51 protein-coding genes (1 of these 51 running past the window's edge) are annotated in these 57,671 nt (G+C 60.9%); 38 read left to right on the plus strand and 13 right to left on the minus strand.

All coding sequences use genetic code 11. From position 1 onward, the window contains the following. The 4 genes from AB4Z53_RS26985 to AB4Z53_RS27000 form a co-directional block, all read right to left on the minus strand. Nucleotides 1-301: ATP-binding cassette domain-containing protein (locus AB4Z53_RS26985; protein WP_441598703.1), on the minus strand; the 301-nt coding region annotated here is incomplete at its 3' end. A gap of 17 nt (nt 302-318) precedes the next feature. Further along, nucleotides 319-1,476 (minus strand): amino acid ABC transporter permease, encoded by a 1,158-nt coding sequence (locus tag AB4Z53_RS26990; RefSeq protein ID WP_223727119.1) that lies wholly within the window; start codon nt 1,474-1,476, stop codon nt 319-321. Nucleotides 1,477-1,480: 4 nt separating this feature from the next. Continuing rightward, nucleotides 1,481-2,674, minus strand: coding sequence for an amino acid ABC transporter permease (locus AB4Z53_RS26995; protein ID WP_113537663.1), 1,194 nt, complete (start codon nt 2,672-2,674; stop codon nt 1,481-1,483). A 93-nt stretch (nt 2,675-2,767) separates the two neighbouring features. Next, the gene (locus tag AB4Z53_RS27000; protein WP_113537662.1) at nt 2,768-3,793 is read right to left on the minus strand and encodes an amino acid ABC transporter substrate-binding protein; all 1,026 of its coding nucleotides are present in this window, start codon (nt 3,791-3,793) and stop codon (nt 2,768-2,770) included. Between the two features lie 341 nt (nt 3,794-4,134). Between AB4Z53_RS27000 and AB4Z53_RS27005 the strand changes: the two genes are divergently transcribed. Continuing rightward, nucleotides 4,135-5,325: a cystathionine beta-lyase gene (locus tag AB4Z53_RS27005; RefSeq protein ID WP_441598706.1), complete on the plus strand. Its 1,191-nt coding sequence runs from the start codon at nt 4,135-4,137 to the stop codon at nt 5,323-5,325. Nucleotides 5,326-5,402: 77 nt separating this feature from the next. Here AB4Z53_RS27005 and AB4Z53_RS27010 read toward each other — a convergent pair whose 3' ends face one another. Together AB4Z53_RS27010 and AB4Z53_RS27015 are read right to left on the minus strand one after the other, a co-directional pair. Continuing rightward, on the minus strand, nt 5,403-6,566 hold the full coding sequence (locus AB4Z53_RS27010) for an FAD-dependent monooxygenase (protein WP_441598708.1): 1,164 nt from the start codon (nt 6,564-6,566) through the stop codon (nt 5,403-5,405). A 9-nt stretch (nt 6,567-6,575) separates the two neighbouring features. After that, the gene (locus AB4Z53_RS27015) at nt 6,576-6,821 is read right to left on the minus strand and encodes a zinc-finger domain-containing protein (protein WP_057255736.1); all 246 of its coding nucleotides are present in this window, start codon (nt 6,819-6,821) and stop codon (nt 6,576-6,578) included. Nucleotides 6,822-6,991: 170 nt separating this feature from the next. On the opposite strand from AB4Z53_RS27015, the gene AB4Z53_RS27020 reads away from it, so the two are divergent. The 8 genes from AB4Z53_RS27020 (at nt 6,992) to AB4Z53_RS27055 (ending at nt 13,970) form a co-directional block, all read left to right on the plus strand. Next, nucleotides 6,992-7,777, plus strand: coding sequence for an alpha/beta hydrolase (locus AB4Z53_RS27020; protein WP_113537659.1), 786 nt, complete (start codon nt 6,992-6,994; stop codon nt 7,775-7,777). A 146-nt stretch (nt 7,778-7,923) separates the two neighbouring features. Then, a complete protein-coding gene (cysE, locus tag AB4Z53_RS27025) occupies nt 7,924-8,751 on the plus strand; it encodes a serine O-acetyltransferase (RefSeq protein WP_113537658.1) in 828 nt (275 codons plus the stop codon). Nucleotides 8,752-8,851: 100 nt separating this feature from the next. Beyond that, on the plus strand, nt 8,852-9,055 hold the full coding sequence (locus AB4Z53_RS27030; protein WP_034796738.1) for a DUF3126 family protein: 204 nt from the start codon (nt 8,852-8,854) through the stop codon (nt 9,053-9,055). Nucleotides 9,056-9,333: 278 nt separating this feature from the next. After that, nucleotides 9,334-9,690 carry a phasin family protein gene (locus AB4Z53_RS27035; protein ID WP_113537657.1) on the plus strand — a complete coding sequence of 119 codons (357 nt, stop codon included), beginning with the start codon at nt 9,334-9,336 and terminating at the stop codon, nt 9,688-9,690. 238 nt (nt 9,691-9,928) lie between these two features. Further along, a complete protein-coding gene (clpS, locus tag AB4Z53_RS27040; protein ID WP_043622145.1) occupies nt 9,929-10,282 on the plus strand; it encodes an ATP-dependent Clp protease adapter ClpS in 354 nt (117 codons plus the stop codon). 9 nt (nt 10,283-10,291) lie between these two features. Beyond that, nucleotides 10,292-12,808 carry an ATP-dependent Clp protease ATP-binding subunit ClpA gene (gene clpA / locus AB4Z53_RS27045; protein ID WP_223727125.1) on the plus strand — a complete coding sequence of 839 codons (2,517 nt, stop codon included), beginning with the start codon at nt 10,292-10,294 and terminating at the stop codon, nt 12,806-12,808. Nucleotides 12,809-12,891: 83 nt separating this feature from the next. After that, on the plus strand, nt 12,892-13,629 hold the full coding sequence (locus AB4Z53_RS27050) for an AzlC family ABC transporter permease (protein ID WP_113537655.1): 738 nt from the start codon (nt 12,892-12,894) through the stop codon (nt 13,627-13,629). Then, a complete protein-coding gene (locus tag AB4Z53_RS27055; protein ID WP_113537654.1) occupies nt 13,626-13,970 on the plus strand; it encodes an AzlD domain-containing protein in 345 nt (114 codons plus the stop codon). Before AB4Z53_RS27050 ends, AB4Z53_RS27055 begins: the two co-directional genes overlap by 4 nt. 99 nt (nt 13,971-14,069) lie before the next feature. Here the strand turns inward: AB4Z53_RS27055 and AB4Z53_RS27060 are convergent, their stop codons facing one another. From AB4Z53_RS27060 to AB4Z53_RS27075, 4 genes are read right to left on the minus strand one after another with little or no spacing between them, the layout of a single operon-like run. Beyond that, complete coding sequence (locus AB4Z53_RS27060; RefSeq protein ID WP_223727128.1) at nt 14,070-14,486, minus strand: HIT family protein; 417 nt, start codon at nt 14,484-14,486, stop codon at nt 14,070-14,072. Between the two features lie 48 nt (nt 14,487-14,534). Beyond that, nucleotides 14,535-15,722 (minus strand): GNAT family N-acetyltransferase, encoded by a 1,188-nt coding sequence (locus AB4Z53_RS27065; RefSeq protein ID WP_441598713.1) that lies wholly within the window; start codon nt 15,720-15,722, stop codon nt 14,535-14,537. Nucleotides 15,723-15,726: 4 nt separating this feature from the next. Then, nucleotides 15,727-16,452, minus strand: a complete 726-nt coding sequence (locus tag AB4Z53_RS27070) for a glycerophosphodiester phosphodiesterase (RefSeq protein WP_291163961.1) — start codon at nt 16,450-16,452, stop codon at nt 15,727-15,729. Between the two features lie 14 nt (nt 16,453-16,466). Beyond that, nucleotides 16,467-16,934: a RidA family protein gene (locus AB4Z53_RS27075; RefSeq protein WP_441598715.1), complete on the minus strand. Its 468-nt coding sequence runs from the start codon at nt 16,932-16,934 to the stop codon at nt 16,467-16,469. Between the two features lie 145 nt (nt 16,935-17,079). On the opposite strand from AB4Z53_RS27075, the gene AB4Z53_RS27080 reads away from it, so the two are divergent. The 14 genes from AB4Z53_RS27080 to lpxB all read left to right on the plus strand — a co-directional run bounded on the left by AB4Z53_RS27080 (nt 17,080) and on the right by lpxB (nt 31,373). After that, nucleotides 17,080-17,907, plus strand: coding sequence for a cell envelope integrity EipB family protein (locus AB4Z53_RS27080; RefSeq protein ID WP_291163957.1), 828 nt, complete (start codon nt 17,080-17,082; stop codon nt 17,905-17,907). 183 nt (nt 17,908-18,090) lie between these two features. Further along, nucleotides 18,091-18,858 (plus strand): 30S ribosomal protein S2, encoded by a 768-nt coding sequence (gene rpsB, locus AB4Z53_RS27085; protein ID WP_053247295.1) that lies wholly within the window; start codon nt 18,091-18,093, stop codon nt 18,856-18,858. Nucleotides 18,859-19,110: 252 nt separating this feature from the next. Beyond that, nucleotides 19,111-20,034 carry a translation elongation factor Ts gene (gene tsf, locus AB4Z53_RS27090; RefSeq protein WP_113537649.1) on the plus strand — a complete coding sequence of 308 codons (924 nt, stop codon included), beginning with the start codon at nt 19,111-19,113 and terminating at the stop codon, nt 20,032-20,034. 193 nt (nt 20,035-20,227) lie between these two features. Continuing rightward, nucleotides 20,228-20,950, plus strand: coding sequence for a UMP kinase (gene pyrH, locus AB4Z53_RS27095; RefSeq protein ID WP_113537766.1), 723 nt, complete (start codon nt 20,228-20,230; stop codon nt 20,948-20,950). A gap of 54 nt (nt 20,951-21,004) precedes the next feature. Next, on the plus strand, nt 21,005-21,565 hold the full coding sequence (gene frr, locus AB4Z53_RS27100) for a ribosome recycling factor (RefSeq protein ID WP_441598717.1): 561 nt from the start codon (nt 21,005-21,007) through the stop codon (nt 21,563-21,565). A gap of 37 nt (nt 21,566-21,602) precedes the next feature. Continuing rightward, nucleotides 21,603-22,346, plus strand: a complete 744-nt coding sequence (locus tag AB4Z53_RS27105; protein ID WP_113537647.1) for an isoprenyl transferase — start codon at nt 21,603-21,605, stop codon at nt 22,344-22,346. Beyond that, nucleotides 22,346-23,179 (plus strand): phosphatidate cytidylyltransferase, encoded by an 834-nt coding sequence (locus AB4Z53_RS27110; RefSeq protein ID WP_441598718.1) that lies wholly within the window; start codon nt 22,346-22,348, stop codon nt 23,177-23,179. Before AB4Z53_RS27105 ends, AB4Z53_RS27110 begins: the two co-directional genes overlap by 1 nt. A gap of 29 nt (nt 23,180-23,208) precedes the next feature. After that, nucleotides 23,209-24,342, plus strand: a complete 1,134-nt coding sequence (gene rseP / locus AB4Z53_RS27115) for an RIP metalloprotease RseP (RefSeq protein WP_113537645.1) — start codon at nt 23,209-23,211, stop codon at nt 24,340-24,342. A 249-nt stretch (nt 24,343-24,591) separates the two neighbouring features. Beyond that, nucleotides 24,592-26,925: an outer membrane protein assembly factor BamA gene (gene bamA, locus AB4Z53_RS27120; protein WP_441598719.1), complete on the plus strand. Its 2,334-nt coding sequence runs from the start codon at nt 24,592-24,594 to the stop codon at nt 26,923-26,925. Between the two features lie 46 nt (nt 26,926-26,971). Next, on the plus strand, nt 26,972-28,039 hold the full coding sequence (lpxD, locus tag AB4Z53_RS27125) for a UDP-3-O-(3-hydroxymyristoyl)glucosamine N-acyltransferase (RefSeq protein ID WP_441598720.1): 1,068 nt from the start codon (nt 26,972-26,974) through the stop codon (nt 28,037-28,039). Beyond that, on the plus strand, nt 28,032-28,496 hold the full coding sequence (fabZ, locus tag AB4Z53_RS27130) for a 3-hydroxyacyl-ACP dehydratase FabZ (RefSeq protein WP_034796695.1): 465 nt from the start codon (nt 28,032-28,034) through the stop codon (nt 28,494-28,496). The genes lpxD and fabZ overlap by 8 nt, the downstream gene beginning before the upstream one ends. 2 nt (nt 28,497-28,498) lie before the next feature. Next, nucleotides 28,499-29,308 carry an acyl-ACP--UDP-N-acetylglucosamine O-acyltransferase gene (lpxA, locus tag AB4Z53_RS27135; protein WP_419195805.1) on the plus strand — a complete coding sequence of 270 codons (810 nt, stop codon included), beginning with the start codon at nt 28,499-28,501 and terminating at the stop codon, nt 29,306-29,308. A gap of 5 nt (nt 29,309-29,313) precedes the next feature. Next, nucleotides 29,314-30,201 carry an LpxI family protein gene (locus AB4Z53_RS27140; RefSeq protein WP_113537641.1) on the plus strand — a complete coding sequence of 296 codons (888 nt, stop codon included), beginning with the start codon at nt 29,314-29,316 and terminating at the stop codon, nt 30,199-30,201. Further along, nucleotides 30,198-31,373 carry a lipid-A-disaccharide synthase gene (gene lpxB / locus AB4Z53_RS27145; protein WP_441598721.1) on the plus strand — a complete coding sequence of 392 codons (1,176 nt, stop codon included), beginning with the start codon at nt 30,198-30,200 and terminating at the stop codon, nt 31,371-31,373. Before AB4Z53_RS27140 ends, lpxB begins: the two co-directional genes overlap by 4 nt. A gap of 178 nt (nt 31,374-31,551) precedes the next feature. Here the strand turns inward: lpxB and gltA are convergent, their stop codons facing one another. After that, nucleotides 31,552-32,841: a citrate synthase gene (gene gltA / locus AB4Z53_RS27150; RefSeq protein WP_057255779.1), complete on the minus strand. Its 1,290-nt coding sequence runs from the start codon at nt 32,839-32,841 to the stop codon at nt 31,552-31,554. 315 nt (nt 32,842-33,156) lie between these two features. On the opposite strand from gltA, the gene AB4Z53_RS27155 reads away from it, so the two are divergent. From AB4Z53_RS27155 to exoR, 9 genes are all read left to right on the plus strand, one after another. Next, nucleotides 33,157-35,631: a ComEC/Rec2 family competence protein gene (locus AB4Z53_RS27155; protein WP_441598722.1), complete on the plus strand. Its 2,475-nt coding sequence runs from the start codon at nt 33,157-33,159 to the stop codon at nt 35,629-35,631. Between the two features lie 188 nt (nt 35,632-35,819). Continuing rightward, nucleotides 35,820-36,878 (plus strand): tonB-system energizer ExbB, encoded by a 1,059-nt coding sequence (gene exbB / locus AB4Z53_RS27160; RefSeq protein WP_441598723.1) that lies wholly within the window; start codon nt 35,820-35,822, stop codon nt 36,876-36,878. A gap of 3 nt (nt 36,879-36,881) precedes the next feature. Beyond that, on the plus strand, nt 36,882-37,307 hold the full coding sequence (exbD, locus tag AB4Z53_RS27165) for a TonB system transport protein ExbD (protein WP_223727142.1): 426 nt from the start codon (nt 36,882-36,884) through the stop codon (nt 37,305-37,307). 236 nt (nt 37,308-37,543) lie between these two features. Continuing rightward, nucleotides 37,544-38,209 (plus strand): protein-L-isoaspartate O-methyltransferase family protein, encoded by a 666-nt coding sequence (locus AB4Z53_RS27170; RefSeq protein ID WP_223727143.1) that lies wholly within the window; start codon nt 37,544-37,546, stop codon nt 38,207-38,209. A gap of 287 nt (nt 38,210-38,496) precedes the next feature. Beyond that, nucleotides 38,497-39,858 carry a TolC family outer membrane protein gene (locus AB4Z53_RS27175; RefSeq protein WP_113537637.1) on the plus strand — a complete coding sequence of 454 codons (1,362 nt, stop codon included), beginning with the start codon at nt 38,497-38,499 and terminating at the stop codon, nt 39,856-39,858. Nucleotides 39,859-40,038: 180 nt separating this feature from the next. Next, entirely contained in the window at nt 40,039-40,854 is an 816-nt protein-coding gene (locus AB4Z53_RS27180) for a PopZ family protein (protein ID WP_441598724.1), read from the plus strand. A gap of 122 nt (nt 40,855-40,976) precedes the next feature. Beyond that, nucleotides 40,977-43,817 carry a valine--tRNA ligase gene (locus AB4Z53_RS27185; protein ID WP_441598725.1) on the plus strand — a complete coding sequence of 947 codons (2,841 nt, stop codon included), beginning with the start codon at nt 40,977-40,979 and terminating at the stop codon, nt 43,815-43,817. 489 nt (nt 43,818-44,306) lie between these two features. After that, nucleotides 44,307-45,584, plus strand: coding sequence for an outer membrane protein transport protein (locus AB4Z53_RS27190; protein ID WP_113537634.1), 1,278 nt, complete (start codon nt 44,307-44,309; stop codon nt 45,582-45,584). Between the two features lie 477 nt (nt 45,585-46,061). After that, nucleotides 46,062-46,868, plus strand: a complete 807-nt coding sequence (gene exoR, locus AB4Z53_RS27195) for an exopolysaccharide production regulator ExoR (RefSeq protein ID WP_441598726.1) — start codon at nt 46,062-46,064, stop codon at nt 46,866-46,868. Nucleotides 46,869-46,933: 65 nt separating this feature from the next. On the opposite strand, the gene xth is transcribed toward exoR, so the two are convergent. After that, the gene (gene xth / locus AB4Z53_RS27200) at nt 46,934-47,725 is read right to left on the minus strand and encodes an exodeoxyribonuclease III (protein ID WP_441598727.1); all 792 of its coding nucleotides are present in this window, start codon (nt 47,723-47,725) and stop codon (nt 46,934-46,936) included. Between the two features lie 206 nt (nt 47,726-47,931). Between xth and AB4Z53_RS27205 the strand changes: the two genes are divergently transcribed. After that, the gene (locus tag AB4Z53_RS27205; protein WP_441598728.1) at nt 47,932-49,395 is read left to right on the plus strand and encodes a phospholipase D-like domain-containing protein; all 1,464 of its coding nucleotides are present in this window, start codon (nt 47,932-47,934) and stop codon (nt 49,393-49,395) included. A gap of 30 nt (nt 49,396-49,425) precedes the next feature. Here AB4Z53_RS27205 and erpA read toward each other — a convergent pair whose 3' ends face one another. Next, nucleotides 49,426-49,758, minus strand: coding sequence for an iron-sulfur cluster insertion protein ErpA (erpA, locus tag AB4Z53_RS27210; protein ID WP_113537630.1), 333 nt, complete (start codon nt 49,756-49,758; stop codon nt 49,426-49,428). Nucleotides 49,759-49,970: 212 nt separating this feature from the next. Between erpA and AB4Z53_RS27215 the strand changes: the two genes are divergently transcribed. The 5 genes from AB4Z53_RS27215 to AB4Z53_RS27235 all read left to right on the plus strand — a co-directional run. Continuing rightward, nucleotides 49,971-51,188 carry a deoxyguanosinetriphosphate triphosphohydrolase gene (locus tag AB4Z53_RS27215; protein WP_441598729.1) on the plus strand — a complete coding sequence of 406 codons (1,218 nt, stop codon included), beginning with the start codon at nt 49,971-49,973 and terminating at the stop codon, nt 51,186-51,188. 97 nt (nt 51,189-51,285) lie between these two features. Beyond that, nucleotides 51,286-53,046 carry an arginine--tRNA ligase gene (argS, locus tag AB4Z53_RS27220; RefSeq protein WP_441598730.1) on the plus strand — a complete coding sequence of 587 codons (1,761 nt, stop codon included), beginning with the start codon at nt 51,286-51,288 and terminating at the stop codon, nt 53,044-53,046. A gap of 63 nt (nt 53,047-53,109) precedes the next feature. After that, the gene (locus AB4Z53_RS27225) at nt 53,110-56,082 is read left to right on the plus strand and encodes an SPOR domain-containing protein (RefSeq protein ID WP_113537627.1); all 2,973 of its coding nucleotides are present in this window, start codon (nt 53,110-53,112) and stop codon (nt 56,080-56,082) included. Between the two features lie 153 nt (nt 56,083-56,235). After that, a complete protein-coding gene (nagZ, locus tag AB4Z53_RS27230) occupies nt 56,236-57,252 on the plus strand; it encodes a beta-N-acetylhexosaminidase (RefSeq protein ID WP_113537626.1) in 1,017 nt (338 codons plus the stop codon). Between the two features lie 35 nt (nt 57,253-57,287). Beyond that, a protein-coding gene (locus tag AB4Z53_RS27235; protein ID WP_441598731.1) for a segregation and condensation protein A crosses the window boundary here: on the plus strand, nt 57,288-57,671 show its beginning. Its footprint extends 483 nt past the window's final position; the window shows 384 of its 867 coding nt (coding positions 1-384); the start codon lies at nt 57,288-57,290; its stop codon lies off the right edge, out of view.

Raw genomic sequence — 57,671 nt, forward strand, 5'->3', positions numbered from 1 at the left:
GGAACACCATGCCGACTTCGCGACGCACTTCGTCGATCTTCTTCAGATCGTTGGTGAGCTCGATGCCGTCGACGACGATCTTGCCCTTCTGGTGTTCTTCCAGCCGGTTGATGCAGCGGATCATCGTGGACTTGCCGGAGCCCGACGGGCCGGCAATGACGATGCGCTCGCCCTTCATGACCTTCAGGTTGATGTCACGAAGGACGTGGAAGTCCCCGTACCATTTGTTCATCCCGGTGATTTCGACAGCAACATCCGTCGCAGAAACAGTCATTTTGGAAGCAGTGGCTGTGTTTGCCATGCGATCCTCCCCTCATTTTATCGTTTATGGGCCGTGTCGAGCACGCGTTCCATGAAGCCTGAATAGCGCGACATACCGAAGCAGAAAAGCCAGAATATGAAGCCAGCGAAAATTAGCCCTGAGATCGGCGTGACTGCCGAGGCCCAGTTCGCATCGGTGAAGTTGAAGCGAACGATGCCGAGCAGGTCGAACATGCCGATAATCGAAACCAGCGACGTGTCCTTGAAGAGGCCGATAAAGGTATTGACGATGCCCGGGATCACGAGCTTCAGCGCCTGCGGCAGAACGATGAGGTTCATCTTCTGCCAGTAGCTGAGGCCGAGCGAGTCCGCACCTTCATACTGCCCCTTCGGAATGGCCTGGAGCCCGCCGCGCACCACTTCGGCCATGTAGGCCGAGGCGAAAAGCGAAACGCCGATCAATGCGCGCAGGAACTTGTCGAAGGTGACGCCCTGCGGCAGGAACAGGGGCAGCATGACGCTTGCCATGAACAGGACGGTGATCAGCGGAATGCCGCGCACCAGTTCGATGAAGGCGGTGCAAAGCATCTTGATCACAGGCATGTGCGATCGTCGGCCCAGCGCCAGAAGGATCCCTAGGGGTAGCGACACCGTAATCCCGACGAAGGAAAGAATCAGCGTCACCATCAGGCCGCCCCAAAGCGGGGTCTCGACGTAGGTCAGGCCAAACCACCCGCCTGGAAGCAGGATCAGGGCGATAACCGGTAACACCGCGAACAACAGCACGGCGTTGATGCTTTTGTAAGGAACCTTCGGCATCGCCATAGGCACGAGGAAAAGCACGAAGAGGATGCCGACCAACGTTGGCCGCCAACGCTCATCGAGCGGGTAGCGTCCATAGACGAACTGATCGATTTTTGCGTTGACGAAGGCCCAGCAAGCACCGCTCCAGCCTTCCGGCTGCGTGCCGCCCTGCGCAACCGTCGCGCAGACGCCGCGGCCACCACCGGTCCAGGCGGCGTCGAGAAAGAGCCACTGGATTGCCGGCGGCAGGAGCCAAGCAAGCGCAAGCGCGCTGATAATGGTGAGCACCGCATCCTTTGGCGTTGCGAAAAGGTTTTCGCGCAGCCAGTGGACGACGCCGCCTTCCGCTGCCGGCGGTGAGGACGCCTCGATCATCGAGCCGCGGACGAAAATTCCCTGGTGTGTGTTCATGATCTTATCTCTCCACCAGGGCCATGCGGGCATTGAACCAGTTCATGAACAGCGACGTCGTGAGGCTCAGCGACAGGTAGACGATGATCCAGATTGTGACGACTTCGATCGACTGACCGGTCTGGTTGAGGATCGTGCCGCCGACGGCCACCAGATCCGCATAGCCGATCGCGACAGCGAGCGACGAGTTCTTGGTCAGGTTCAGATACTGGCTGGTGAGCGGCGGAATGATGATCCGCAGCGCCTGCGGAATGACCACGAGACGGGTGGTGAGTCCCGGACGGACGCCGAGCGCATGGGCCGCCTCTGTCTGCCCCTTGGACACGCCGCGAATGCCGGCGCGTACGATCTCGGCAATGAAGGCCGCGCTGTAGAACGAGAGCGCCAGGAACAGTGACAGGAATTCCGGACCGATCACCGAGCCGCCCGTGAGGTTGAACTTTCCGGCGACGGGAACGTCGAAGGTGATCGGCGATCCGGTCGCAAGGAACGTCAACAGCGGCAGGCCGATCACGAGCCCAAGCACGGTCCACAGCAGCGGGAAGCGCTGTCCGGTGGCGTCCTGTTTCTTGTGCGCGTAGCGTGCCACGGCAAAGCTGATGACGATCGCGACGACGAATGCGAACAGCGTGAACTGCGAGCCGTCACCGAAAATCGGTTTGGGGAAGGCGAGCCCGCGGTTGTTGAGGAACATGTTGAACGGAAGCACCGCCGATTCACGCGGTTGCGGCAGGATCGCCAGAACGCCGCTGTACCAGAAGAAGATGACGAGCAGCGGCGGGATGTTGCGGAACACTTCGACATAGGCGAGCGACAGCTTGGCGATCAGCCAATTGTGCGACAGGCGGCCGATACCGACCGCAAAGCCGATGATTGTTGCGGTGAAAATCCCGCAAACCGCGACGAGCAGCGTGTTGAGCAAACCGACGAGCAGGGCACGCTGGTAGGTGGAATCGCTGGTGTATGCGATCAGAGACTGTCCGACGTCGAACCCGGCGCGTCCCCTTAGGAAGTCGTAGCCGGAAGCAATATTCGCCCGCTTGAGGTTTTCCATCGTGTTGTCGGCAACCCAGTAGACGAAGGCAGCGAGAACGATGAGGGTGATGACCTGATAAAAGATGCCGCGGACCTGTGGATCGTTGATGATCGACCCCGACGGTTTGCTTTTCTCAGGCGTAGTTGTGACGCCAATCGCCATGCAATGCCTCTTTCCCCTTTTCACCCTTTTGGGTGTTTTTATAGTTGGGAAGGGGAAGCGATGGCCCGCTTCCCCCAGTCGTGTCAGATCGTCTTAGCGGACCGGCGGGGCATACTGGATGCCGCCCTTGTTCCACAGCGCGTTGAGGCCGCGCTCGATCTTGAGCGGGCTGCCCGCGCCGATGTTGCGATCGAAGACTTCGCCGTAGTTGCCGACGGCCTTGATGATGTTCACGGCCCATTCGTTGGTGAGGCCGAGGTCCGTGCCGATCTTGGAGTCAGCTTCGACGCCGAGGAAGCGCTGAACGTCCGGGTTGGTGGACTTCTTCATTTCCTCGACATTTGCCTGGGTGATGCCGAATTCTTCGGCCTGGATCAGCGCGTAGTGCACCCAGCTGACGATATCGAACCACTGGTCGTCGCCCTGGCGAACGGCCGGACCAAGCGGCTCCTTCGAGATGATTTCCGGCAGGATCATGTGATCGTCGGGCTTCGACAGCGTCAGGCGCAGCGAATAGAGGCCCGACTGGTCGGTGGTGTAGACGTCGCAACGACCGGCGTCATAGGCGGCGTTCACTTCTTCGAGCTTTTCGAAGACCACCGGATTGTACTGGAGGTTGTTGGCCTTGAAGTAGTCGGCAAGGTTGAGTTCGGTGGTGGTGCCGGTCTGCACGCAGACGGCCGCGCCCGAAAGCTCAAGGGCCGACTTGACGTTCAGGCTCTTGCGAACCATGAAGCCCTGGCCGTCATAATAGTTGACCGGGCGGAAGTTGAAGCCGAGCGCGGTGTCGCGGTTGATCGTCCAGGTGGTGTTACGGGCCAGAACATCGACCTCACCGGACTGCAGTGCCGGGAAGCGTTCCTTGGCCGAAGTGGGCGTGTACTTTACCTTGCTGCCATCCGCGAAGATCGCGGCGGCGATTGCCTTGCAGTAGTCAACATCGAAACCGCTCCAGTTGCCCGAAGCATCCGGTGCCGCGAAGCCGGCAAGGCCGGTATTCACGCCGCACTGGACAAAGCCCTTGGCCTTTACGTCATCAAGGGTAGCGCCCGAAGCCGCCTGTGTGCCAATCCCCAAGACAGCAGCGCCAACGAGAGCTGTCAGAATTCTTCTTGCCATTTTTAGAACCTTTTTCTGTTGTCGTTAGTTCCCGTCTGCACCGGCGCCTCTCCTGGCGCGTGCAGTCTCCGCCACCCTCCTGGCGCGAGTACAGACTATCTCATGCTCAAATTCCATGAGGGTCAAGAGAGGCCGCCGATTTTCTGGTTTTGCATGTGAAAAACCCGAAACAAGCCAGAAAGTTAGGCAGATTTGGGGGGGTAACGGGCACACTCTGGGCGAAAAATCACCAGAAGCGGCTCGGCGGCGGCCAAAATCGCACTCCTTGATTTTTGCCACTTGACCGCGGTTGTAGCTCATTCGAAGAGTTCTTCTTTCGAAAATCAGAAGCGGAACATGCAATGGCAGACAGCGGCAGTGTGAATGGCAAAACGGGGATCAACACCCGTCTCGCTCATAGCGGCAACAATCCCTCCGATTACTTCGGCTTCGTCAATCCGCCGGTGGTGCATGCATCCACCGTGCTGTTTCCCGACGCGAAGACGATGGAGACGCGTGCGCAGAAATACACCTACGGGACGCGCGGAACGCCGACCACGGATGCGCTCTGCGATGCGATCAACGAGCTCGAAGGTTCTGCCGGCACGATCCTTGTCCCCTCGGGTCTGGCTGCGGTGACGGTGCCGTTCCTTGCCTATCTTTCGGCAGGTGATCACGCGCTGATCGTCGATTCAGTGTATTTTCCGACGCGCCACTTCTGCGACACGATGCTGAAGCGCCTTGGCGTCACCGTCGAATACTACGATCCGATGATCGGTGCCGGGATCGAAAACCTCATCCGTCCGAATACGCGCCTGGTGCACACCGAAGCTCCGGGATCGAATACTTTTGAAATGCAGGATATTCGCGCCATTGCGAATGCTGCGCATCGCCATGGCTGCGTCGTCACCATGGACAATACCTGGGCGACGCCGGTTTACTTCAAGCCGCTCGACCATGGTGTCGACGTATCGATCCATGCGGCCACCAAGTATCCATCCGGTCATTCGGACGTCCTCTTTGGCACCGTGTCGGCGAATGCCGCCCATTGGCCGGAATTGACGGAGGCAATGGTGACGCTTGGCGTCTGTGTCTCTCCCGATGACAGCTACCAGATCCTGCGTGGTCTCAGAACCATGGGCATCCGTCTGGAACGCCATCAGGAAAGCGCCCTCACGTTGGCGCGGTGGCTCGAAACGCGGGACGAAGTGGCGCGTGTTCTGCATCCGGCACTGCCGAGTTTCCCGGGCCACGAACTCTGGAAGCGCGACTTTACCGGCGCAAGCGGCATCTTCTCCTTCGTCCTGAAAGCGGAAACCCCTGATCGGTTCAGGGTCAAGGCACATGCCTTCCTGGACGCGCTGAAGCTGTTCGGTCTCGGCTACTCCTGGGGTGGCTTCGAGAGCCTTGCGCTCCAAGTCGGTCTTTCGGACCGAAAGGTTGCCCTGGCGCCGACCGAGGGGCCAGTTATCCGCTTGCAGATCGGCCTTGAGGACGTGCCGGATATCCGCCGCGACATCGAAGCGGGATTGGCAGCGGCCAACGCCGTTTGACGGATGGAGGCGCCGCGATCATTCGCGGCGCCTCGCCTCCATTGATCATTGATATCCAGACATTTTCGCGCCTGCGCTCAGCGCTGTGCGCCGTAGCCGTAGAGCCAGTCGAGGTCGGCCGCGAGCGCGTCCGGTCCCTTGAGTTTCAGGACGATGTCGCGGCCGAGGCGCAGCGGCCCCCGGACGTGGTAAGCGAAGTGATTGAATGCTGCACGGCGGCGGACCCGGGCGATGCGCGGTCGGCGCGTCGCTTCGAATGCTGCCAGCGCCTTCGGGACATCGGCGCCGGTCGCCAGGCAATCCGAAAGTTCGAAGGCATCCTCGATCGCCATCGCTGCACCCTGCGCCGCAAATGGCGTCATCGCATGGGCCGCATCGCCAATCAGCACCGTCTTTCGCCCGTCCTGCCAGGCTCCGTCATCCACCGCGCACAAGGGCCAATAGGTGGGCGCTTCAGCCTTTTCGAGCAGCGAGCGGATGCCGGCGTTCCAGCCGGAGAAAGCGTTCAGGTAATCCTGACGGCGCTTGTCTGAATCCTTGCCGGCCCAGACTCCGTCGGTCTCCTTGCCCTCGATGATCGCGACGAGATTGAAACCGTGAAATTCCCTCAACGGGTAGGCGACGAGATGGGCGCGAGCGCCTAGGAATGCCGTCACCTGGTTCGGCTTGAGAAGGCCGGCGGCCGTGTCGCGAGCGACCGTCATGCGCCAGGCGACATTGCCTGAAAACCGTACGCGGCCGGCCCCGGGAACGTTGTTGCGCAATCGTGACCAGATCCCGTCGGCACCGATCATGACCTCCGGGCGGCGCCCCATCAGCTTTATGATCGTCTGCTCATCAGGATTGTCGATATGGCATCCGAGCTGCAAGCGGCAGCGAGGCTCTGCCTCGACGGCGGAAAGCAGGACTTTCTGCAGGCTCGCGCGGTGCATGACGGCGTAGGGTGCCTGCCAGCGACGCCGCGCAAACGCGCCAGCCGATACGCTGGCGAGGGGACTTAGCGATACGCCGTCGACCAGGCCGATGCGTTCGGGCTCGCTCCAGTAGAATTCGAGCGCCGGGAGAAGGCCGAGCTTGATGAGGATGCGTGATGCATTCGGCGACAACTGCAGGCCGGCGCCGACCTCAGTCAGCGCAGTTGCCCGCTCGATAATGTCGACTTCGAAGCCTCGACGGGCGAGGCACAATGCGGCCGCGAGCCCACCGATACCGGCACCGACGATCGCGACGGGGCGCGACATCGTGGCCTATCAGGCGGCTTTGTGGGCGAAGAGGCAGCCGGGCGGGTTGGTTTCCGTCGCCTTCAGCTTCGGATTGTAGCGGTAGAGCGTGGAGCAGTAGGAGCAGACCTTCTCGTTGTCGTCGCCCATATCGATGAAGATATGCGGGTGATCGTACGGAATGGACGCGCCGGTGCACATGAATTCCTTGACGCCGATTTCGATTGCCTGATGTCCGCCGTCGTTCTGGAAGTGCGGGATGCTGTGGCCGGCCATGTCATGCTCCGATGAATGCTAGTCTTCTAAAGTTGGCGCACCATAGTGAGCTTTGCTGCAAAAGTGTAGCGGCAAACACGCCGCAGCTGTGGTTTTTGCCGGGGCGGGGTTTCACTCGTCCTGGCGACGAACTAGGTTGCGCCGGATCGATACCCCCTAGGATGATAAAGATGGATCTCACCCCGCCGCCGTTTTCCCATTTTTCCCATGAAGGCCTGGAGATCGCCTTTTTCGACGAGGGCGATCCAGCCGGCGCGCCCATCCTTCTCATCCATGGGTTTGCCTCGAGCGCCAACGTCAACTGGGTTTTTCCGGGCTGGCTGAAGACGCTCGGCGACGCCGGCTATCGTGCGATTGCGCTCGACAACCGCGGCCACGGCAAGAGCAGCAAGCCCTACGATCCAGCACTTTATCACCCGCAGCAGATGGCCGGCGACGCCGTAGCGCTGCTCGGGCATCTCGGCATCGCCGAGGCGCATGTGATGGGCTACTCGATGGGTGCGCGCATCTCTGCCTTCCTGGCGCTCGCACACCCCCACCGCGTGCGCTCGCTGGTCTTTGGCGGCCTGGGCATCGGCATGGTGACGGGGGTAGGGGATTGGGACCCGATCGCCGACGCCTTGGCGGCGCCGTCTCTTGACGTGGTAACCCACGCGCGCGGCCGCATGTTCCGCGCCTTCGCCGACCAGACCAAAAGCGACAGGCAGGCGCTCGCAGCCTGTATCTCGACATCCCGCGATCTATTGACCGCCGAGGACATGGCACGCATCGACGTGCCGACCCTCATCGGTGTCGGGACCAAGGACGACATTGCCGGCTCGCCGCAGGAACTGGCGGAGTTGATGCCGAACGCGCGTGCGCTTGATATTCCGGGGCGGGACCATATGCTCGCCGTGGGTGATCGCGTTTTCAAGAAGGCCGTTCTCGAGTTCCTCGAGGAAGCAGGGCGCGCCTAGACCATCGAGTGTGACGAACGCGGGGAGCACCCGGCGCTTGCCCGCTTCTGAGCTGCTCGACCGAGGGTGGAACTGAGGGCGGGCCATTTAAGTCATGCCGGATTTCCCCTATAGTAACTGTAGGACGGACAGGAAGGAGAGCGACGATGGTCGCCAAGACCGAACTTCGCCAGACGGAAGCGCTGAAGGTGATGGACCCGATCTGGAACAGCCTGCGTGAGGAAGCCCGTGTGGCGGCCGAGCAGGACCCGATGCTGGCGGCCTTCCTGTATTCGACGGTGGTCAACCAGCATTCGCTCGAAGAAAGCGTGATCTATCGCATCTGCGAAAGGCTCGATCATCCCGATCTTCAGGCCAACCTGTTGCGGCAGACTTTCTCGGAGATGCTTGAGGATTGGCCGGAATGGGGCACCATTCTGCGCGTCGACATCCAGGCCGTCTATGACCGCGATCCCGCCTGCACCCGCTTCATCGAGCCGGTGCTCTATTTCAAGGGTTTCCATGCCATCCAGACGCACCGTCTGGCCCATTGGCTGTTGAAGCGCGGCCGCCGGGACTTTGCGTTCTATCTGCAGAGCCGCGCATCGAGCGTCTTCCAGACCGATATCAACCCGGCCGCCCGCATCGGGCGCGGCATCTTCCTTGACCACGCTACCGGCCTGGTCGTCGGCGAGACGGCTGTGATCGGTGACAATGTCTCCATCCTGCACGGCGTGACGCTCGGCGGCACGGGCAAGGAAGGCAGCGACCGCCACCCGAAGATCGCCGACGGCGTCCTGATCGGTGCCGGCGCCAAGATCCTCGGCAATATCCACATCGGCCACTGCTCGCGCATCGCTGCCGGCTCGGTCGTGTTGAAGCCGGTGCCGCCTAAGTCGACGGTGGCAGGCGTGCCGGCCAAGGTGGTGGGCGAGGCCGGCTGCTCCGAGCCGTCGCGTCAGATGGACCAGATCCTGAGCAGCTTCGATATCTGAACATAGGGGAACCGGTGCGTAAGCCTCTTTCGAGGGGTTTACACCCGGCGATGCAGCGTGCGAGAAGCGCCGCACAGATAAATGGCTACGGAGACGTATTTTGAAGCCCGAAGAAATCCGCAAGCTTGAAGCCTATTTCAAGCGCACCTTCAATCAGCAGATGGTCGTCAAGGCTCGCCCGAAGAAGGACGAGTCCGCTGAAGTCTATCTCGGTGACGAGTTCCTCGGTGTTGTTTTCCGCGATGAGGAAGACGGTGAGCTTTCCTACAACTTCTCCATGGCGATCCTCGACATCGACCTCTAAGTCCTGACGACGGACGACAAAGTAGCGAGCCCCGAAAATCCCAGCGATTTTCGGGGCTTATTGTTTTCGGCGAAGCGTTGCTTTCGTGTTGGGCAATTGCTCGCAGATTTCATCTTGCCAGATCAGCAGGGAACGACAGAAATTTTGCGCTTCCCGGCGTTTTTTCATCAAGTTGTTGCATCCGTTGTATTTTATTGCGTCGCACACTCGTCTTGACTTTTTGTGCAGTGCACATAAACTGAAGCCTCCAGATCAGGCCGTCACTAAGGAGACACCGGATGTTCAACTTCGATGATGCAAACAAGAAGAGCAAAGAAGCCATTGACGTGGCTGTAAAGAGCTATTCCGCTTGGACCAAGGGTCTCCAGGCAATCGCGACTGAAGCTGCTGATTTTTCCAAGAAGTCCTTCGAAGACAGCGTTGCGCACGTCGAGAAGCTCTCGGGCATCAAGAGTGTCGAAGCTGCATTCGAGCTGCAGACCAACTACATCAAGTCGAGCTACGAAGGCTTTGTAGCCGAGGCTACGAAGATCGGCGAAATGTACGCTGATCTCGCCAAGGATGCCTACAAGCCCTACGAAGCGCCGGTTGCCAAGGCAACGGCAGCAGTCAAGGCCGCCGCTGCCGCCGCCTGATCGTCAGGCACCGAACCAGTTTCCAAAAAGGCCGGTCGCAGCGCTTGCGACCGGCCTTTTTGTTTTCGCATTAGCTGTGCGCAGCCCGAAGAAAGTTGATCAATCTTACGCGGCAACGTGCGATTATGATTGCAGTGCGTTGGTTCGGTCTTAAAATCTGAAAACGAACCATTAGATAAAGGGCAAGCATGCTGCGGCCAAGTTCAGTGGGTCGCTGCTGTACAAGGAACTGACAAGAATGATCGCCATGCCGGTCCGGATGCAGCAAGGTAGCGATGACGAGGGAAACGGCAACAATCGCAGCACGTCCGTCATCACGCGTACCAAGCCGAAGACCAAAAAGCCGAGTTTGTATCGCGTTCTGCTTTTGAATGACGATTACACGCCGATGGAGTTTGTCATCCATATCCTGGAGCGCTTCTTTCAGAAGAACCCGGAAGAGGCGACCCGCATCATGCTTCACGTCCACAATCATGGCGTGGGAGAGTGCGGCGTCTTCACCTATGAGGTCGCCGAAACCAAGGTGACGCAGGTGATGGATTTTGCCCGGCAGCATCAGCATCCGTTGCAATGCGTCATGGAAAAGAAATGAGGAACTAACGTGCCAACATTTTCGCCCAGTCTCGAAAAGGCGCTACACCAGGCACTGACTTTTGCCAACGAGCGCCACCATGAATACGCCACGCTCGAGCATCTGCTTCTGGCATTGATCGATGATGCCGACGCGGCGGCCGTGATGGGCGCCTGCAACGTCAATCTTGAGACGCTGCGCAAGACCGTGACGGATTATGTCGACAACGAGCTTTCCAATCTCGTGACCGGCTACGACGAAGATTCCAAGCCGACGGCGGGGTTCCAGCGTGTCATCCAGCGCGCGGTCATCCACGTCCAGTCCTCCGGCCGCGAGGAAGTAACCGGCGCCAACGTGCTGGTAGCCATCTTCGCCGAGCGCGAAAGCCATGCCGCCTACTTCCTGCAGGAGCAGGAGATGACGCGCTACGACGCCGTCAACTTCATTTCGCACGGCATCGGCAAGCGGCCCGGCAGTTCGGAATCCCGACCCGTGCGCGGTTCGGACGATCACGAGTCCGAGCAGAAGCCTGCGCGCGACAACGAAGAGAGCAGCGCCAAGAAGCAGCAGGACGCCCTGACTGCCTATTGCGTCAACCTCAATGAAAAGGCGAAGTCCGGCAAGATCGACCCGTTGATCGGTCGTCACGCCGAGGTGAACCGTACCATCCAGGTGCTGTGCCGCCGCTCGAAGAACAATCCGCTCTATGTCGGTGACCCCGGCGTCGGCAAGACGGCGATCGCCGAAGGTCTTGCCAAGCGGATCGTTGAAAAGAAGGTTCCGGAAGCGCTGCAGGATGCGACGATCTTCTCGTTGGACATGGGCACCTTGCTTGCCGGCACCCGCTACCGCGGCGATTTCGAAGAGCGCCTGAAGCAGGTCGTCAAGGAACTCGAGGATTACCCGGGCGCCGTGCTGTTCATCGACGAGATCCACACCGTCATCGGTGCTGGTGCCACGTCCGGTGGCGCGATGGATGCGTCCAACCTCCTGAAGCCGGCGCTGTCTTCCGGTGCGATCCGTTGCATCGGTTCGACCACCTACAAGGAGTACCGCCAGTTCTTCGAAAAGGATCGGGCGCTCGTCCGCCGCTTCCAGAAGATCGACGTGAACGAGCCGACGATTGCCGACGCGATCGAGATCATGAAGGGGCTGAAGCCTTACTTCGAGGAATACCACCACCTGAAATACTCGAACGAAGCGATCAAGGCCGCCGTCGAGCTTTCGGCCCGTTATATCAACGACCGCAAGTTGCCTGACAAGGCGATCGACGTGATCGACGAATCCGGTGCGGCACAGATGCTTTTGCCCGCTGGCAAGCGGCGCAAGCTGATTACCGAGAAGGAAATCGAAGCAACGATTGCGACGATGGCACGTATCCCGCCGAAGACGGTTTCCAAGGACGACGAAGCCGTTCTTGCCAACCTCGAGCGGGAACTGCGTTCGGTCGTCTATGGCCAGGACCTGGCGATCGAAGCACTCGCTTCGTCGATCAAGCTGGCTCGGGCCGGCCTGCGTGAACCGAACAAGCCGATCGGCTGCTACGTCTTCTCCGGCCCAACCGGCGTCGGCAAGACGGAAGTCGCCAAGCAGCTTGCGACGTCGCTCGGTGTCGAGCTTCTGCGCTTCGATATGTCGGAGTACATGGAACGGCATACGGTTTCGCGCCTGCTCGGTGCACCTCCCGGCTATGTCGGCTTCGATCAAGGCGGCCTCCTGACCGATGGCGTCGATCAGCATCCGCATTGCGTGCTGTTGCTCGACGAAATCGAGAAGGCCCACCCGGACCTGTTCAACATCCTGTTGCAAGTCATGGATCATGGCTCGCTGACCGATCACAACGGCAAGAAGATCGACTTCCGCAACGTCATCCTGATCATGACGACCAATGCCGGCGCATCGGAAATGGCCCGGGCCGCCATCGGCTTCGGTTCTTCCAAGCGCACGGGCGAAGACGAAGAGGCGCTGAACCGCCTGTTCACGCCGGAATTCCGCAACCGTCTGGACGCGGTCATTCCCTTCGCCTCGCTGCCGACCCCGGTCATTCACCAGGTGGTGCAGAAGTTCGTCATGCAGCTGGAGACGCAGCTTGCCGAGCGCAACGTCACCTTCGACCTCGCGCCCGAGGCAATCGCCTGGCTCGCCGAGAAGGGTTACGACGAGAAGATGGGTGCCCGGCCGCTGGCCCGGGTCATCCAGGAAAACATCAAGAAGCCGCTCGCCGATGAGATCCTCTTTGGCAAGCTCAAGAAGGGCGGCGTCGTCAAGGTGACGATCGGCACCAAGGCCGACGGCACCAAGGGCCTGCTGCTCGATGCGGTTCCGGAGACAACGCCGATCAAGCCGAAGGCGGAGGTTTCCCGCCCGGCGATGAAGGCGACGAAGCCGAAGAAGGCCGAGGACAAGGAAGAAGTGGGCGCCGAGTCGGCACCGAAGTCCAAGCCGAAGAAGGCGACCGCCAAGGCATCGTCCGATGGTGAAGCCGGGGCCGGCGACGCGGCTCCAAGAAAGGGCCGCACGGTGCCGAAGGTGCCGCGCAAGAAATAGGCCCTCGCAAGAGATGTTCGACGGTGCCGGATGCAAGCCATCCGGCACCGTTTTTCTGAATCCAAGATAATCCGGAATGGCCGATGAAGAAGGAAGAAGACGAGCAATCATCGCTCGCCTGGTTCGGAAAGGGTATGCGCGGCATCTTCAGCCTGCCGGCCTTCATCCTGATGCTGTCCTTCGTCGGCTTCTGTTCGCTGACGGCCCAGGCCGGTATTCCGGTGGAGCAGGTCGTTTTCATGGTCGGCATGGTCTGGGCGCTGCCGGCCAAGGTCATCCTCGTCAGTTCGATGATGAGCGGCGCGAACCTGGCGGCCGCCTTCCTCGCGGTCTCGCTCTCCTCCGTCCGGCTGATGCCGATGGTCGCTGCGCTCGTTCCGGAACTGCGCGCATCGCGGACGCCGACCTGGCTGCTCCTGTTCCTGTCGCATTTCGTCGCGATCACCGCCTGGGTGTTCGCGATGGAGAAGGTGCCGAAGGTGCCGCGTGAACGGCGCGTTGCCTTCTTTGCCGGCTTCGGCATCACGCTGGTTGCGGCCAACATGCTGCTCGTCGCCGTCGTCTATCACTTCGTCGCCGATTTCCCGCCGATCGCCGCCGGCTGCCTGTTCTTCCTGACGCCGGTCTACTTCCTCGCCTCGATCTGGCATTCGGCGCGTCACCCGGTGGTGTACGTTGCTCTGCTCTTCGGCCTTGCCGGCGGGCCGCTGTTCTATTGGCTGTTGCCGGAGTTCGACATCCTGCTCGCCGGCCTCGTCGGTGGCACGCTCGCCTGGCTGGTCGAGCGCGTCTGGCGTCGCCACAAGGAGGTGAGCGCATGACGTGGCAGGACGGTTGGTGGGCCTATGCCTTCATCGCGATCGCCGGCTGGTTGGCAACCGACATCTGGCGCTGGCTTGGCGTTATCGCCGGCAACAAACTGCGGGATGATTCCGAGGCGTTGAATTGGGTGAGGGCGGTCGCGACCGCGCTTGTCGCGGCGGTCATCGCAAAGCTCATCCTTTATCCGACAGGCGTACTCGAACAATCTCCGCTCTGGTTGCGTGTAGGTGCCGTCGCACTAGGGGCTGCTGCCTTCTTCCTGTTCGGGCGAAAGCCGGCAATCGGGATCGCGACCGCCATCGCAGGGCTGGCCGTGGGGCTCTGGTGGCTGGGCTTCTGAGCGCTCATCTGGGCTGAAGACCGGTGGAGCGGGAAGGCATCCGCCGAGCCGTGAAGCCGACCCGGCGATAAACGTTTCCAAACCAGATTGGAGGCGCGATCAGAGCGCCTGCCGAACCTTTTCGGCATTGGCCGCGAGTACTGCGCCATCTTCCATCGTGCCGGAATGCGGCTTCAGCGGCACGCCTGCGCGCCGCGGAATGACGTGGAAGTGCAGGTGGAAGACAGACTGTCCGGCGGGGGCTTCGTTGAACTGCATGACCGTCACGCCATCGGCGTCGAAGGCGTCCTTCGCTGCGACTGCCAGTTTCTGCACGGTCGCGATCAGCGCCGGCAGCGTCGCCGCGTCGGCATCGAGCAAATTGCGCGAGGGAGCCTTCGGAACGACGAGCAGGTGGCCTTCGGCCTGGGGCATGACATCCATGAACGCGATCGTCGCATCATCCTCGTAGACGCGGTGCGAGGGGATTTCGCCGCGCAGGATCTTGGCGAAGATGTTGTTGTCGTCGTAGCTCATTGTTGTTCCTCGTGAATTGGCGCGGGCAGGCCTCGACTGAAAAGTCGTTCAGTCGTCTTGCCGCTCACCTTTGCGGAAAGGGCCGTGTTCTGCAAGAATCTCGCCCGTTTCCTCCACATCCCTGCGCTCGCGCTGAAGATAGTCGGCAACCGCGCGGGCGAGCCCTGGATGCGTGATGAAATGCGCGGAATGCGTGGTGACGGGCATGTAGCCGCGCGCAAGCTTGTGCTCACCCTGGGCACCGGCCTCGACCCGTTTCAACCCTTTGGCGATCGCGAAGTCGATCGCCTGGTGGTAGCAAACCTCGAAATGCAGGAACGGATGGTCCTCGATGCAACCCCAGTGGCGGCCATAGAGCGCATCGCCGCCGATGAAGTTGATCGCGCCGGCAATGTAGCGGCCGTTGCGGCGAGCCATCACCAGCAGGATATCGTCCGCCATGCGTTCGCCGATCAGCGAATAGAAGGCGCGCGTCAGATAGGGACGCCCCCATTTGCGGCCGCCAGTGTCCATGTAGAAGGCGAAGAACTGGTCCCAGATCGCTTCCGTCAGGTCGTTGCCGGTCAGCCAGTCGATCGAGATGCCGTTTTCGACCGCAGCCCGGCGTTCCTTTTTGAGTGCCTTGCGCTTGCGTGAGGCAAGGGTTTCCAGGAAATCGGCGTGCGATCCGAAGCCTTCGTTGGTGAAATGGAACTGCTGGTCGGTGCGGTGCAGGAACCCGGCGCGCTCGAGGGCCGGCATCTCGGCTTCTGGCACGAAGGTCACATGCGCCGAGGAAACGTCGTGTCTGCGCGCAAGCTCCTTCAGGCCCGCGACAAGTGCATCCTGAACGGCGCCCTGATTTTCACCTGGCGCGGCAAGCAGTCTCGGTCCGGTGGCCGGCGTGAAAGGGATGGAGCTTTGCAGTTTCGGGTAATAGTGCCCGCCCGCCCGCTCGAAAGCGTCGGCCCAGCCATGGTCGAAGACATATTCGCCCTGGCTGTGGTTCTTCAGATAGCAGACAAGACCGCCGCGCAGATGCCCGTCCGGTCCTTCCAGAAGCAGGTGCTGGCCGAGCCAGCCCGTCTTGGCCGTCGCCGAGCCGGACTCCTCGAGGGCGGAGAGATAGGCATGCGAAAGGAAGGGATTGTAGACGCCGCCGGGATGCTCCTTCGATGCACCGGAGAGCACGTTCCAGCGTGCTGCCGGCACATCGGCGAAGGATTGGGCTATGCGGATGGTGACGGCGTCTGACATCAGCTCAGGAAACCAGAGCCTCCCGCGGGTCGAAACCCTCGAAGGTCATCTGGTCCGCATGGGCGAAAGTGTAGGCCTCGGCCTGCCGGTCGCGCACGGTCCAGGTAATGATCGTCTTGCCGAGTGTCCGCTCCTTGGTGATGAACGAGTTCGGCAGGTGGCCGTAGTGGTAGGAGATGAAGTCGAGCCCGAGCTGCATCGCTTCCTCATGCACGAAGAAGGTCTCCGGATTGGCGCCTTCCGCAGTCAGGCCGAGTGGGTAGGGCGCGTCGAGCGCCTTCAGGTCCTTGAGCAGCCAGTGATCGAAGCTCATCAGGGCGACCTGTCCCTTGTAGCCTTCCAGCGTCTCCAGCACAGCGGCTGCAAAGCCCTCGTCGTCGCCCTTGCGGCCCTTGAGTTCGATAACGAGGGGTACCTTGCCGTTGACCAGGCGCAGCATCTGCGCCAGCGTCGGCACCTTGTCCTTCGTTCCGCCGATCGCCATCAGGCCGAGCTCGCCGGCGGTGCGTGAGCGAACGTCGCCCTTGATGCCGCAAAGACGCTGGGTGTCGTCGTCATGGAAAACCACCGGAATGCTGTCGGCGGTGTACTGGAGGTCGCACTCGATGGCGAAACCGGCATCGGCGGCGCGGGAGAATGCCGAAAGCGTGTTCTCCCACACCTCTTTGTTCATGTCGTGATAGCCGCGATGAGCGATCGGTTGGGCCTTCAGCCAGGAAATGTCAGCCATGGTGGGGACCTTAATCAGGCGATCTCGATGACAGCGTCGATCTCGACGGCAGCGTTGAAGGGCAGCGAGGCCATACCGACGGCGGCGCGGGCATGCTTGCCGGCTTCACCGAGCACGGTGGCGAGCAGATTGGAGGCGCCGTTGATGACGAGATGCTGCTCGACGAATTCCGGCGTCGAGGCGACGAAGCCGTTGATCTTCACCAGACGACGGATGCGGCCGAGGTCGCCACCGAGCGCCGATTTCGCCTGGGCGAGGATGTTGATCGAGCAGAGTTCGGCAGCGCGCTGCGCACGGGCGACGTCGACGTCCTTGCCGACAATGCCTGTCACGGCGACCTTGCCGTCCTCCATCGGAAGCTGTCCGGAGATATAGAGCATCGAGCCGGTGATGACGTACGGCACGTAGTTCGCGACCGGCGTCGCAGCCTGGGGAAGGGTGACGCCGAGGTCTTTGAGGCGCGTTTCGATCTCTGCAGACATGGAAAGCTCCATTGTTGTCTTTTGTGTTAAAATCCTGCATTCAGGCTGGATCGCGGCGGGTGCCGGCTTTTTCCTGCAAACACCGCCTCGCTTCTGCCGAACGCTTGTTTATAGCATTGCCGGCGAGTCCAACAGGAGGAAACGGATGTTTCATAAAGGCTTCGGTCTCGTCACTCTGCGCAGCGTTTGTTTTGCCGTCATGACGGCGTCAGGCGCTACGGCGGCGAGTGCGAATGTCCTCGTGCCGCATCGCGCCGTCTATGATCTTGAGCTCAAGGATGCGTCGGATCGTTCGGGCATTGCCGGAATGTATGGTCGCATGGTCTATGAATTCAATGGGTCCGCCTGCGAGGGATATACGGTCAGCTTCCGATTCGTCACCCAGGTCGACACCGGTGAGGAGGTGCGCCTCACCGACCAGCAGACGACCACTTACGAAGACCTGAAGAACGGCAATTTCCGCTTCCTGACGCGCTCCTTCACCGACGAGAAGCTGGACAAGGAAGTTCGCGGAACCGCGCATGAGGAAAAGTCCGGCGTCAAGGTGGAGCTGACCGCGCCCGACAAGCGCGAAGTGGAGCTAGCGGCCAGCCGCTTTCCGACCGCCCATATGATGGAAGTGATCTCGCGGGCGAAGAAGGGAGAAAGCCTGTTCGAAGCACGCATCTTCGATGGCTCCGATTCGGGCGACAAAACGCTGATTACCTCGACCTTCGTTGGTAAATCGCGCAAACCTACCGCCGATGAGCCGGATGCTGGCAAGGCCGGCAAGTTCGGCGGCGAAGCCTATTGGCCGGTAACGATCTCCTATTTCAACGATGACAAGAGCGGCGACGCGCTGCCGATCTACCGCATGTCGTTCAAACTCTACGAAAACGGGATCACTCGCGACCTGACCATGGACTACGGCGATTTCGTGTTGACCGGTAAGCTCGCAGACCTTGAAGTATTCAAATCCGAGGATTGTAAATAGTAGATCCCGCCAAAAAGCGGCTTTCGCGACTTGATTTTCTGGGCAGCAGCCGTTAAGGGGCTGCCCATTCCACACGTGAGGCATGGGATGTTCCGGGAGAAATCCGGGTCGTTCCGCCGGTGGGCTTTTTCGAAAGAAGAGCTCGACGTCTCGCGGAGGTTCAACCGGAAAAGGAGAAAAGGCATGGCATTGCCTGATTTTAGCATGCGCCAGCTGCTTGAAGCTGGTGTTCACTTCGGCCACCAGACGCACCGCTGGAACCCGAAGATGAAGCCCTACATCTTCGGCGATCGTAACAACGTTCACATCATCGACCTCGCACAGACTGTTCCGATGCTGTCGCGCGCCCTGCAGATCGTTAGCGACACCGTCGCCAACGGCGGCCGCGTCCTGTTCGTCGGCACCAAGCGCCAGGCTTCGGAAATCATCGCTGACGCTGCCAAGCGTTCGGCCCAGTACTACGTCAATGCTCGCTGGCTCGGCGGCATGATGACCAACTGGAAGACGATTTCGAACTCGATCCAGCGTCTGCGCAAGCTCGACGAAATTCTCGCTTCGGAAGCTTCGGGCTTCACGAAGAAGGAACGCCTGAACCTCGAGCGCGAACGCGAAAAGCTCAACCGCGCTCTCGGCGGTATCCGCGATATGGGCGGCACACCGGACCTGATGTTCATCATCGACACCAACAAGGAATCGATCGCGATCGACGAAGCCAAGCGCCTTGGCATCCCGGTTGTTGCCGTTATCGACTCCAACTGCGATCCGGACCAGATCGACTACCCGATCCCGGGCAACGACGACGCCTCGCGTGCGATCGCTCTCTACTGCGATCTGATCGCTCGTGCAGCCATTGACGGCATCGCCCGTCAGCAGGGCGCATCGGGCCGTGATCTCGGCGCATCGGCTGAAGCTATGGTCGAGCCGGCGCTCGACGAAGCCTCCGAAGCCTGATCGGGCTTGGCGGCAGGTAAGCCTGCCGCCCCCAATGAAATGTCGGGACGAGGCCGTTTGTGATGGAAGTCTGAACGGCCTTGTTCTTTTCAGCCAGGGATGGTGTCCATCCGTTCGGATCGTTGGATCTGAGCAACATCAGCGTGATGGAGTCATCACGGTGTCACATTGAAAAGCCATTCCCTGCCACACCTCCTGGTACTGCGCCTCCAACGGGCAGCGCGCCAGCCAAACACACAAAGAGGCAATAAGATGAGTGTAACTGCAGCAATGGTGAAGGAACTGCGCGAAAAGACCGGCGCAGGCATGATGGATTGCAAGAAGGCGCTCGCCGAAACCAACGGCGACATGGAAGCTGCGATCGACTGGCTGCGCGCCAAGGGCATCGCCAAGGCCGACAAGAAGTCGGGCCGCACGGCTGCTGAAGGCCTCATCGGTATTGTCAGCGGTGGCGTCAAGGCTGTTGTCGTCGAAATCAACTCCGAGACCGACTTCGTTGCCCGTAACGAAGCCTTCCAGGAGCTGGTTCGTGGCGTTGCCAATGTTGCGCTCGGCACCGACGGTTCTGTCGAAGCCATTGCCAACGCCAACTATCCGGCAACTGGCAAGTCGGTCGACGAAACGATCAAGGACGCGATTGCTACCATCGGCGAGAACATGACGCTGCGCCGCGCAGCTCTGCTCAAGGTCGAAGACGGCGTCGTTGCCACCTACATCCACAACGCTGCCGGCGACGGCATCGGCAAGCTCGGCGTTCTCGTCGCGCTGAAGTCGGTTGGCGACAAGGAAGTTCTGTTCTCGGTCGGCCGCCAGATCGCCATGCACATCGCTGCCACCAACCCGCTCGCCATTCGCGCCGACGAAGTTGACGCAGCTGTCGCCGAGCGCGAACGCAACGTCTTCATCGAACAGTCGCGCGCCTCGGGCAAGCCGGACAACATCATCGAAAAGATGGTTGAAGGCCGCATGCGCAAGTTCTTCGAAGAAGTTGCCCTGCTGTCGCAGGCCTTCGTCATGAACCCGGAAATCACCGTCGGTCAGGCTGTCAAGGATGCTGAAAAGCTCGCTGGCGCCCCGATCGAAGTGACCGGCATGGCTCGCCTGCTGCTCGGCGAAGGCGTCGAGAAGGAAGAGTCCGACTTCGCCGCAGAAGTTGCGGCCGTCGCCAAGGGCTGATTTCTTCACCCATATTGGGAAAACCTCAGGGCATCGCGTGACAACGCGGTGCCCTTCGTGTATCGGGCTTCGTCAATGCGCCGGACCCGCTGGAATCTACTTCGCAGCGGTTGAAACCGGGTAGCGCAATATGTCCTTATGCGCTGTGCGCCGTCGTTGTGCGCACGCGCAACCGATCTGATCAGGAGCGATGATGCCGGCCGAACCACTCTACAAACGCGTTCTCCTCAAAGCCTCTGGTGAAGCCCTGATGGGAAGCCAGGGCTTCGGTATCGACGTAGCGGTCGCCGACCGCATCGCAGCCGACATTGCCGAAGCGCGTGCCATGGGCGTCGAAGTCGGTGTCGTCGTCGGCGGCGGTAACATCTTCCGCGGCGTCGCGGTGGCCTCAAAGGGCGGAGATCGGGTCACCGGCGACCACATGGGCATGCTGGCAACCGTCATCAACGCGCTGGCGCTTGCCACCTCGTTGCGCAAGCTCGACATCGATACGGTCGTGCTTTCGGCAATCGCGATGCCTGAGATCTGCGAAAGCTTTTCGCAGCGCGCGACGCTCCATCACCTGTCGCTCGGCCGCGTGGTGATCTTTGCCGGCGGCACCGGCAACCCGTTCTTCACGACCGATTCCGCAGCCGCTTTGCGTGCCGCCGAAATGGGCGCACAGGCGATCTTCAAGGGCACGCAGGTCGACGGCATCTATTCTGCCGATCCGAAGAAGGATCCGACAGCAACCCGCTTCGATCGCCTGACCCACAGCGAGGTTCTTGAAAAGGGCCTGGCCGTCATGGATGTTGCTGCCGTTGCGCTTGCACGCGAAAATGCCATTCCGATCGTCGTCTTCTCGATCCACGAAAAGGGCGGCTTCACAGAGATATTGACTGGCGGTGGTCGGGCTACCATCGTCACAGACAACTAAGAACGCTGCAGAACGGCCCTTGGGCCGGCGAATGATAGAACGGGAGTTTCGACCATGAGTGAAGGTGTTGAACTGAAGGAACTGAAGCGTCGCATGGACGGCGCCATTTCCGCATTCAAGAGCGATATCGCGTCGCTTCGTACCGGCCGGGCGTCGGCGAACGTTCTCGATCCGGTGACCGTTGAAGCCTATGGCTCGCGTGTGCCTCTCAACCAGGTCGCCAACATCACGGTTCCCGAGCCGCGCATGCTGTCCGTTTCCGTATGGGACAAGCAAATGGTTGGCGCCGTCGATCGCGGCATCCGCGAATCGAACCTCGGCCTCAATCCGATCATCGACGGTCAGAACCTGCGCATTCCGCTGCCCGAGCTCAACGAAGAGCGCCGCAAGTCGCTGGTCAAGGTCGCCCACGACTATGCGGAAAAAGCCAAGGTTGCAGTGCGCCACGTGCGCCGTGACGGTATGGATGGCCTGAAAAAAGCCGAAAAGGATGGCGACATCGGTCAGGATATCAGCCGTTCTCAGTCCGAGCGCGTGCAAAAGATGACCGACGAAACGATTTCCGAGATCGACCGCTTGCTCGTCGAGAAGGAAAAGGAAATCATGCAGGTCTGATCTGCTCGTGATCTGAGTCTCCTTTCGCGGACGCCTTATGCAAAACCTCATCTCCACGACCGTTCCTGAGCATGTTGCCATCATCATGGATGGCAACGGACGTTGGGCGAACGCGCGTGGTCTACCGCGTACCATGGGGCATCGAAAAGGCGTCGAGACCGTTCGCGACACCGTCAAGACGGCCGCCCAGCTGGGTATTCGCTATCTCACGCTCTTTGCGTTCTCTTCTGAAAACTGGAGCCGGCCGGAGCCGGAGGTGAGCGACCTCATGGGGTTGCTCAAGACCTTCATCCGCCGGGATCTCGCCGACCTGCATCGCGAAAACGTCCGCATCCGCGTCATCGGCGATCGGTCGAACCTGCGTGGCGACGTTCTGCCGTTGCTGATCGAGGCCGAGGAAACGACACGGGCGAACACCGGAATTACCCTTGTGATCGCATTCAACTATGGCGCGCGCGACGAGCTGAGCCGGGCGATGCGTCGCCTTGCAGTCGATGTCGCCGAAGGACGTTTGCGCCCCGAGGACATCAATCAGGAACGTATTGCGGCGACGCTCGATACGTCAGACATCCCCGATCCGGATTTGATCATCCGTACGAGCGGCGAAGAGCGTCTGTCGAATTTCCTGCTCTGGCAGGGCGCCTATTCCGAACTGATCTTCGTTCCCGAGCTGTGGCCGGATTTCACGCGCGAGACGTTCCTGGCGGCGCTCGAGAAGTATGCGTGCCGGGAACGTCGCTTTGGCGGCCTGGCTGAGCCGACGCGGGCGGTTGGTTCCTGATGCAGACTGAACTTAAGCTTCGCATCGCTTCGGGAGTGGTGCTCGCAGCGGTTGCTCTCGCTGCGACCTGGTTCGGCGGCCCCGCTTTCCAGTTTCTTTCGGTCCTGATCGCGCTTCTCGTCTACTACGAATGGTCGACGATCACCGGCCTAGTTGAGCGTGATTTCCAGGGCAATGCCTTCGGTTGGCTCTCGATGGCGGTGATCGCGGCTCTCGTCGTTTCCGGCTACATCGGCTACAGCCTACCGTTCCTGGCGTTCGGCGTCGGTGCGGCGATGCTGTGGGTTTTTGTTCAAAAGACAAGCTGGTGGCTGCCGGGCGGCATTGCCTATGCGGGCCTCACCGGCATATCGCTGGCAGCGCTTCGGGGTGCCGATGATCTCGGGCTGATCGCGACGCTGTTCGTCTTTGCAGTGGTCTGGGCAACCGACATCTTCGCCTACTTCACCGGCCGCGCGATCGGTGGCCCCAAGCTTGCGCCGCGCATATCGCCCGGCAAAACCTGGTCCGGGGCCATCGGGGGGACGATTTGCGGAATCCTCGCCGGTGTTGCCGTTTTTATGGCTTATTTCTCGCTGCAAGATCTTCGGATCCCGATCATTGCCCTGGTGCTTTCGGTGGCCAGCCAGGTTGGGGACTTGTTCGAGTCCTTCATCAAGCGGCGCTTTGGCGTAAAGGATTCGAGCCGTCTCATTCCGGGGCACGGCGGTGTCATGGATCGGGTCGACGGTTTGATATTCGCCTGTGTCGCGGCGTTGATTCTGGTCATGATTCAGTATTTCGTCAGCGATGGGCGCCAGATCGCCTTCGGTTCGGTCCTGCTTGGCTCTTGATGCCGTCCGCAGGGACTTGAGGAACGTTCATGACATATCTCCTTGATGCCTTTCAGCTTCTGACCGGCTACATCATTCCTTTCCTCGTCGTGCTGACCTTGCTGGTCTTTGTGCACGAGATGGGGCACTACCTCGTCGGTCGTTGGTCGGGAATACGTATCCTGGCCTTTTCGATCGGTTTCGGTCCCGAGCTTTGCGGCTGGACCGATCGGCACGGTACTCGCTGGAAACTGTCGGCGATCCCGCTTGGCGGCTACGTCAAGTTCTTTGGCGACGAAGATGCGGCGAGCGTGCCAGACTACAAGCGACTGGAGGCAATCGCGCCGGAAGAGCGCGGCAAAACCTTCCTGGGCGCCAAGCTCTGGAAGCGGGCGGCTACGGTTGCTGCCGGGCCGATCGCCAACTTTATCCTTGCCGTTGCCATCTTCGCGGTTCTGTTCTCGGTCTACGGACGTCAGGTCGCCGATCCGGTGGTTGCACGCGTGAACGAAAACAGCGCGGCCGCACAGGCAGGCGTTGTTCCGGGCGACCGTCTGATCTCGATCGATGGCGAGCCGGTGACAACCTTCGACGACGTTCGCCGCTATGTCAGCGTGCGGCCTGAGCTGAAAATCACGATTCGGCTCGAACGTGGCGGCGCGATCCTTGATTTGCCGATGGTGCCTCAGCGGACGGAGCTCACCGATCAGTTCGGCAACAAAATGGAGATCGGCGTCATCGGCATCCTGACAGACCAGGAAGCCGGCAATTTCCGCACGGTCACCTATGGTCCGGTCGAGGCCGTAGGGCAGGGCGTATTGCAGAGCTGGCACGTGATCACGGGCACGTTCGATTATCTTGGCAACGTGCTGACCGGGCGGATGAAGGCGGACCAGATCGGCGGGCCGATCCGCGTCGCGAAGGTCTCGGGGCAGATGGCTGCGCTCGGAATTCCATTCCTGCTGAATATCGCCGCGATCCTGTCAGTTTCCATAGGATTGCTTAACCTCATGCCCGTACCGGTGCTTGATGGCGGCCATCTGATGTTCTATGCGGTTGAGGCGTTGCGCGGGAAGCCGGTCGGCCCTGCCGCGCAGGATGTCGCCTATCGGATCGGCTTTGCCATGGTGCTGATGCTCATGGTCTTTGCCACCTGGAACGACATATCGATGTTCTTCGGCTAGCGTTCGGTCGGGGAAACGGCGAGGGGAATTCGGCGGATACTGTGAACGATTGGTTTTCAACGGCTTGCGAAGAAAGGTTTTGTTTACGATAACTCGAGGCTGTAGTGGCCGTTAAGCCACGGTTCGAATTGAAGTAAACAGAAATTAACGAGCTGGCTTGCTTGTATGGGAAAAGCGGTTAAAACGGCAACCGTGACCGGAGTCGGCACGAAACTGCCGCGCGACGTTTGGAAAAGGTAAGATTTGAACATGAAAGCTGGTTCAAGGTTTTTGAACGCGGTGTCGGCGGCTGCGCTGTCAACAAGCATTGTTGTTTCCGGCGCTGGTGTTGGGTTGCTCGCAGGCACGTCTGTCGCAGAAGCTGCGGTCATCAATCGTGTCGAAGTGCGCGGGGCAACGCGCGTCAGCGCTGAGACGGTTCGCGCGAACATCACGATCGTTCCGGGCAAGGCCTTCAGCAACGGCGACATCGACGCTTCCGTGAAGCGCCTCTATGCTACCGGCTACTTCTCTGATGTCAGCATCAACATTGCCGGCGGTACGCTCGTCGTAAACGTGAGCGAGAACCAGCTGGTCAATCAGGTCGTCTTCAACGGCAACCGCAAGATCAAGGACGACAAGCTGCAGGGCGTCGTTCGTACGCAGCCGCTCGGTCCGTACAGCGAAGCGACGGTCGAATCCGATATTCAGTCCATCAAGGACGCCTATGCCGCCATCGGTCGCAGCGACATCACGGTGACGACCCAGGTCGTCCCGGTTGCCGAAGGGCGTGTCAACCTTGCCTTCGTGATCAACGAAGGTGAGCGCACCAAGATTTCGCAGATCAATTTCGTTGGCAACGAGGCCTATAGCGACGGTCGCCTTCAGTCGGTCATCGCGACGAAGGAATCGGGCATCTTCTCGTTCATCACGCGCAAGGACGTCTACAATCCGGACAAGCTTCGCGCCGACGAAGAGCTGCTGCGTCAGTTCTACTACAACCGCGGTTATGCAGACTTCCAGGTCGTTTCTTCGGACGCGACGCTCAACGAGGCGACCAACGAGTACACGGTGACGATCACCGTCGAAGAAGGTCCACGTTATGACTTCGGTTCGGTCAATGTCGAATCGACGGTCGAGGGCGTTAATGCCGAAGAGCTGAAGGGGCTCGTGCTGAGCCGCGAAGGTTCGGTCTATAAGGCCAAGGACGTTCAGGCGACGATGAGCGAGATTTCGAAGCGTGTCGCTTCGGCCGGTTATCCCTTTGCGCGCGTAACGCCGCGCGGTAACCGCGACCTCGCCAATCACACGATCGCGGTCGACTACCTCGTCGACCAGGGCGAGCGTGCCTACGTCGAGCGCATCGAGATTCGCGGCAACACCCGCACGCGTGACTACGTTATCCGCCGCGAATTCGACATGGGTGAAGGCGACGCCTTCAACCAGGAAATGGTCGCCCGTGCCAAGCGTCGCCTCGAAGCTCTCGGCTACTTCTCCGCCGTCAATATCTCGACTGCGCCGGGCAGTGCTGCCGACCGCGTCGTCGTCATCGTCGACGTGCAGGATCAGTCGACCGGTTCGTTCGGTATCGGTGCTGGTTACTCGGCCGGTAGCGGTGGCGGCTTCCTCGTCGAAGCTTCGATCGAAGAAAAGAACTTCTTGGGTCGTGGCCAGTATATCCGCGTTGCCGCCGGTCGCGGTGACGAGAGCCGGACCTACAACGTCTCGTTCACCGAGCCGTACTTCCTTGGCTATCGTCTGGCAGCCGGCTTTGACGTCTTCAAGAACGAGAACGACTTCGACGACGACAACTACAGCTACGAAGATCAGGGCTTCAGCCTGCGCGTAACGGCGCCGATCACCGAAAACCTGTCGACCACGCTGCGTTACAACTTCACGCAGTTCGACTATAGCGGTAACGTCGCGAAGCTGTCGTCGCCTTACGTTCGCGCGGTTGAGGGTGGCAACTGGGTCCGTTCGTCGGTCTCGCAGTCGATCACCTACAACACGCTCGACGATGCCCAGCTGCCGCATGACGGCATCCTGGCGACCTTCACGCACGAGTTTGCAGGCCTTGGTGGCGACTCCGACTTCTACAAGATGACCGGTAAGGCCAAGTGGTACTACACGGTCAACGACGAGGCGGACATCATCGCGTCGCTCGGTGGTAGCGCCGGTCATGTCTTCGAAACCGGTAGTGATCTGCAGGTCTTCGACCAGTTCCAGCTTGGTTCCAACGATATCCGTGGCTTCGAACGTAACGGTATCGGCCCGCGCGACAAGGCTACGGGCGATGCGCTCGGCGGCACGACCTACTTCACGGCTTCGGCTGAAGCGACGTTCCCGCTTCCGGGCATTCCGCGTGACAGCGGCTTCCGTGGTGCGGTCTTCGCCGATGCCGGTACGCTCTACAGCAGCAAGGTGACGATGGCTCCGGGCGAAACGGTACAGGGCAACGACTCGTCTCTGCGCGCCTCGGTCGGTGTTGGCTTGATCTGGGCTTCGCCGTTCGGTCCGCTGCGTGTCGACTACGCCTGGCCGGTTGCCAAGGAAGATTTCGACCGGGTACAGAACCTGAAGTTCGGTATTTCCTCGTCGTTCTGATAAGAAGCAGTCCAGAACTGCCAGAAAAGATCGTTCTGGAGTGTCCATGGAACAGAACTGGTTTTTTCCGCCCCATGATGGGATTCGCCTTGGTGACCTGGCGGATCATATTGGGGCGGAGTTGAATGATGGTGCGGTCGCTGATCGTGCCATCAAATCTGTAGCGCCGGTCTATCGGGCCAAGCCTGGCGACGTTTGCTACATGCTGTCTCGCAAGAGCCGTGCGGAGCTTGATACGTGTCAGGCGTCCGCGATCATCTGCGACAAGACGATTTCCAGCCTGGTGCCTGCGCATATCCCCGTGCTGTTGACAGCTCGGCCGCACACTGCCTTTGCACTTGCCGGCACGTTGTTGCACGAGATTGCGATGCGGCCCGCGCGCAACACCAGCCTTAGCGGCGTGTCGCCTGGTGCCTTCGTGGATCCGACGGCACGTCTTGAAGGCGACGTCGAAATCGAGCCGATGGCGGTCGTGGGAGCCGGTGCGGAAATCGGAAGCGGTACCCGCATTGCCGCTGGCGCCGTTATCGGGCCGGGCGTGCGCATCGGCCGTGATTGCACGATTGCCGCGGGCGCTAGCGTGCTCTGCGCTCTCGTCGGCAACAGCGTGATCATTCACCCCGGCGCCCGTATCGGCCAGGATGGGTTCGGCTACGCGCCGGGGCCGAAGGGGGGAATGATCAAGATCGTTCAGGTCGGACGCGTGATCATTCAGGATCATGTGGAAATCGGCGCGAATACGACGATCGATCGTGGCACCATGGACGACACGGTGATCGGCGAGGGCACCAAGATCGACAATCTCGTTCAGATCGGTCACAACGTCCGCATCGGTCGCTATTGCGGCATTGTCAGTGGGGTCGGCATTGCCGGTAGCACGAAGATCGGCAATGGCGTCATGATTGGCGGCGGCAGCGGCGTCAACGGCCACATCACGGTCGGTGATGGCGTCCAGATCGCCGCCATGAGCGGCGTGGCGGCCGATGTTCCCGCCGGCGAACGCTACGGTGGTATTCCGGCGCGCCCGATGCGTGATTTCCTGCGCGACGTCGCGGAAATGGCCATGCGGGCAGAGGAAAGACAAAAAAAGAAGAAGGGCGGCGCGAATGAGTGAAGCAGCAACGGTTCTCGGTACGGCGGATATTCAGGAAATCCTGAAACTGCTGCCCCATCGCTACCCATTTCTGCTCGTCGATCGCATCATTGAGATCGACGGCGACAATTCGGCGATCGGCATCAAAAACGTTTCGGCGAACGAGCCGCATTTCACCGGTCACTTCCCCGAGCAGCCGATCATGCCGGGCGTTCTGCTCGTCGAGGGCATGGCACAGACAGCCGGCGCGATCTGTGCCCGCAAGGTCGGAACCGGCACGAACCTGGTCTATTTCATGACCATCGACAATGCCCGTTTCCGCAAGCCGGTCGTGCCCGGCGATCGCGTCGAATTCCATGTCGTGAAGCAGAAGCAGCGCGGCAATATCTGGAAATTTCACTGTGATGCAAAAGTTGACGGGCAACTGGTCGCAGAAGCTGATATCGGCGCGATGATCGTCAGCAAGGAAGACGCCTGAACATGATTGCAGCAACAGCGAAGATTCACCCGTCCTCGGTTATCGAAGACGGCGCTGTAATCGGCGAAAACGTCAAGATTGGTCCATTTTGCCACGTAGGGCCGAAAGTCGTTCTCGGCGATGATATCGAGCTTCACAGTCATGTCGTGGTCACCGGCCGTACGACGATCGGCAAGGGAACCAAGGTTTTTCCGCAGGCCGTCATCGGCGCCGATTCGCAAAGTGTTCATCACAGCGCCGTCGATACCGAATTGCTGATTGGCACGAACTGCACGATCCGCGAAGGTGTGACGATGAATACGGGCACCGTCGAGCATGGCGGGCAGACAGTCGTCGGCAATAACAATCTCTTCCTGGCCTATTCGCATGTGGCGCATGATTGCCGCCTCGGCGATCACATCATCCTGTCGAACAACGTGATGCTGGCGGGCCATGTCACGGTCGAGGACCGCGCCATTCTTGGCGGCGGCTGCGCCGTGCATCAGTTTACCCGTGTCGGCCGTCAGGCGTTCGTCGGCGGCCTGTCGGCCGTCAGCTACGATGTCATCCCGTACGGCATGCTCAACGGCAATCCAGGCATCCTCAGCGGCCTGAACGTCGTCGGCATGACGAGAGCCGGGATCGACCGCGCCACGATCCACGTCGTTCGCCGCGCCTACAAGCAGATCTTCGAAGGCCCGGAGTCGATCCGTGCCAATGCGGCGGCGATTCGCGAAGAATATGCGGACTGCGCGCCGGTCGTGGAAATCCTCGATTTCATCGCGGCCGAAAGCGACCGGGCACTATCGTCGCCGTCTCGCGGCAAGGCGTGAGCGTGATGTCGGCTGCTGCGGGCCACGCAGCGACCGGCGGCCGGCTCGCAATCATTGCTGGCGGTGGCGCGCTGCCGCATCACGTGGCCGAAGCCGTCAGGGCGCGCGGCGAAGATCCTTTCATCATTGCATTGTCCCGAGAGGCGGAAGAAGCCGATTGGGTCGGCTTCGATCACTCCGTCCTCGGGATCGGCGACTTCGCCAGTATCAGCCGTACCTTCAAGGAAGAGGGGATTGACCGCGTCGTTCTGTCAGGCTGGGTTCGCCGCCGGCCGGAATGGCGTGACATTCGCCCGACGTTGAGAACGCTCGCAAAGATCCCGGCTGTTCTGAAGACGCTGGTATCCGGTGGAGACGACGCCGTCCTGCGCATGGCTATGGCCCTGATCGAAGCAAGCGGCGCCCACGTGATCGGCGTCCATGAAGTGGTGCCCAATCTCCTGGCAGATCCAGGCCCGATTGGTGCGGTCGCACCCGATGCAGACGACCGCCGCGACATAGAGGCGGGTATCGCCGCCGCCAACGCGCTCGGCGCGCTCGATGTGGGGCAGGGTGCTGTAGCCGTCGGCGGACGTGTGGTGGCGCTGGAGGGTGCCGAAGGCACCGACGCCATGCTGGAGCGTGTCGTCGCGTTGAAGGCGGAAGGGCGTGTCTCATCTCGCCGGCGGGGCGTTCTCGTCAAGCTTTGCAAACCCGGTCAGGATCTTCGCGCCGACCTGCCGTCGATCGGGCCGTCGACCGTCGCGCTTGCAGAAAGGGCCGGCCTGGCCGGCATCGCGGTCGAGGCGGGCAGGGCCTTGGTCCTGGAACGTGCCGACGTGATCGAGGTCGCCAATCGCGCCGGGCTGTTTGTTGCCGGGGTGGAGCGCTCGGCCAAGGGAGCCGAACGATGAGCGCACCGAGCTACAAGCTCGCAGTCATTGCAGGCGAAGTTTCCGGCGATCTTCTGGGCGCCGATCTCGTCCGGGCGCTTCGGGCGCAAAGCGGCAGCACGATCGAGCTCGTCGGCGTCGGCGGCGAAGCGCTGGAGGCCGAGGGTCTCCGGTCGTTGTTCGATTATTCCGAGCTATCGATCATGGGGTTCACCCAGGTGCTGGCGCGCCTTCCGAAACTGATCATGCGCATTCGCCAGACTGCAAAGGCGATCATCGCCGCGCGMCCCGATGCGCTTCTGATCATCGACAGCCCGGACTTTACCCACCGTGTGGCGCGGAAGGTCCGTGCGGCGCTGCCGGATGTGCCTGTGATCAACTACGTTTGCCCGAGCGTTTGGGCCTGGAAGCCGGAGCGTGCGCCGCGCATGCGCGGCTACGTCGATCACGTGCTTGCCGTCTTGCCGTTCGAACCACAGGCGATGGAGCGACTGCAGGGCCCTCCGACGACCTATGTCGGCCACCGCCTTGCAAGCGATGCGAATCTGCTGGCGGTTCATGCGAGCCGACAGCAGCGCCTTGCCGGAACGACGGATGTCCGGGTATCGACATGCCTCCTTCTGCCGGGTTCCCGATCGAGCGAGGTTGGCCGGCTGTTGCCGATTTTCGCGGCGATGGTTGAGGAACTTTCAAGCCGTCACCCGGGCATCCGCTTCCTGCTACCGACAGTCCCGCGGCAGGAGAAGTTGGTGCGGGAGATCACCGCATCTTGGCCCGTCCAGCCGGAGATTACCGTGGGAACCGCTGAGAAGTGGGCGGCTTTCGACCGCGCCGACGCAGCGATCGCCGCTTCGGGTACGGTGATATTGGAACTCGCCTTGGCGGGCGTTCCCGTCGTTTCGACCTATGATCCAGACTTCCTGGTCAAGCTTCTGCATAAACGCATTCGCATCTGGAGCGGCGCGCTGCCGAACCTGATCGCAGATTTTCCGATCGTTCCCGAATACTTCGGCGAATCAATTCGCCCCGGCGCGCTTACGCGCTGGGTGGAGCGCCTATCGGCTGCGACGGCGCAGCGCGCATCGATGCTCGATGGTTACACGCTGGTGCAACAGCGCATGGCGACAAGCCGTCCGCCAGGCGACATGGCAGCCGAGATCGTCCTTGGCTATCTCGAAAACAAGAAGGCGTAAGGCCCGCCACCGAGCGGTCACGCTATCCTTCAATCTCTGATGTCGCCGCGATGTGTGTGGAAACTTTGCACCGCGCGAATGCGCCTGCTTGACCACGCAACATCACGACCGATCTGCCTTCGCTACGAAAAAAACCCGGCCATTTCTGACCGGGCTTGTTTGTTTCCGTTAATACCGATCAGCGCTTGGAGACCGGGACGTAGTCGCGCTGCGGGGCGCCGACATAGAGCTGGCGCGGCCGGCCGATGCGCTGTTCCGGATCTTCGATCATCTCGTTCCACTGGGCGATCCAGCCGACGGTGCGGGCGAGCGCGAAGAGAACGGTGAACATGGTGGTGGGGAAGCCGAGAGCCTTCAGCGTGATGCCGGAGTAGAAGTCGATGTTCGGGTAGAGCTTCTTCTCGATGAAGTACTCGTCGGTGAGCGCGATACGCTCGAGTTCCATCGCCACTTCGAGGAGCGGATCGTCCTTGTGGCCGAGTTCCGCAAGCACTTCATGCGTGGTCTTCTGCATGATCTTGGCGCGCGGGTCGTAGTTCTTGTAGACGCGGTGACCGAAGCCCATCAGGCGGAACGGATCGTTCTTGTCCTTTGCGCGGGCGATGAATTCCGGGATGCGATCAGCCGTGCCGATTTCGGCGAGCATGTTGAGCGCCGCTTCGTTTGCGCCACCGTGCGCCGGGCCCCAGAGGCAGGCGATGCCGGCCGCGATGCAGGCGAACGGGTTGGCGCCCGAGGAGCCGGCGAGGCGAACCGTCGAGGTCGACGCGTTCTGCTCGTGGTCGGCGTGCAGGATGAAGATACGGTCCATGGCGCGCGACAGAACCGGGTTGACGACATATTCTTCGCAAGGAACGGCGAAGCACATGCGCAGGAAGTTCGACGCGTAGTCGAGGTCGTTCTTAGGGTAAACGAAGGGCTGGCCGATGTGGTACTTGTAGGCCATCGCCGCGATCGTCGGCATCTTTGCGATCATGCGCAGCGAGGCAACCATGCGCTGGTGCGGATCGGTGATGTCGGTCGAGTCGTGGTAGAAGGCCGAAAGCGCGCCGACGCAGCCGCACATGACGGCCATCGGGTGCGCGTCCCGACGGAAGCCGGTGAAGAAGCGCGACATCTGCTCGTGCACCATGGTGTGGTGCGTGACGCGATAGTCGAAGTCGGCCTTCTGTGCCTTCGTCGGCAGTTCGCCGTAGAGCAGCAGATAGCAGACTTCGAGGAAGTCGCCGTGCTCGGCGAGCTGTTCGATCGGATAGCCGCGGTGGAGCAGCACGCCTTCGTCGCCGTCGATATAGGTGATCTTGGATTCGCACGACGCCGTGGACGTGAAGCCCGGGTCGTAGGTGAACATCTTCGTCTGCTTGTACAGCGAGCCGATGTCCACAACGTCAGGGCCGATGGACCCCGATCGCACCGGAAGATCCGCAGACTTTCCATCGAGTGTTACAACCGCGGTTTTTTCAGTCATCGGACCCTCCGTCTTATGGCAACGTGGCACCGAAACGTGCCACGAAAATGAACGTTGCGAATTTGCTATATGATTTATTTTCGACTGCCAAGCTGTACGAAAGGCAAATTGTGCGATGCGAAAATGTGCATATGGCGACGCAACAATGGCATGTTACGGCAATAAGTCCAAGGAGATCAACAATCTCGTCGGATGATGGTGCGGTACCATTCTATATAGGATTGCCGCTTTTTTCAGCAGATAGCGCCTCGGTTGCGGTTATGTGCCTTTGGTTGCATGATCGAGCGCGTATTCGGGGGAAAGAGCGCTGACGCAATGAGCGATACTGATATGCGGCAGGCTTTGCACGACGCGGAGCGCGGCAGCTTCATGTTGCCCGGCTCCGATGCTGCCACCGCCGTTGCGGTCTTTGCTCCCAATGTGCCGCGCAGCCTGATGTCGACACAGGTGCGCCGCGGTATCTCCAGGCTCTCGGCGCATCTCAGCCCGCGCACCATCAAGGCATCGATCGCCTCGGCAATCGAAGAAGAACGCGCATATGGTCACGGATTTGTGTTGATCCCGGTGCTGCTCATCTTCGGGGTCCTTACCTGGCTGTCGCTCCCGTTTGATGTCGGAATTGTCAAACTTGCACTGCTGCTTTGCATTTTCAGCATGGCAGCAATGGTATGTATCGGAAAATTTGCACGGCTACGGGCGCCGTTGATCGCGGCGGCACTGTTTACCGCAGGAATGCTGCTGATCGCGGTCGACACCGTCCGCACCGACACGGTCGTCCTCGATGCACCGGTGACGACAAATGTGCGCGGCGTGGTGTTCTCACGCGAACAGGACGACAAAGGTCAATGGCGCTATGGGGTTGATGTTCAACAGACGACCGAGCCGCGCTTGCGCCGACAGCCGACGAAGGTCACGCTGGTGGCGCGCGGGCGCGAAGATCCGCTGCCGATAGGTGCGACCATTGAGGGCAGGGCGCGGTTGTCGCCGCCGTCCGGCCCGGCGCTACCGGGTTTGAACGACTTCGCGTTTGACAGCTACTTCAAAGGCATCGGTGCAGTCGGGTTCTTCTACGGCGCGCCGAAGGGCGGGGAAGCCCTTGCGACAGGGGAGACGGAGGCAAGTTCTCCCTCGTCCTTGGCAACCAGGATCGCCTCAATGCGCGAGGCCGTCGGAGAACGCATCCGTGCCGCGATCGGCGGCGACACCGGGGCGCTTGCGGCAGCGCTGGTCACCGCGGAAGAGCGAGCCATCAGCCGTGAGACCGTCGAGGTATTGCGGCAGTCCGGGCTGGCGCATGTGCTGGCGATCTCCGGCCTCAACATGGCACTTGCCGCCGGAACCTTCCTGATCGGCGCGCGCACTGTGCTCAGTATGATCCCTGGCCTGGCGCATCGTGTGGCGATCAAGAAGGTCGCGGCGACCGGCGCGCTGCTGATGGTCTGCACGTACATTCTTATCTCCGGTGGAGCCGTGTCGGCATTGCGCGCCTGGATCATGATTTCCATCATGCTCATGGCCGTGTTTTTCGACCGCATGTCGATCAGCCTGCGCAACGTCGCACTGGCGGCGATCGTCATCGTCGCCATAACGCCGTCTGCGGTTGCCGGGCCGGGTTTCCAGATGTCGTTTGCGGCGACCCTTGCGCTCGTTGCCGGCTATGCGCGCTGGCGCGAGCGACGGGAGACAGCGATGCCGGCGGCGGAGAGGCAGCGTAAGGGAAGGGGCTTGGTCACCGGCGTGATCGCCGGTGTCGTCATCACCTCGCTGATCGGTGGTTTGGCGACGTCGGTCTATTCGATCGCCTATTTCCACCGGTTGCCGGCATACGGTCTGCTCGCCAACGTTCTCACCATGCCCGTGATCAGCATCGTGATCATGCCGTTCGGCCTGTTCGCAATGCTCCTGATGCCCTTCGGGCTTGAGCATTATCCATTGTTGGCCATGGCGTGGGGCCTCGACCGGATGCTCGACATCGCCCGTTTCGTGGTCACTCTCGATGGCGAGATTGTCACGGGTCGTATCGGGCATATTGGCTTCGTGCTGATTGCCGCAGGTGGTGTCCTCATCTGTGTATTGCGGAGTTGGCTGGCCCTGTCGGGCGCCGTCCTGATCTTCGTAGGCCTCGTCAGCCTCCCGCTGGAGCGCGACCGTCTGCCCGACGTTGTGATTTCGGAGGATGGCCGCCTCATCGGTCTCGTCGTGAACGACGCGATCGCGACCAACAGGGTGCGCCCGTCGGACTTTTTGTTCTCGCAATGGCAGCGGGCTCTCGCGTTGGAAAACCACCTCAAGCCGGCGATGCTTCCGATGCCGGAGGCAGGTGACCCTTATCCGGCTACGGAGCGGGCCGGGAAGAGTGCTCCGCCGCTCGACCAGGAAAAAGTGACTGCGATCCGTGCGGATCTGTCCTCGGCGATCGAGGCGACCGCTGCAGGGATCTTCATCTGCCGGGAAAAACAATGGTGTGCGGCGCGTAATGCTTACGGCTGGACGATCGTTGCGCTCGAGAACCCGCGCCTTTTTCCGGCCTTGTGTGACCAGGCCGATCTCGTGGTGACCGCAGCCCGGGTCGACAGCGCGAAATGCCCGACCGCTCGCGCCCGTATCGTGAACGCGCAGACGTTGCGTCGCACCGGTGCAATCGAAGTTCGAGCGCAGCCGGGTGCGGGGCAAACGTCGGCTGGAATGCAATTTCGCACCTCATTCACCGCGCTTTCCCGTCCTTGGGAACGCCACCGCACCTATGACTGGCGGACCGGTAGTTTTGCCGAAGGTCAGCCAGCCCTTTGACGCGGTCGCGGCGCGTCTTCACCGGCGTAGACGGTTGCGAAATAATTCTTGATTGATAAACTCCACAAATCCTTGTCATTGCGCTCCCCTTTGCGTAAACAGCCGAAAAAGCACGTTAGGGATGTGGTGGGTGACGACAAATCCCTTCGCTCTCAATTGACGAAACGGACCAGTACGTGAGGAAGAAGATGCCGAACCGAGCCCGATCGACGATCAATCTGCTGGCCGCCGCAATGCTGGGCCTGTCATCGGCTGCATTGCCTGCGGTTGCGTTCGCTCAGTCCGCAAGTGAAGGCGCATCGTCAGCCCCGGTCACGAGCGGCACTCAGGTCACGGTCACAGGATCGCCGGCGCCGGTCGCTGAAGGCCAGACGGTCGGCAGCGCACCGGTAAACCAGGCGCCCCCGATCACGCAGGTGCAGCCCGCAACACAGGCAGCCTCTCCTGAGGCCACCCCCGTTTCTGTCGACGGCGCTTCGACTGACGGTGCGGCGAACCCAGTGCTGCCGCACGACCTGTCGCCGATCGGCATGTTCATGGCGGCCGACCTGGTCGTCAAAAGCGTGATGGTTGGCCTTGCGTTGGCGTCCATTGCCACCTGGGCGATCTTCCTGGTGAAGGCGCTTGAACTCCTTGGCGCCAAGGCGCGCCTCACGCGGGCGGTCCGCCTCCTGTCCGTCGCCAACGGCCTTGCTGACGTCAAGAACGCATTCGATGGGAAGTCGGGCCCGGCACCGGAGATGGTGGCTGCGGCGATCGACGAAATGGTACGTTCGGAGGCCGTCGTCGACCATGCGCCTGCAAGCGGCATCAAGGAGCGCGTGTCTTCGCTGTTGACCCGCATCGAGGTCCGCGCCGGAAAGCGCATGACTGGTGGCACCGGCATTCTGGCCTCGATCGGTTCGGTCGGTCCGTTCGTAGGCCTGTTCGGCACGGTATGGGGGATCATGAATTCCTTCATCGGCATCAGCAAGGCGCAGACGACGAATCTCGCGATCGTCGCGCCCGGTATTGCCGAAGCGCTGCTGGCAACCGCCATCGGCCTTGTGGCGGCCATTCCCGCAGTCATCATCTATAACTATTTTGCCCGCGCCGTTGGTGGCTACAAGGTGGTCCTGGCCGATGCTGCCGCCGCTGTGGAAYGGCTCGTCAGCCGTGACCTCGACCATCGTCTGGTCCGCAAGGCGCAGCCCCGCCGACAGGAAGGCTTCGTCCATGCGGAAACGACCATCGCAAGGATCGGGTGACCCATGGCCGGAAAAGTCAGCCAAGGCGGCGGCGATCTCGACGAGAACAGTGAAATCAACGTCACGCCCTTCATCGACGTCATGCTCGTGCTGCTGATCATATTCATGGTGGCGGCGCCGCTCGCCACGGTGGACATGAAAGTGGACCTGCCGCAATCGGCGGCAAAACCTGCGCCGCGCGACGAAAAGCCGGTCTTCGTGACCTTGAAGGCCGATCTGGCGCTGGCGATCGGCAATGAAGAAACGGCCCGTGAGGCCTTCGCCGACGAATTGAAGCGTCTGACCGAGGGCAATACCGAGACGCGCGTTCTGCTTCGGGCCGACAAGGCCGTGGACTACGGCGAACTGATGACGGTCATGAACCTCATCCAGAATGCCGGCTATACCAAGATCGCCCTCGTGGGCCTGGAAGGCGCACCCGGGCGCTGACGTCGCCCGCGGCCCATGTCAGCGCAATGCGTCGCGCCGGGACCGCGCGCCGCCACCTTGATCGATCAAGGCTCTTCTTCCCCGATTTTCCGGCGCAATTTGCCGCTGTCGCTTGAATCCCGCGGGGCGGCGATTTAAGAGCTTACGTTAAAGGCTTTCCGTTGAGAGCCACAAGACGATCGCGCGGGCTTCTCCGAAAAGCGGCGCCGCGCCTATCCGGATACGAGGGCACTAGCATGAATTTCGAAGCAGCGCGCACCAAGATGGTGGACAACCAGATCCGGACGACGGATGTGACGTCCCACTCGATCTTGTCCGCCTTCCTCACCGTGCCGCGCGAGGAATTCGTGCCCGCGAAGATGAAGGAACTCGCCTATATCGACACCGACATCGCGCTTGACGGCACGAACGGCGGAGCGCCGCGCTTCCTGATGGAACCGTCGCCGCTCGCCAAGCTGCTGCAGCTGGCCGAGATCGCCAAGTCCGACGTCGTGCTCGAGATCGGCTGCGGCACCGGCTACGCTTCGGCGATCCTGTCGCTGGTCGCCGGCTCGGTCGTCGCGCTCGAAAGCGATGAGGGTCTTGCCGCCACCGCGACCGAAACGCTGGCGCGTCTCGGCTATGACAATATCGCGGTTGTCACTGGCGAACTCGAGAAGGGTTACGCCGCCGAAGCGCCTTACGACGTCATCTTCGTTCACGGTGCAGTGGAGGTCTTGCCTGCGGGTCTTTTCCAGCAGTTGCGCGATGGAGGACGTCTCGTCGTGGTCGAAGGATTTGGCAACGCTTCTCGCGCTAAACTCTATGTGCACGAGCACGGAAAAACCTCCGAGCGTGCCGACTTCAACACTGCGGTGAAACCGCTTCCCGGTTTCCGCCGCGCGCAGGAATTTGTTTTTTGAGGTCCCGCTTATTGAGGGATATCAACATTTGAATGCACCGCTAAAATAACAATGTTGCCAATTTGCAACGGGGCACTTGTTTCTTTTTGAAATGCCTGCGCAGAGTAGGGTTGCGCAGTTGTCGGAATCTGGAATCCGGGTTTCAAAGAGTGCTGTGGTAGTGATTTGCTCACCTGTGGGCGGTGTGAGCGCTTCATCGCCGTGTCTAGGCAGTGCCGTTTTGTAACGAGGACAGCGCTGCGGGAAATAGAGGGCAGGCTCTGCCGCCCCGATCGGAGAGAGAAGTAATGGTGTCGATTGTCCGCAAAGCGGCCCTGTGGGCCGCCGTTTCGACGAGTGTACTGGTTGCCCCGCACGCAGTACTGGCCGAGACGATCTTCGGTGCAATGGCCAAAGCCTACGCAAACAACCCGGATCTGAACGCTGCACGTGCGGGTCTGCGCGCAACCGACGAGAGCGTGCCGATCGCCAAGTCTGGCTTTCGCCCCCAAGTCGCGGCTTTCGCCAATGGGACGCTTTCGACCATCGACCGGGCGGACGGATCTCGGGATCTCCATCAGGGACAGGTCGGCGTATCCATAACGCAGATGGTCTTTGATGGCTTTCAGACGCTGAACAATGTTCGCGCGGCCGAGTCGAACGTGTTTGCCACCCGCGAATCGCTGCTTGCCAACGAGATGCAGATCTTGCTCTCGGCAGCGACCATCTACTCCAATATCGCGCGCGATCAGCAGCTGGTCTCGATCCGCAAGCAGAACATCGCCTTCCTGCAGGAGCAGGTGAACGCCGCCAAGGCACGCCTTGACGTAGGTGAAGGCACCCGCACGGACGTGAGCCTTGCCGAGGCCTCGCTTGCCAACGCGCAATCGCAGCTCATCGTTGCCGTGGCGCAGTTGAAGCAGAGTGAAGCGACTTATGTTCGGATCGTCGGCGACTTGCCGAAGGCCATCAAGCAGGCGTCTCCGGCATCCAAGAACCTGCCGCGCACGCTCGATCAGGCCGTCGCAAGTGGCCTGCGTGATCATCCGACCATCCTCGCAGCACAGTACTCGGTTGATTCGGCCGGATACCAGGTGAAGTCGGCAGAGGGAACGATGCTGCCCGGCGTGACGCTTCAGGGGCAGGTCGGCCGCACGGCCGGCAATGTTACCGAAGACAACAATACGTCGAGCATTACGGCTCGCCTCGAGGTGCCGATCTATCAGGGTGGCCTCGAGTACGGTCAGATCCGGCAGGCGAAGGAACGCCTCGGACAACAGCGCATTTTGGTTGATTCGGCCCGAGCATCGATTCAGGAAACGATTGTCTCGGCATATGCTCAGCTTGAGGCGGCGATCGCACGCATTTCCGCCAACAAGGCGCAGATCTCTGCCGCCAAGCTGGCATTGGATGGCGTCATTGAAGAGCGCAAGGTCGGCCAGCGCACGACCCTCGACGTTCTCGATTCGCAGCAGGACGTGCTGCAGGCGCAGGAACTCCTGGCGCTCGCGCAGCGCGATGCGGTCGTCGCGAGCTATACCTTGCTTGCAGCTTCGGCGAGGCTGACCGTGAAGAGCCAGGGTTTGCAGGTGGCCGAATATCGCTCCGAAGAACATTACGAGGCCGTCAAGGACAAATGGTTCGGTCTTCGAACCGTCGACGGTCGCTAAAGAAAACGCCCCGGTCTCCCCGGGGCGTTTCTATTTTTGGCCCTGAAAACAAATCTGTGCAAGAATCTGGGTGGCTGATTCGTGGCGTATGTTTCGTCCGCGAACTCACATAAGGTTTCTCGGAAATCGGCGCATGTCCTGTTTTGAAACACATGCCGGCCGCGTCAAACGGGGATAGAAATGGCACAGCTCAATGTCGCGCGTGAACCTTCGATGGATGAGATCCTGGCATCCATTCGCAAGATCATCGAGAGCAACGAGCCTGGCCAGGCCGGGCTATCGCCGCAGGAGCGTTTCGAGGACGAATCGGGCGACGAGATCGAGCTGACGATCGACAGCGAGATCGAGACACTCGCCTTTGCCCAGCGCGAAGAGCCGATCGAAACATCGAGGCCTACTCCGGCGGCGCCGGCCGTAGAACTTTCCATCGTTTCATCCGAGACGAGCACGGTGGCGGCGCAGCCGCCGCTTTCGCTGGCCGATGTCGCAGCACGCGTTCGCGCGGCTTCGGAGCGGCACTCCACGGGCTTTGCCCCGCGTGAGGGCCAGCCGATTACACCGGCGCCTGCGATTCAGGACAGTCCGGTTGTCACGTCGCGCATGGCCGCCGTCTCTGCGCCCAAGGCTCCGGCCGCGCAGCCCGTCCTGGCCGCCGAAGTACACGAGGCGGTGGAAGCCGCCGCGGCCCCCGAGCCGGTGGAGATCCGCGACAGCGTCGAATCGCCCGCGCTGGCCGCGGTACCGGTGATCGAAACGGTGGTGCCCGAGAAGGCGATCGCCGCCATCGTTTCTCCGGAAGTCGGCCGGAAGGTCGCGCGGTCCTTCGACAATCTCGCTGTCGCGGTCGATCAGGGTGCGAGGCGTTCGTTTGACGAAATTGCTCAGGAAATGTTGCGGCCGATGTTGCAGGAATGGCTGGACGACAATCTGCCGACACTCGTCGAACGGCTGGTTCGCGAGGAAATCGAGCGCGTTGCCCGCGGGCCGCGTCGCTGAAATTCTGGTCTTTTGATGCAGGAGGCCGCGGCGAACGTCGCGGCTTTTTGCGTTCGTGTTGACTTGCACCGGCCGTTCCGGTTTACAAGACACAGACATCACTCTCCAAAATTGGCTCCAAAATGCTTGATAAGACCTACGATTCCGCATCCGTCGACCCGCGTATCGCCAAGAAGTGGGACGAAGAAAACGCGTTTCGTGCAGGCGCGGGTGCCAAGCCCGGCGCCGATAGCTTCTGCATCGTGATCCCGCCGCCGAACGTGACCGGTTCGCTGCACATGGGCCACGCGCTCAACAACACGCTTCAGGACGTCATGGTTCGCTTCGAACGCATGCGCGGCAAGGACGTGCTGTGGCAGCCGGGCATGGACCATGCCGGTATCGCGACCCAGATGGTCGTCGAGCGCAGGCTGATGGAAACCCAGCAGCACCGTCGGCAGATGGGTCGCGAGGCCTTCATTGAGAAGGTCTGGGAGTGGAAGGCCGAATCCGGCGGTTTGATCTTCAACCAGTTGAAGCGGCTTGGCGCATCCTGCGACTGGTCGCGTGAGCGCTTCACCATGGACGATGGCCTCTCGGAAGCCGTCCTGGAGGTCTTTGTTTCGCTCTACAAGGAAGGGCTGATCTACAAGGACAAGCGCCTGGTCAACTGGGACCCGAAGCTCTTGACGGCGATCTCCGACCTCGAGGTCGAGCAGCACGAGATCAACGGCAATCTCTGGTATCTGCGCTATCCGCTCGAGCCGGGTGTTACCTATGAACATCCGGTCGCCTTCGATGAGGAAGGCAAGGCGACCGAATGGGAGAAGCGCGACTATCTGGTCGTCGCGACCACCCGTCCGGAAACGATGCTCGGAGACAGTGGTATTGCCGTCAACCCGGACGACGAGCGCTACAAGCCGCTCCTCGGCAAGCATGTCATCCTGCCGATCGTTGGCCGGCGCATACCCGTTGTCGCCGACAGCTATGCGGATCCGACGGCCGGCACCGGTGCGGTCAAGATCACGCCTGCACACGACTTCAACGACTTCGAGGTTGGCAAGCGTGCAGGCCTGCGCGCGATCAACATCATGACGATCGACGGACGCGTCACCATCAAGGACAACGAGGAATTCCTTGAAGGGCTTTCCGACCCCGCTGCTCTCCATGGTGCGTGGGACGAGCTCGACGGCAAGGACCGGTTCGAGGCGCGCAAGATCATTGTCAGGATCTTCGAAGAGGCTGGCCTGCTGGACAAGATCGAGCCGCACAGGCACATGGTCCCGCATGGGGACCGTGGCGGCGTGCCGATCGAGCCGCGCCTGACGGAACAATGGTACGTCGACGCCAAGACGCTCGCGAAGCCCGCGATTGCCGCGGTCAAGGAAGGCCGCACGAACTTCGTTCCGAAGAACTGGGAGAAGACCTACTTCGAATGGATGGAAAACATCCAGCCCTGGTGCGTCTCGCGTCAGCTCTGGTGGGGGCACCAGATCCCGGCCTGGTACGGCCCGGACGGTCAGGTCTTCGTCGAGAAGACCGAGGAAGAGGCGCTGCACGCGGCGATCCAACACTATATCGCCCATGAAGGCCCGATGAAGGCCTATGTCGAGGACCTGCTTGAGAACTTCAAGCCGGGCGAAATCCTGACGCGCGACGAAGACGTGCTCGACACCTGGTTCTCGTCGGCACTCTGGCCGTTCTCCACGCTCGGCTGGCCGAACGAGACGCCGGAGCTGGAGAAGTACTATCAGACCGACGTTCTGGTGACCGGCTTCGACATCATCTTCTTCTGGGTCGCCCGCATGATGATGATGGGCCTGCACTTCATGAAGGATGCCGACGGCACCCCGGTCGAGCCGTTCCATACGGTCTACGTCCACGCGCTCGTTCGCGACAAGAACGGCCAGAAGATGTCGAAGTCGAAGGGCAACGTCATCGACCCGCTCGAACTCATCGACGAGTATGGAGCTGACGCGCTGCGCTTCACGCTGGCGATCATGGCTGCCCAGGGCCGCGACGTGAAGCTCGACCCCGCTCGTATCGCCGGCTACCGCAACTTCGGCACGAAGCTCTGGAACGCGACGCGTTTTGCCCAGATGAACGGCGTGGTCGACAGCGAAGGCTTCATCCCGGAGGCCGCTTCGCTCACCATCAATCGCTGGATCCTGACGGAACTCTCGCGCACCATCCGTGACGTCACCGAGGCGATCGAGGCCTACCGTTTCAACGAGGCGGCCGGCAGCCTCTACCGCTTCGTCTGGAATCAGTTCTGCGACTGGTACCTTGAGCTGCTGAAGCCGGTCTTTAACGGCGAGGACGAGGCGGCCAAGCGCGAGTCGCAGGCCTGTGTCGCCTATGTTCTCGATGAGATCTACAAGCTGCTGCATCCGTTCATGCCGTTCATGACCGAAGAGCTCTGGGCGCAGACAGCCGGCGAGGGCCGCGAGCGTGACACGCTGTTATGCCACGCCGAATGGCCGGCGGCTTCCTATGCCGATGACGCGGCGGCAGACGAGATCAACTGGCTGATCGATCTCGTGTCGGGCATCCGCTCCGTTCGTTCCGAGATGAACGTTCCGCCGGCCGCGACCGCGCCGCTGATCGTCGTCGGGGCGAACAACCTGACACGCGAACGCCTGCAGCAGCATGCTCCGGCAATCGCGCGCCTGGCCCGTGTCGAACACATCGACTATTCGACTGTCGCTCCGCGCGGCAGCGCCCAGATCGTCGTGGGCGAGGYGACCGCGTGTCTGCCGCTTGGCAACCTGATCGACCTCTCCGCCGAGAAGTCGCGCCTGGAGAAGGCGATCGCCAAGGTGGATGCGGAGCGCGAGCGTATTCTTGGCAAGCTGGCCAATGAAAAGTTTGTCGCGAACGCCAAGCCGGAGCTGGTGGAAGCCGAGCGCGAGCGCCTGGTGGAACTCGATCTTCAGAAAGAATCGCTCGGCGTTGCTCTTACCCGCGTGGCGGAAGCGGGCTAGGAAGCACGCTAAGGGTGCAACCGCGCAGGGCTTGAACGGCCAAGGAAATCAAAAAATCCGCGACAGCAATGTCGCGGATTTTATATTTTAGTATCATTGGATATACTTGCGTGCGCGAGCTTGGCGATCGAATCGCTGAGCTGAATACTGTTGGCCGCTCATGAAATCGCTGGGCATGCGCAAGCGGAGTTTCAACGGCCATTTTTGTTGATCTCCAGCAAAAACCAATATTGTTGTCTCCGCGACACAGCTTTCGCGAGTGTTGGAAGTTTATCCTATTTTATTGGCTTATTTACCTATTTGCCGAAATATCATTTCGGAAATGTGCGAATGTGTCTAAATCATGAGAATCTTACGTAAATTACGTGACGCATAGTGCCGCACCACCTCTGCCCCTGGCATTTGCGATTTCACATGTTCGTGAGAATACTTTCGCCACACGCGGCATGAGGTGGAATGCCGCAGATTGCAGTGCAGGGGAGGAGCTTAATGGCTCACATGAATTTTAAGCGTGGTGTCCTGACCGTGGCGGCTGGTTTGCTGCTTGCGTCAGCGGCCCACGCCGGCGGTCTTGAGCGCGGTGGTTACAACATCGACCTGCTGTTCGACCCGTCGGACTATGCTGGTGAAGCTTCGGCAACCTATGTCAATCCGCAGCGAGAGTTGAAGAACGTCCGCGATACAGACACCGCAAACACCGACATCATTGGCGGAACGTTTGGCGGCGGCAACTTGAATTACCGTCCGAACTCGGCCGACGACACGGAGGGCTATTGGGTGCCTCGCGTCGGTATCAAGGCATCGCTCGGCGACGCCTTTGACTGTATGGCGGACTATTCTCAGCCGTGGGGCGCGCATACTAATCCCGGCCAGAACTGGGCCGGCGCTAACAACAACATCGAAACGAAGGTGGATAGCGACAACTACGCTGCTACTTGCTCCTACAAATGGGACATGGGTCCGGGCCAGTTCCGCATTATCGGTGGTGTTTTCTACCAGGAGGTCAGCGGTTTCAAGGAGCGGCTGGTACAAGATTATACGGGTACCCCGTTTGCGGGCGTATTTTCAGGTATCGGCAGGCTTGAGCTCGAAGGAAATGGCTGGGGTTGGCGCGCGGGTGCTGCCTACGAAATTCCTGAGTATGCCGTTCGGGCCAGCCTCGTTTACAACAGCTCCGTAGACCTCGACAACCTTTCCGGTTTTATCGACCTCCGTCAGTTGGGCTTCGTCGTTCCAGGCGTAGGCGTTGTGACCGGCACGAAGTACGATGTAAATGGCTCGGCCTCGATGCCGGATTCGCTGGAACTCAAGCTCCAGAGCGGCATCGCTCCGGATTGGGCGGCATTCGGCTCGATCAAGTGGACGGACTGGAGCCAGCTTCAGGTTTTGAAGTTCTGCCCGGCAACTGTATCGCGCACCACACCGTGCACAAGTCTTGATCTGCTCTATCGCGATGGCTGGACCATCAGCGGCGGTATCGGTCACAAGTTCAATGATCAATGGAGCGGTGCCGTCAGCCTGACCTGGGATCGCGGTACTAGTCACGGTTACGGAACGCAAACCGACACATGGATGCTGGGCACCGGCGTATCCTACACACCGACCGAGCATGTCGAGTTCCGTCTTGCTGGCGCCGTTGGCATTCTGACGGGCGGCAGTTCGGGCGCAGTTAATTTTCAAGGTGACGTCATTGGCGACGACGTCTCCTACGATTTCGGTGACGATTTTGTCGGAGCGATCTCGACTTCGCTCAAGGTTAAGTTCTGATCCTTCGTTGATCTGATTGTTAAAGGGGCCCGGTTTCAGCCGGGCCTTTCTTTTGGTGTGGAGCCATTTAACCAAGTGCCTGCACCGTCCGCCAATGTGACGATTCAGCAACACATTTAATGCTAGAGTTTGCTAGCATCGGACTCGTCCCGGCTATGTCCATTTCCCGCCACAAACAGGGAGCAGCGATAGTAGGGACAGACCTGCAACCGTGAAAACGAAACCTGCGGTGTTTGATGCGAAGTGAAACTTGGACTGTCGATGTCCGTGTCAGATGTGGCCTCCGGCACCCTTGTGCAAGTGGTCGAATGAAATGGTCTTTTCGGCGCGGTTGTCGAAGTTTCGTTTTGGAATGGATGCGTCGATGTGGTCGGCGGATTTGGTGAAGTTTTGGACGGCGGCGGGTCGTCCGGGCGTTTGTGTTTGCAGCGGTGATGAGTTCGGCGTGGCCGGCTGGAACGGAAGAATTAGACTGTGATGCTTGCGGGTGAACTAAAGTCACTGAAGGTTGCGATACTCGGCGTGTCGCTGGCGGTCTGCGGGACCATCGCCATGCCGGCCCTTGCCTTTGATCCGGGGGCAGGCGTCTCGAAAGAATCCGGTCCCTTTGCTCTCTTCAAATTCGGCTTTTCGGCCTACAAGAACGGCCGCAAGGACGAGGCCATCGAAGCCTACAAATACGCGGCGGAGAAGGGGCATACCGGCTCCCGCTGGGCGCTGGCCAACATGTATGCCTATGGCGACGGCGTCGCCGAAAACGACCTCGAAGCCTTCAAGATCTACAGCGAGATCGCCCAGCAGGGTGTGGAGCCGGGCTCCGAAGATACCGGCTATTTCGTCAACGCGTTGATTTCTCTTGCTGGCTACTACCGGCGCGGCATTCCCGACAGCCCGATCAAGTCAGATATGGCCCAGGCGCGGCAACTCTATTTCCAGGCGGCGTCGACCTTCGGCGTTGCTGAGGCGCAGTTCCAGCTTGCGCGCATGTTGCTCTCGGGCGAGGGTGGCAGCGTCAACGTTCAGCAGGCAAAGAAGTGGCTGAACCGCGCCCGCAAAAGCGGACATGCCGGCGCCATGGGTGTGTTCGGCAACGTAATTTTCCAGGAAGGCCAGACCATTCGCGGTCTCGCCTTTATGACGGCCGCTCTCGACCAGTGTTCGCCGAAGGATCGGCCCTGGATGCAGTCGATGCAGGAGCAGGCATTCTCGCTGGCGAGCGAGGACGACCGGCGCACGGCAATCGCTCTGTCGCAAAATCTGCACATGCAAGGCGATGACGACTGAGACCTGCGCGCGATAAGCCTTAAGCCAACGCGGCCGGGACAAACGACAAGCTGCAGTTCCGCGCCTCAGGCCGCGGCGAAGGCAAATTCACCGATAACAGGAACGTGGTCCGAGGGCTTTTCCCAGGCGCGGACATGCTTGTCGATCGACGTCGAAACCAGACGATCGGCCGCTTCCGGCGAAAGCATCAGATGATCGATGCGAATGCCGAAATTCTTGGGCCAGCAGCCGGCCTGATAATCCCAGAACGTGTAGAGCGGGACCGCGTCCGAGGTTGCCCGGACAGCATCGATGAAGCCGAGATTGCGCAGGCGCCGAAATGCGGCGCGGGTCTCCGGCAGGAAGAGAGCGTCGTTCTGCCAGACCTTGATGTCCCAGCAGTCGTGCTCCTCCGGGATGACGTTGTAGTCGCCGGCCAGGATGAAGGGTTCTTCGAGCAGAAGGCGCTGCTCGGCGTAGGCGGTAAGCCGGCGCATCCAGGCGAGCTTGTAGGGGTACTTCTCGCTATCGACGGGATTGCCGTTCGGCAGGTAGAGCGAGCAGAYGCGGATTACGCCGCCTTCAACCGAGAACACGCCTTCGATGAAGCGCGATTGTTCGTCCGAATCGTCTCCGGGCAGGCCGCGGTTGACTTCGTCCGGGCGCAGCTTGGAGAGGAGGGCGACGCCGTTGAAGCCCTTCTGGCCGTGGGTCTCGACATGGTAGCCGAGCGCCTCGATCTCCAGACGCGGAAATCCGTCGTCGACGGACTTGATCTCCTGAAGGCAGACGATATCCGGATTGGCTTCCGTGAGCCATGCCAGGAGGCTGTCGATTCGCGCCTTGACGCCATTGATGTTCCAGGTGGCAATCTTCATGGCTCGAAACGCCCTTCCATACAGGTGAGTCCTTGCGGCCGGACTCTTCTAGCTGCTCCGGATTCTTTTGACAAATCCGATACCTGCGGGCAATCGGGCCTTATGGCTGAGCTGCAACGACGGCGTGCGGCGCCGCGCGCGGTTTATACGGTATAGGTGCGGACGCTCGAATTGATTCCGGTCCATGGCCGGCTATAGTCCGGCGCATGATCGATCTCTTGCAGAATTACTGGCCGCATATCCTGGCGCTGCTGTCCTTCGCGCTCGGTATCCCGGCCGCCATTCACGCGGCCATGACCAAAGACGACGTACGCGCCGCCGCGGGTTGGGTCGGTGTCGTTCTGCTCTCGCCGATCGTCGGGGCGCTGCTGTATGCCGTTGCCGGCATCAACCGTATCCGCCGCTCCTCCATCGGCTCGCAGCGCGCGCTGCTGCGCGGGCACGGCCCCGATCAGTTCGGCCGATTCGATATCTCCGAAACGGACATCAGTGGACGTTTCGGCAATCGTTTCGCCGCGATGAAGATACTCGGGGACCGCGTTTCCAGGCATCGCATGTGCTCCGGCAACAGCATCGATGTGCTGGCAGGTGGAGACGCTGCCTATGCGGCCATGCTGGCGGCCATCGCCGCAGCGCAGCGCAGCATCCTGATCGAGAGCTATATCTTCGATCGCGACGTGATCGGCCTGCGTTTCGCCGATGCCCTGATCGCCGCGGTCGCGCGGGGCGTCGAAGTCCGCGTGCTGATTGACGCAGTCGGGGCACGCTATTCCGTCCCCAGCATTGTCGGTCACCTGAAAACGGCCGGCATTCCGACGGCGGTCTTCAACGGCAATATCATCATGGGGTTGAGGTTGCCCTATGCCAATCTCCGCACGCACCGGAAGATTCTCGTGGTCGATGGCAGCGTTGCCTTCGCCGGCGGCATGAATATCCGCGCCGGCTTTACGAGTGAAATCCCCGGCGAGGAGCCGTCCCTCGACACCCACTTTCGGGTAACAGGGCCGGTTGTCGCCGACATCTTTCAGGTTGCGGCGGAAGACTGGCAGTTTTCCAGCGGTGAGATGCTGGTGGGCGCCGCCTGGGCGCTCGAAGAAATGACGCTGCCGGCAGAAATGCCGTCCGTGCTGATGCGCGCAATACCCTCAGGGCCGGACGCGACGAACGAAACCAATCACAAGATGCTGATGGGCGCGTTTTCGGTGGCGCGAAAGAACATCCGCGTGATGTCGCCCTATTTCCTTCCGGACCGTGAGTTGATCAGCGCGTTGGTGACGGCAGCGCGCCGGGGCGTCGAGGTCGACATCATCGTGCCCGCAGTCAACAACCTGCTTCTGGTCGATCGCGCAATGACCGCGCAGTTCGATCAGGTGTTGAAGGGGCATTGTCGGATCTGGCGTGCCGAGGGTGTGTTCAACCACTCGAAGCTTCTGGTCGTGGACGAGCGCTGGGCCTATGTCGGATCGACCAACCTCGATCCGCGCTCCTTGCGGCTCAACTTCGAGTTCGACCTCGAAGTGCTGGACGATGGTTTCGCGCATACGATCAGCGGCATGATATCGGATGTCCTGGCCTCGGCCGAACCGGTCACGCTCGAAGCGCTGCGCGCCAAGCCACTCGTCGACCGATTGGCGAACCGTGTACTCTGGCTGGGGTCGCCGTATCTCTGACGGCGACCTGGGTTGGGCCTTCTGGTCGCGTTAGATGGAAAAACTCGTTCCACATCCGCAGCTTGCGACCGCATTCGGATTCTTGATCTGAAACGACTGGCCGAGCAGGTTGTCGACGAAGTCGATCTCCGAGCCGCCCATGTAGACGAGTGACAGGCTGTCGATCAGAACCTTGGCCTCATTCTTCTCCAGTACCAGATCGTCGTCATTGGCACTGTCGACCAGGTCGAACTTATAGGAGAATCCCGAGCAGCCGCCGCCTTCGACGGACACCCGCATCGCATTGTTGTGACTGTCCGAACGAAGGATCGTGGCGATCCGCTTTGCAGCGGCGTCCGAAAGGGTCACGGTTTCTTGCGTCATATCTGCCTCCTGCCGGGGTCAAGAACCGGAGAGATTTGGTTGTTGTTGCAGCATCGTCTCGGCCAACGTCGAAGGCCGTTTTAGCCTCCCTGGCCAAGCCGTTGCTTTCGCTTGCGGAATCGGTCGATGCTTGCGCGATGCGTTTCCGTGGCTTTCACTATAGGTATGAAGGCTTCAATGTCCCGTCAATGGGATGACGATTTGGGTGGAAAATGACATTCGACAAAAATGCGCTGGGCTTCGGTTATGGTGAACACGCTCCGTTCGCGTCGAATCCCTGGGCCACGCGTGGCAGGCTCTATCTGGAAGCTTCGAGCGCAACACGTTCGGATTTCCAGCGCGACCGCGACCGTATCGTCCACACGACTGCCTTTCGCCGGCTGAAACACAAGACGCAGGTCTTCATCGCCGCCGACGGCGATCACTACCGGACGCGGCTGACGCACACGATCGAGGTGGCGCAGATCGCCCGCGCGCTGGCGCGCGCCCTCAAGCTCGACGAGGATCTCGCAGAAGGGGTCGCGCTGGTTCACGATTTCGGCCACACGCCATTCGGGCACACGGGCGAGGACGCCCTGCACGAAATGTTGAAGCCGTATGGGGGCTTCGATCATAATGCCCAGTCGCTGCGCATCGTCACCAAGCTCGAGCGGCGCTACGCCGAGTTCGACGGGCTCAACCTGACCTGGGAGAGCCTGGAGGGGTTGGTCAAGCACAATGGGCCGCTGCTGACGCCTGATGGAAAGGGCACGCGTGGACCGGTGCCGCAGCCAATCCTGGACTATTGTGCCGTTCATGATCTGGAACTGGCGACTTTCGCGAGCATGGAAGCGCAGGTCGCCGCCATCGCGGACGACATCGCCTACAACACACACGATATCGACGATGGTCTGCGGGCTGGCTATCTGACATTCGAGATGCTGGAGGACGTGCCGTTCCTTGCCCGTCTGATGCGCGAAGTTCACGACCGCTATCCCGGTCTTGAAAGCAGCCGCTTCACGCACGAAATCATGCGCCGTCAGATCACGGCAATGGTCGAGGACGTCATCGGCATCGCCCAGCAATGTATCGCGGACATTCGCCCTGAGAGCGCTGCCGACGTACGCCAGGCGGGTACGGTCATGGCGACGTTCTCCGAGGAAATGAGCGAGACCGACAAGCAGATCAAGCGTCTGCTGATGACCCGCATCTACCGTCACCCCGAAGTGATGCGGGTGCGGGAGGGGGCGGCATCAATCGTCTGCGATCTCTATCACGCCTTCATGGATGACCCGCAGTTGATGCGGGAGCACTACTGGATCGACCAGATTGCCGGCATGGCCGAACCGGCACGGGCCCGTCACGTCGGCGATTATCTCGCCGGCATGACCGATACCTTCGCGATCAGCGTGCACAAGCGCTTGTTTGACCATACGCCGGATTTGCGGTAGGGACGCCCCGCCCGGAGGCTTGCGGTTCAATCGAACCGGGCCTCCTTTTTGAGTTTTGCGCCGGCCACATGTTGGTCGGGAAAAGCGGACGGATCAGATGAATCTCTTCACGGACTTCGAATCAAGAATTAAGGACATTCTCGAAACGCTTGATAGCGTTCGAGAAAAGCGATCCGAACTTGACCTCGGCCGTGTCAATGTCGAACCGCCGCGCGATCCGAGCCACGGCGATGTCGCGACCAACGCCGCCATGGTGCTGGCGAAGCCGCTTGGCATGAACCCGCGGGCGCTTGCCGAACTTATCGTTGAAAAACTGAAGCAGGATCCGGAAGTCACCGAAGTGACTGTTGCCGGCCCGGGCTTCATCAACGTCCGGCTTTCGGTATCCTATTGGCAGAAGCTGCTGTCGAACATGGTGCGCACCGGCCTCGACTATGGCCGCAGCACCGTCGGTTCTGGCCGCAAGGTCAACGTCGAGTATGTCTCGGCCAACCCGACCGGACCGATGCACGTCGGCCATTGCCGCGGCGCCGTTGTCGGCGACGCGCTTGCCAACCTGCTGGCCTTTGCCGGTTATCAGGTGACCAAGGAATACTACATCAACGATGCAGGGTCGCAGATCGACGTTCTCGCGCGTTCCGCCTTCCTGCGCTATCGCCAGGCGCTAGGTGAAGAGATCGGCGAAATCCCGGCGGGTCTCTATCCGGGGGATTACCTCGTTCCGGTTGGCGAGGCGCTTGCTGACGAATTCGGCACGAGCCTGCGCCTGATGCCTGAAGACAAGTGGATGCCGCTCGTCAAAGATCGGACGATCGATGCGATGATGGTGATGATCCGCGAAGATCTCGCGGCGTTGAACGTCAACCATGATGTCTTCTTCTCCGAACGCACGCTTCACGCCAACGGTGCAGCGGCGATTCGTACCGCCATCAACGACCTGACCTTCAAGGGGCACGTCTACAAGGGCACATTGCCGCCGCCGAAGGGGCAGCTTCCGGAGGATTGGGAAGATCGCGAGCAGACGCTGTTCCGCTCGACGGAGGTTGGTGATGATATCGACCGTCCGCTGATCAAGTCGGACGGAAGCTACACCTATTTCGCCGCCGACGTTGCCTACTTCAAGGACAAGTTCGACCGCGGCTTCGACGAGATGATCTATGTGCTGGGTGCCGACCATGGCGGTTACGTCAAGCGGCTCGAGGCTCTGGCGCGCGCCGTATCCGGCGGTTCGTCGAAGCTTACGGTTCTGTTGTGCCAGTTGGTCAAGCTCTTCCGTGACGGCGAACCGGTCAAGATGTCGAAACGCTCCGGCGATTTCGTCACGCTACGCGACGTCGTCGACGAAGTCGGCCGCGACCCGGTTCGTTTCATGATGATCTATCGGAAGAATTCCGAGCCGCTCGACTTCGACTTTGCCAAGGTTACAGAACAGTCCAAGGATAATCCGGTCTTTTACGTGCAATATGCCCATGCACGTTGCCGGTCGGTGTTCCGTCAGGCGGCAGAAGCTTTCCCGGACCTGGATATCGAATCGCTTGATTTCGCCGGTGCCATTCAGGGGCAGATCGTCGATCCGACAGAGCTTCAGCTGGTCGCCAAGCTCGCAGAATATCCGCGTGTGATCGAGGCTGCGGCACTGGCTCAAGAGCCGCATCGCATCGCGTTTTACCTGTATGATCTTGCCGCTGCCTTCCACGGACATTGGAACAAAGGTAAAGAGAATCCGGAATTACGTTTTGTTAACGATAAAAATAGAGAATTAAGTACTGCCAGACTCGGGCTGGTGCATGCTGTCGCTTCGGTATTGAAGTCCGGCCTGTCTATTACAGGCACCTCCGCACCGGAGGAAATGCGATAAGTATTGTCACCATTTTCCCACAATGCACTGGCACATAAATACAGGCAATTGTGAGTGGAGAGCATGGCAGACAAACAATTCGCACGAAGCGGGCCGGCTGAATTCGATGTATTGGCAGACGATGATCCGTTGGCCGAACTCGCCCGGATCGTCGGTTACGATGCCCGGCCGGCCGTACAGCAATTGCAAGAGTTGCAACGACATCAGGAGGCGGTCCGTCAGGATCCCGCCTTCGATCTCGAAGACGAACTCCTTCGCGCTTTCGATAGCTACGATGCGCCCCGCGCGGCGGAGCAGCCTGCTGTCGAGCCGGTTTCTGCGCCGCAGCCGGCCGAAGAGGCTCGGATCGAGCCGGTAGCAGAGCTCGCGGAAGAGTATGAAGCTCCGATCTTCCGTCAGCCTGAGCCGGTCGCAGCGCCGGCCGCCGTCGTCGAAGACGAGTCGGAACCGGTCGTTGAGGTGCAGTCGTTCACGCCCGCTCCTCAGCTTGTGGAGGCCGATAGCGCCGAATTCGCCGCCGATGAGCCGGCATTCGATCTGGAACGCGAGCTCGAACTGTCGCTCGGCGAAGCCGATCTGCTGCCGTTCGAAGACGAGCCGGCATCCGAGGTAAGAGAAGAGGTCGTCGAGGACTGGCGGGCCCCGGTGGAAGAGCCGATTACGGCTTGGGCCGAGCCTGCTCCTGTTGTCGAACCGACCCCGGTCTACGCCGAACCGGCTCCGGTGGTTCACGTCGAACCGGCCCCGGTTTACGTCGAGCCCACGCCAGACTATGCCGAGCCGGTCTTCGACGTTGCTCCCGAAGAGCGTGCGGATGATGCAGCATATGCGAACGAGACAGTCGCGGAAGGCGGTGCTGGACATGAGGCCGCTGGCGACGATCTTCTAGCGGATGTCGAGCGGTTCCCGGTTCCGCCGGTGGCTGCCGTAGTTGCCGCTGCCGTGCAGTCGCATCCGGCGCTTCATGCGACGGAACAGCTCGTCGTTGCTCCCGCCGCCGCCCCGGTCAATACGGTTGCGGCGCCGCTGAAGAAAAGCCCCTATCCCTTTACGCCGACCTTCAGCCGGGCGACACCCGTTGCGTCGGCTACGGGCGCCAGCCAGCAGCGCGCCTTTGCCGGTCCGCTTGTGTCGCAGGCCGCTCCGGTCGCCGCACCTGTCATCGCAGCAGTCGTCACACCGGCCGCTACGCCGGTGGTCGAGGCTGCCCAGCCGGTTCAAGCGGCCCAGGTCGTTGCGGAACCGGAAAATGAGCCGGGCTTCGACATCGAGGACTTCGAAATGGAGCTCTCCGACGCCGCGCTGAAGCTCGATCTTGCCGACCTCGGCCCGACCGAACCGGTTGCCGTCGCACCTGCTGTCGTGCCGCAAGCGGTCGCGCAGCCGGTCATTGAGGCGCCCGTCATGGAGGCGGTCGCTCCGCAGCGCGAACCGGAACGTTCTGTCGAAACCTTCGTGGCTGAGGCCCCGGTGGAGCAACAGGACGCACAGCCGGAAAGCACGCTGCCCTTCGATCCCTCGATGATTGCAGAAGCAGAGAACGGAGTGGCGCCGATCGCCGATATGGACGTGCCGCAATTGCCGGTCATCGAAACGGAAAAGCCGGTCGCCTATCCGGCAGATTACGATCTCGATATCGACGCGGAGATGGCGCAGCTGTTCGGTACGCCTGCTCCGGCTGCCAAGGATGTCCGCCCGGTTGCGGCTGAAAAGGTCGAAGCAGCTCGTCCGGCTCCGGCGGCAAGCGCAAATCCTTCATTTGGCACCGGCGGCCTCGACGATTTCGACGCTTTTGAAAAAGCGATGGAGGAGGATTTCCGTCGCTCCATGACCGAGCGCCAGTCCCCGGTGCGTGATGCCGAGCGGGTTTCCGCAGGGCAGCGCGAGGAAGATGCAGGCGACTATCGCGACTATGGCTCAGGTCGGCGGTCGCAGCGTACGATGCTGCTTGCAGCAAGTGTTGCCGGCGTCATCATTCTCGGCGGCGCGGCTGTTTACGCCTGGATGGGCGGCAGCGATGCGGCAACCACTGCTGAAGGCCCCAAGATCATTCTCGCCGACAAGGGACCGGTAAAGGTCGTGCCGGAAGAAAAGGGCGGCAAGACCGTGCCGAACCAGGACAAGGCGGTTTACGATCGCGTCGCTGGCGCACAGGCCGGTGCGCCGCAGCAGGATGCATTGGTTTCTTCGACTGAAGAGCCGATGGACGTCGTTCAGAAGACGCTGACGCCGGAAACGCTGCCGCTCGAGGGCAGCGACGACTCGGATGGCCTGCAGGCAAACCTGCCGGCTGACGACGAGGATGGCGCTCGTCTGCTGCCGGACGGTGGCGCCCAGACTGCCGCTCAGGAAGAAGACAAGGCACCGGCCGTCGCACCGCGCAAGGTGCGCACCATGATCGTCAAGCCGGATGGTACGCTGGTTGCTCGTGAAGAGCCTGTTGCCGCACCGGCGACCGATGTCGCGGGCACGACGCAGCCACTGCCGGATGCGCCGTCGAAGGAAGTCGCGTCGGCTGATGTGACCGCGGCCGGTCAGGCATCGGCTAGTGTCGACCAGGTGGCGCTCGCCGCAACGGGCAATGCCAACATAGAACAGGTTCCGGTCCGCAACGTGACGACGACGGCAACCGGCGACAAGGCGCCGAAGCCACAGACGCGTCCGGCCGAGCAGGCCAACGCGGCCGCGGCGCCCGCAGATCGCGGCAATGCTCGTCCGGTCGACGAGCAGGCGGTTGCTGCGGCGGCAGAAGCGCAGCCAGCGCAGCAGGTTGCAACGGCATCGGTTCCGGCCGGCGGATACTTCATCCAGGTCGCGTCCCTGCCGTCCGAAGCTGAGGCGCAGAAATCCTACAACAGCCTTTCCAGCAAGTTCGGCAACGTCATTGGTGGCCGCGGGGTCGATATCCGCAAGGCGGAGATCGCCGGCAAGGGTACTTACTATCGCGTCCGCATCCCGGCCGGCTCCAAGGAAGAGGCAAACGCCCTGTGCTCCAAGTACAAGGGTGCTGGCGGAAGCTGCCTGGTCACCAAGTAAGCCGGGCAAACGGATAGAGTTGAGGAGGGCGCGGCTCATGGGTCGCGCCCTTCGTATTTTCAGGACTTTGACCTCCACATGGCCCTGTGCATGAGCGACAGCCCCTCGTCTTTGTGGCTTCGCGTCGGGCGGTACCCGCTCTATGCTCTTCCAATGAGCGAATCAAAAGCATTTATCTCGGGCTGCAAGGGCCTGTCTCTCAACGAAGACGAACGCCAGTTCTTTGCCGGCGAGCGGCCATGGGGCTTCATCCTGTTCGGGCGCAACATCGGGGAGGAGCAGCAGATCTCCGATCTGGTGGCGGCGCTTCGCGACAGCATTGGCAATCCGAATGCGCCTGTGCTCATCGATCAGGAAGGTGGGCGCGTGCAGCGCATTCGACCACCGCTCGTCCAGCAATACCCGAATGGCGCGGCGATCGGCGAAATCTACCGCCGCGACCGTGAGCTCGGCCTGCGCGCAGCCTGGCTCATGGGACGCCTACATGCGTTCGACCTGATGCGCTTCGGGATCACCGTTGATTGCCTGCCGGTGCTGGACGTGCCGGTTCCCGGCAGCCACGATGTCATCGGCAACCGTGCCTACGGCCATGATCCAGAGAGCGTGACGGCGATCGGTCGGGCGATGGGCGAGGGACTGAAGGCTGGCGGTATGCTGCCGGTCATGAAGCACATGCCCGGCCACGGCCGCACCTTTGTCGACTCGCATCACAATCTGCCCGTGGTCAGCGCCACTTTCGATGAACTCGCCGCCAGTGATTTCCTGCCCTTCGTCGCGATGAAGGACGAGGTTATGGCTATGTCGGCGCACATGGTCTTCACGACCATCGATCCGGATAATCCTGCGACGACCTCCGCGAAGGTCGTCCGCGAGGTCATCCGCGGTCACATCGGTTTCGATGGCCTCTTGATGTCGGACGACGTCTCGATGAACGCGCTTGCGGGCGATATGTCGACGCGCGCGCGCAACATCATTGCCGCAGGGCTTGATCTCGTCTTGCATTGTCATGGCATAATGGAAGAAATGAAGGCCGTCGCCGACGTCGTGCCGGTTCTCGCTGGCGAAAGCCTGCGGCGCGTAAAGGTGGCCGAGGCGGCTTTCCGGGCGCCTGACGATGCGAACGAAAGCGATTTGCGGACCGAGTTCAACGGCCTGTTCGCGACGGTGTAGGACAGACGTAGCCAGCAGGAAGGATCGGACTGTCAGTGAGCAATGCGGGCGAAAGACAAGGCAAGCCTGCGTCGAAGGCGCCGATGGAGCCCCTGTGGCAGGAAGAGACCGAAGAGCGCGGCTTGCATGAAGAAGCGCTGGTGGTCGATCTTGCCGGGTTCGAAGGCCCACTCGATCTCCTGCTGCATCTCGCCCGTAGCCAACGCGTCGATCTTTCGCGCATCTCCGTGCTTGCGCTGGCCGAACAGTACATCGCTTTCGTCGAGCGGGCGCGCAGCATCCGTATCGAGCTTGCCGCCGACTACCTCGTCATGGCGGCATGGCTTGCTTATCTGAAGTCGCGACTGCTGATCCCCCAACAGGCCAAGGACGATGGCCCGACGGGTGAGGAAATGGCTTCGGCTCTGGCCTACCGACTG

The sequence above is a fragment of the Ensifer sp. 2TAB8 genome (assembly GCF_052115125.1).
In the GTDB taxonomy this organism is placed as follows: domain Bacteria; phylum Pseudomonadota; class Alphaproteobacteria; order Rhizobiales; family Rhizobiaceae; genus Ensifer.

Excerpts from the sequence above, each read along its gene's own strand:
- exbD (WP_223727142.1), top strand. The coding sequence starts at position 36,882 with ATGGCCGGAAAAGTCAGCCAAGGCGGCGGCGATCTCGACGAGAACAGT.
- AB4Z53_RS27110 (WP_441598718.1), top strand. The coding sequence starts at position 22,346 with ATGCAGACTGAACTTAAGCTTCGCATCGCTTCGGGAGTGGTGCTCGCA.
- AB4Z53_RS27000 (WP_113537662.1), bottom strand. The coding sequence starts at position 3,793 with ATGGCAAGAAGAATTCTGACAGCTCTCGTTGGCGCTGCTGTCTTGGGG.
- AB4Z53_RS27060 (WP_223727128.1), bottom strand. The coding sequence starts at position 14,486 with ATGAGCTACGACGACAACAACATCTTCGCCAAGATCCTGCGCGGCGAA.
- AB4Z53_RS27065 (WP_441598713.1), bottom strand. The coding sequence starts at position 15,722 with ATGTCAGACGCCGTCACCATCCGCATAGCCCAATCCTTCGCCGATGTG.
- AB4Z53_RS26990 (WP_223727119.1), bottom strand. The coding sequence starts at position 1,476 with ATGAACACACACCAGGGAATTTTCGTCCGCGGCTCGATGATCGAGGCG.
- AB4Z53_RS27055 (WP_113537654.1), top strand. The coding sequence starts at position 13,626 with ATGACGTGGCAGGACGGTTGGTGGGCCTATGCCTTCATCGCGATCGCC.
- AB4Z53_RS27005 (WP_441598706.1), top strand. The coding sequence starts at position 4,135 with ATGGCAGACAGCGGCAGTGTGAATGGCAAAACGGGGATCAACACCCGT.
- AB4Z53_RS27175 (WP_113537637.1), top strand. The coding sequence starts at position 38,497 with ATGGTGTCGATTGTCCGCAAAGCGGCCCTGTGGGCCGCCGTTTCGACG.
- gltA (WP_057255779.1), bottom strand. The coding sequence starts at position 32,841 with ATGACTGAAAAAACCGCGGTTGTAACACTCGATGGAAAGTCTGCGGAT.
- fabZ (WP_034796695.1), top strand. The coding sequence starts at position 28,032 with ATGAGTGAAGCAGCAACGGTTCTCGGTACGGCGGATATTCAGGAAATC.
- nagZ (WP_113537626.1), top strand. The coding sequence starts at position 56,236 with ATGAGCGAATCAAAAGCATTTATCTCGGGCTGCAAGGGCCTGTCTCTC.
- AB4Z53_RS27015 (WP_057255736.1), bottom strand. The coding sequence starts at position 6,821 with ATGGCCGGCCACAGCATCCCGCACTTCCAGAACGACGGCGGACATCAG.
- lpxA (WP_419195805.1), top strand. The coding sequence starts at position 28,499 with ATGATTGCAGCAACAGCGAAGATTCACCCGTCCTCGGTTATCGAAGAC.
- AB4Z53_RS27105 (WP_113537647.1), top strand. The coding sequence starts at position 21,603 with ATGCAAAACCTCATCTCCACGACCGTTCCTGAGCATGTTGCCATCATC.
- AB4Z53_RS27020 (WP_113537659.1), top strand. The coding sequence starts at position 6,992 with ATGGATCTCACCCCGCCGCCGTTTTCCCATTTTTCCCATGAAGGCCTG.
- AB4Z53_RS27035 (WP_113537657.1), top strand. The coding sequence starts at position 9,334 with ATGTTCAACTTCGATGATGCAAACAAGAAGAGCAAAGAAGCCATTGAC.
- erpA (WP_113537630.1), bottom strand. The coding sequence starts at position 49,758 with ATGACGCAAGAAACCGTGACCCTTTCGGACGCCGCTGCAAAGCGGATC.
- clpS (WP_043622145.1), top strand. The coding sequence starts at position 9,929 with ATGATCGCCATGCCGGTCCGGATGCAGCAAGGTAGCGATGACGAGGGA.
- frr (WP_441598717.1), top strand. The coding sequence starts at position 21,005 with ATGAGTGAAGGTGTTGAACTGAAGGAACTGAAGCGTCGCATGGACGGC.
- AB4Z53_RS27215 (WP_441598729.1), top strand. The coding sequence starts at position 49,971 with ATGACATTCGACAAAAATGCGCTGGGCTTCGGTTATGGTGAACACGCT.
- AB4Z53_RS27205 (WP_441598728.1), top strand. The coding sequence starts at position 47,932 with ATGATCGATCTCTTGCAGAATTACTGGCCGCATATCCTGGCGCTGCTG.
- AB4Z53_RS27225 (WP_113537627.1), top strand. The coding sequence starts at position 53,110 with ATGGCAGACAAACAATTCGCACGAAGCGGGCCGGCTGAATTCGATGTA.
- pyrH (WP_113537766.1), top strand. The coding sequence starts at position 20,228 with ATGCCGGCCGAACCACTCTACAAACGCGTTCTCCTCAAAGCCTCTGGT.
- AB4Z53_RS27180 (WP_441598724.1), top strand. The coding sequence starts at position 40,039 with ATGGCACAGCTCAATGTCGCGCGTGAACCTTCGATGGATGAGATCCTG.
- AB4Z53_RS27170 (WP_223727143.1), top strand. The coding sequence starts at position 37,544 with ATGAATTTCGAAGCAGCGCGCACCAAGATGGTGGACAACCAGATCCGG.
- AB4Z53_RS27190 (WP_113537634.1), top strand. The coding sequence starts at position 44,307 with ATGGCTCACATGAATTTTAAGCGTGGTGTCCTGACCGTGGCGGCTGGT.
- AB4Z53_RS27050 (WP_113537655.1), top strand. The coding sequence starts at position 12,892 with ATGAAGAAGGAAGAAGACGAGCAATCATCGCTCGCCTGGTTCGGAAAG.
- tsf (WP_113537649.1), top strand. The coding sequence starts at position 19,111 with ATGAGTGTAACTGCAGCAATGGTGAAGGAACTGCGCGAAAAGACCGGC.
- argS (WP_441598730.1), top strand. The coding sequence starts at position 51,286 with ATGAATCTCTTCACGGACTTCGAATCAAGAATTAAGGACATTCTCGAA.
- AB4Z53_RS27080 (WP_291163957.1), top strand. The coding sequence starts at position 17,080 with ATGTTTCATAAAGGCTTCGGTCTCGTCACTCTGCGCAGCGTTTGTTTT.
- AB4Z53_RS27010 (WP_441598708.1), bottom strand. The coding sequence starts at position 6,566 with ATGTCGCGCCCCGTCGCGATCGTCGGTGCCGGTATCGGTGGGCTCGCG.
- AB4Z53_RS27155 (WP_441598722.1), top strand. The coding sequence starts at position 33,157 with ATGAGCGATACTGATATGCGGCAGGCTTTGCACGACGCGGAGCGCGGC.
- exoR (WP_441598726.1), top strand. The coding sequence starts at position 46,062 with ATGCTTGCGGGTGAACTAAAGTCACTGAAGGTTGCGATACTCGGCGTG.
- AB4Z53_RS27075 (WP_441598715.1), bottom strand. The coding sequence starts at position 16,934 with ATGTCTGCAGAGATCGAAACGCGCCTCAAAGACCTCGGCGTCACCCTT.
- bamA (WP_441598719.1), top strand. The coding sequence starts at position 24,592 with ATGAAAGCTGGTTCAAGGTTTTTGAACGCGGTGTCGGCGGCTGCGCTG.
- cysE (WP_113537658.1), top strand. The coding sequence starts at position 7,924 with ATGGTCGCCAAGACCGAACTTCGCCAGACGGAAGCGCTGAAGGTGATG.
- AB4Z53_RS27070 (WP_291163961.1), bottom strand. The coding sequence starts at position 16,452 with ATGGCTGACATTTCCTGGCTGAAGGCCCAACCGATCGCTCATCGCGGC.
- AB4Z53_RS27140 (WP_113537641.1), top strand. The coding sequence starts at position 29,314 with ATGTCGGCTGCTGCGGGCCACGCAGCGACCGGCGGCCGGCTCGCAATC.
- rpsB (WP_053247295.1), top strand. The coding sequence starts at position 18,091 with ATGGCATTGCCTGATTTTAGCATGCGCCAGCTGCTTGAAGCTGGTGTT.
- lpxD (WP_441598720.1), top strand. The coding sequence starts at position 26,972 with ATGGAACAGAACTGGTTTTTTCCGCCCCATGATGGGATTCGCCTTGGT.
- AB4Z53_RS26995 (WP_113537663.1), bottom strand. The coding sequence starts at position 2,674 with ATGGCGATTGGCGTCACAACTACGCCTGAGAAAAGCAAACCGTCGGGG.
- rseP (WP_113537645.1), top strand. The coding sequence starts at position 23,209 with ATGACATATCTCCTTGATGCCTTTCAGCTTCTGACCGGCTACATCATT.